Origin of the sequence: Citrobacter sp. RHB20-C16 (genome assembly GCF_013890155.1) — a bacterium.
Taxonomy (GTDB): domain Bacteria; phylum Pseudomonadota; class Gammaproteobacteria; order Enterobacterales; family Enterobacteriaceae; genus Citrobacter_A; species Citrobacter_A amalonaticus.
In genome coordinates this window covers 4,660,439-4,718,109 of sequence record NZ_CP057630.1, presented here as the reverse complement: position 1 = coordinate 4,718,109, position 57,671 = coordinate 4,660,439, and the positions used below count along the sequence as shown (strand labels likewise).

The 57,671-nt window shown below is 53.2% G+C and carries 53 protein-coding genes and 2 pseudogenes (2 of these 55 running past the window's edge); 23 read left to right on the top strand and 32 right to left on the bottom strand.

From position 1 onward, the window contains the following. On the bottom strand, positions 1–2 hold a 2-nt sliver of the coding sequence (glnA, locus tag HVX64_RS22555) for a glutamate--ammonia ligase (protein WP_042325425.1). The gene continues 1,408 nt to the left of window position 1, outside the view; just 2 of its 1,410 coding nucleotides fall inside the window; the start codon is cut by the window's left edge — 2 of its three bases fall inside, at positions 1–2; its stop codon lies off the left edge, out of view. 376 nt (positions 3–378) lie between these two features. Between glnA and typA the strand changes: the two genes are divergently transcribed. Continuing rightward, the gene (gene typA, locus HVX64_RS22550; RefSeq protein WP_042325427.1) at positions 379–2,202 is read left to right on the top strand and encodes a ribosome-dependent GTPase TypA; all 1,824 of its coding nucleotides are present in this window, start codon (positions 379–381) and stop codon (positions 2,200–2,202) included. Positions 2,203–2,263: 61 nt separating this feature from the next. Here typA and ompL read toward each other — a convergent pair whose 3' ends face one another. From ompL to yihU, 8 genes are all read right to left on the bottom strand, one after another. Beyond that, positions 2,264–2,956 (bottom strand): porin OmpL, encoded by a 693-nt coding sequence (ompL, locus tag HVX64_RS22545; RefSeq protein ID WP_042998849.1) that lies wholly within the window; start codon positions 2,954–2,956, stop codon positions 2,264–2,266. Between the two features lie 67 nt (positions 2,957–3,023). After that, positions 3,024–4,445 (bottom strand): MFS transporter, encoded by a 1,422-nt coding sequence (locus HVX64_RS22540; RefSeq protein ID WP_044257152.1) that lies wholly within the window; start codon positions 4,443–4,445, stop codon positions 3,024–3,026. A 44-nt stretch (positions 4,446–4,489) separates the two neighbouring features. After that, complete coding sequence (locus HVX64_RS22535; RefSeq protein ID WP_042998851.1) at positions 4,490–5,872, bottom strand: MFS transporter; 1,383 nt, start codon at positions 5,870–5,872, stop codon at positions 4,490–4,492. 45 nt (positions 5,873–5,917) lie between these two features. Further along, positions 5,918–7,954 carry an alpha-glucosidase gene (locus HVX64_RS22530; protein WP_044257153.1) on the bottom strand — a complete coding sequence of 679 codons (2,037 nt, stop codon included), beginning with the start codon at positions 7,952–7,954 and terminating at the stop codon, positions 5,918–5,920. 49 nt (positions 7,955–8,003) lie between these two features. Beyond that, positions 8,004–8,846 (bottom strand): aldose-1-epimerase, encoded by an 843-nt coding sequence (locus tag HVX64_RS22525; RefSeq protein ID WP_042998853.1) that lies wholly within the window; start codon positions 8,844–8,846, stop codon positions 8,004–8,006. A gap of 18 nt (positions 8,847–8,864) precedes the next feature. Further along, positions 8,865–10,106, bottom strand: a complete 1,242-nt coding sequence (yihS, locus tag HVX64_RS22520; protein ID WP_044265143.1) for a sulfoquinovose isomerase — start codon at positions 10,104–10,106, stop codon at positions 8,865–8,867. Between the two features lie 15 nt (positions 10,107–10,121). After that, on the bottom strand, positions 10,122–11,000 hold the full coding sequence (gene yihT, locus HVX64_RS22515) for a sulfofructosephosphate aldolase (RefSeq protein ID WP_181825193.1): 879 nt from the start codon (positions 10,998–11,000) through the stop codon (positions 10,122–10,124). Positions 11,001–11,020: 20 nt separating this feature from the next. Further along, positions 11,021–11,911 (bottom strand): sulfolactaldehyde 3-reductase, encoded by an 891-nt coding sequence (gene yihU / locus HVX64_RS22510; protein WP_044257157.1) that lies wholly within the window; start codon positions 11,909–11,911, stop codon positions 11,021–11,023. Positions 11,912–12,077: 166 nt separating this feature from the next. Between yihU and HVX64_RS22505 the strand changes: the two genes are divergently transcribed. From HVX64_RS22505 to fabY, 7 genes are all read left to right on the top strand, one after another. Next, positions 12,078–12,974, top strand: coding sequence for a sugar kinase (locus HVX64_RS22505; protein WP_044257159.1), 897 nt, complete (start codon positions 12,078–12,080; stop codon positions 12,972–12,974). A 32-nt stretch (positions 12,975–13,006) separates the two neighbouring features. Next, positions 13,007–13,810: a DeoR/GlpR family DNA-binding transcription regulator gene (locus HVX64_RS22500; RefSeq protein WP_044257161.1), complete on the top strand. Its 804-nt coding sequence runs from the start codon at positions 13,007–13,009 to the stop codon at positions 13,808–13,810. Between the two features lie 433 nt (positions 13,811–14,243). Beyond that, positions 14,244–16,865 carry an autotransporter outer membrane beta-barrel domain-containing protein gene (locus HVX64_RS22495; protein ID WP_042998858.1) on the top strand — a complete coding sequence of 874 codons (2,622 nt, stop codon included), beginning with the start codon at positions 14,244–14,246 and terminating at the stop codon, positions 16,863–16,865. A 143-nt stretch (positions 16,866–17,008) separates the two neighbouring features. Beyond that, positions 17,009–17,608, top strand: a complete 600-nt coding sequence (yihX, locus tag HVX64_RS22490) for a glucose-1-phosphatase (protein WP_044257163.1) — start codon at positions 17,009–17,011, stop codon at positions 17,606–17,608. Further along, on the top strand, positions 17,602–18,474 hold the full coding sequence (locus HVX64_RS22485) for a virulence factor BrkB family protein (RefSeq protein ID WP_044257165.1): 873 nt from the start codon (positions 17,602–17,604) through the stop codon (positions 18,472–18,474). Before yihX ends, HVX64_RS22485 begins: the two co-directional genes overlap by 7 nt. Continuing rightward, positions 18,471–18,908, top strand: a complete 438-nt coding sequence (dtd, locus tag HVX64_RS22480) for a D-aminoacyl-tRNA deacylase (RefSeq protein ID WP_044257167.1) — start codon at positions 18,471–18,473, stop codon at positions 18,906–18,908. Before HVX64_RS22485 ends, dtd begins: the two co-directional genes overlap by 4 nt. Before the next feature lie 44 nt (positions 18,909–18,952). Then, positions 18,953–19,894 (top strand): fatty acid biosynthesis protein FabY, encoded by a 942-nt coding sequence (gene fabY, locus HVX64_RS22475; protein ID WP_042998862.1) that lies wholly within the window; start codon positions 18,953–18,955, stop codon positions 19,892–19,894. A gap of 14 nt (positions 19,895–19,908) precedes the next feature. Here the strand turns inward: fabY and HVX64_RS22470 are convergent, their stop codons facing one another. Further along, positions 19,909–20,835, bottom strand: a complete 927-nt coding sequence (locus HVX64_RS22470; RefSeq protein ID WP_044257169.1) for an alpha/beta hydrolase — start codon at positions 20,833–20,835, stop codon at positions 19,909–19,911. A gap of 207 nt (positions 20,836–21,042) precedes the next feature. On the opposite strand from HVX64_RS22470, the gene HVX64_RS22465 reads away from it, so the two are divergent. Both HVX64_RS22465 and HVX64_RS22460 read left to right on the top strand, forming a co-directional pair. Then, entirely contained in the window at positions 21,043–21,285 is a 243-nt protein-coding gene (locus HVX64_RS22465; RefSeq protein ID WP_161215612.1) for a CopG family transcriptional regulator, read from the top strand. Beyond that, positions 21,285–21,671 carry a type II toxin-antitoxin system VapC family toxin gene (locus HVX64_RS22460; protein WP_044257173.1) on the top strand — a complete coding sequence of 129 codons (387 nt, stop codon included), beginning with the start codon at positions 21,285–21,287 and terminating at the stop codon, positions 21,669–21,671. The genes HVX64_RS22465 and HVX64_RS22460 overlap by 1 nt, the downstream gene beginning before the upstream one ends. 30 nt (positions 21,672–21,701) lie before the next feature. On the opposite strand, the gene fdhE is transcribed toward HVX64_RS22460, so the two are convergent. The 7 genes from fdhE to fdnG all read right to left on the bottom strand — a co-directional run bounded on the left by fdhE (position 21,702) and on the right by fdnG (position 31,103). Continuing rightward, positions 21,702–22,631, bottom strand: a complete 930-nt coding sequence (gene fdhE, locus HVX64_RS22455) for a formate dehydrogenase accessory protein FdhE (RefSeq protein WP_042998866.1) — start codon at positions 22,629–22,631, stop codon at positions 21,702–21,704. A gap of 144 nt (positions 22,632–22,775) precedes the next feature. Further along, a complete protein-coding gene (locus HVX64_RS22450) occupies positions 22,776–23,462 on the bottom strand; it encodes a response regulator transcription factor (protein ID WP_044257174.1) in 687 nt (228 codons plus the stop codon). A 4-nt stretch (positions 23,463–23,466) separates the two neighbouring features. Then, positions 23,467–24,963, bottom strand: coding sequence for a HAMP domain-containing sensor histidine kinase (locus HVX64_RS22445; protein WP_044257176.1), 1,497 nt, complete (start codon positions 24,961–24,963; stop codon positions 23,467–23,469). 17 nt (positions 24,964–24,980) lie between these two features. Then, the gene (locus HVX64_RS22440) at positions 24,981–26,318 is read right to left on the bottom strand and encodes a VWA domain-containing protein (RefSeq protein WP_181825192.1); all 1,338 of its coding nucleotides are present in this window, start codon (positions 26,316–26,318) and stop codon (positions 24,981–24,983) included. A gap of 184 nt (positions 26,319–26,502) precedes the next feature. Next, positions 26,503–27,138, bottom strand: coding sequence for a formate dehydrogenase cytochrome b556 subunit (gene fdoI / locus HVX64_RS22435; RefSeq protein WP_044257180.1), 636 nt, complete (start codon positions 27,136–27,138; stop codon positions 26,503–26,505). Further along, on the bottom strand, positions 27,135–28,040 hold the full coding sequence (gene fdoH, locus HVX64_RS22430) for a formate dehydrogenase O subunit beta (RefSeq protein WP_042998870.1): 906 nt from the start codon (positions 28,038–28,040) through the stop codon (positions 27,135–27,137). The genes fdoI and fdoH overlap by 4 nt, the downstream gene beginning before the upstream one ends. Positions 28,041–28,052: 12 nt before the next feature. Beyond that, on the bottom strand, positions 28,053–31,103 hold the full coding sequence (gene fdnG, locus HVX64_RS22425; protein WP_080721738.1) for a formate dehydrogenase-N subunit alpha: 3,051 nt from the start codon (positions 31,101–31,103) through the stop codon (positions 28,053–28,055). Between the two features lie 192 nt (positions 31,104–31,295). Between fdnG and fdhD the strand changes: the two genes are divergently transcribed. Together fdhD and HVX64_RS22415 are read left to right on the top strand one after the other, a co-directional pair. Next, a complete protein-coding gene (gene fdhD, locus HVX64_RS22420; RefSeq protein ID WP_044257184.1) occupies positions 31,296–32,132 on the top strand; it encodes a formate dehydrogenase accessory sulfurtransferase FdhD in 837 nt (278 codons plus the stop codon). Positions 32,133–32,260: 128 nt separating this feature from the next. Then, the gene (locus HVX64_RS22415) at positions 32,261–32,473 is read left to right on the top strand and encodes a DUF1471 domain-containing protein (RefSeq protein ID WP_042998873.1); all 213 of its coding nucleotides are present in this window, start codon (positions 32,261–32,263) and stop codon (positions 32,471–32,473) included. 54 nt (positions 32,474–32,527) lie between these two features. Here the strand turns inward: HVX64_RS22415 and HVX64_RS22410 are convergent, their stop codons facing one another. Genes HVX64_RS22410 through HVX64_RS22395 form a run of 4 tightly spaced genes read right to left on the bottom strand, consistent with a single transcriptional unit; the run spans position 32,528 to position 37,238 of the window. After that, the gene (locus HVX64_RS22410) at positions 32,528–34,276 is read right to left on the bottom strand and encodes a putative frv operon regulatory protein (RefSeq protein WP_181825191.1); all 1,749 of its coding nucleotides are present in this window, start codon (positions 34,274–34,276) and stop codon (positions 32,528–32,530) included. Continuing rightward, positions 34,276–35,346, bottom strand: a complete 1,071-nt coding sequence (locus HVX64_RS22405; protein WP_044257186.1) for an aminopeptidase — start codon at positions 35,344–35,346, stop codon at positions 34,276–34,278. The genes HVX64_RS22410 and HVX64_RS22405 overlap by 1 nt, the downstream gene beginning before the upstream one ends. Beyond that, positions 35,336–36,781 carry a PTS fructose-like transporter subunit IIBC gene (locus tag HVX64_RS22400; protein ID WP_058587297.1) on the bottom strand — a complete coding sequence of 482 codons (1,446 nt, stop codon included), beginning with the start codon at positions 36,779–36,781 and terminating at the stop codon, positions 35,336–35,338. The genes HVX64_RS22405 and HVX64_RS22400 overlap by 11 nt, the downstream gene beginning before the upstream one ends. 10 nt (positions 36,782–36,791) lie before the next feature. Beyond that, entirely contained in the window at positions 36,792–37,238 is a 447-nt protein-coding gene (locus tag HVX64_RS22395) for a PTS fructose transporter subunit IIA (RefSeq protein ID WP_044257189.1), read from the bottom strand. Between the two features lie 483 nt (positions 37,239–37,721). Here HVX64_RS22395 and HVX64_RS22390 point away from each other — a divergent pair, with 483 nt between their 5' ends. The 7 genes from HVX64_RS22390 to HVX64_RS22360 are packed head-to-tail and all read left to right on the top strand — an operon-like array spanning position 37,722 to position 42,573. Further along, entirely contained in the window at positions 37,722–38,702 is a 981-nt protein-coding gene (locus HVX64_RS22390; protein WP_044257191.1) for a 6-phosphofructokinase, read from the top strand. 11 nt (positions 38,703–38,713) lie between these two features. Continuing rightward, the gene (locus HVX64_RS22385) at positions 38,714–39,028 is read left to right on the top strand and encodes a PTS sugar transporter subunit IIB (protein WP_042325486.1); all 315 of its coding nucleotides are present in this window, start codon (positions 38,714–38,716) and stop codon (positions 39,026–39,028) included. Next, positions 39,021–40,388 carry a PTS sugar transporter subunit IIC gene (locus HVX64_RS22380; protein ID WP_042998879.1) on the top strand — a complete coding sequence of 456 codons (1,368 nt, stop codon included), beginning with the start codon at positions 39,021–39,023 and terminating at the stop codon, positions 40,386–40,388. Before HVX64_RS22385 ends, HVX64_RS22380 begins: the two co-directional genes overlap by 8 nt. Beyond that, the gene (locus HVX64_RS22375; protein WP_042998880.1) at positions 40,375–41,217 is read left to right on the top strand and encodes a class II fructose-bisphosphate aldolase; all 843 of its coding nucleotides are present in this window, start codon (positions 40,375–40,377) and stop codon (positions 41,215–41,217) included. The genes HVX64_RS22380 and HVX64_RS22375 overlap by 14 nt, the downstream gene beginning before the upstream one ends. 59 nt (positions 41,218–41,276) lie before the next feature. Then, on the top strand, positions 41,277–41,546 hold the full coding sequence (locus tag HVX64_RS22370) for a hypothetical protein (protein WP_042998881.1): 270 nt from the start codon (positions 41,277–41,279) through the stop codon (positions 41,544–41,546). A 32-nt stretch (positions 41,547–41,578) separates the two neighbouring features. Next, entirely contained in the window at positions 41,579–42,016 is a 438-nt protein-coding gene (locus tag HVX64_RS22365; protein WP_044257193.1) for a PTS sugar transporter subunit IIA, read from the top strand. After that, positions 42,013–42,573, top strand: a complete 561-nt coding sequence (locus tag HVX64_RS22360) for an ATPase AAA (RefSeq protein ID WP_042998883.1) — start codon at positions 42,013–42,015, stop codon at positions 42,571–42,573. Before HVX64_RS22365 ends, HVX64_RS22360 begins: the two co-directional genes overlap by 4 nt. Positions 42,574–42,619: 46 nt before the next feature. Here the strand turns inward: HVX64_RS22360 and HVX64_RS22355 are convergent, their stop codons facing one another. Continuing rightward, positions 42,620–42,943, bottom strand: coding sequence for an AzlD domain-containing protein (locus HVX64_RS22355; RefSeq protein ID WP_042998884.1), 324 nt, complete (start codon positions 42,941–42,943; stop codon positions 42,620–42,622). Further along, on the bottom strand, positions 42,943–43,602 hold the full coding sequence (locus tag HVX64_RS22350) for an AzlC family ABC transporter permease (protein WP_044257194.1): 660 nt from the start codon (positions 43,600–43,602) through the stop codon (positions 42,943–42,945). Before HVX64_RS22350 ends, HVX64_RS22355 begins: the two co-directional genes overlap by 1 nt. A gap of 98 nt (positions 43,603–43,700) precedes the next feature. On the opposite strand from HVX64_RS22350, the pseudogene HVX64_RS22345 reads away from it, so the two are divergent. From HVX64_RS22345 to HVX64_RS22335, 3 genes and pseudogenes are all read left to right on the top strand, one after another. Beyond that, positions 43,701–44,246 (top strand): annotated as a pseudogene (locus HVX64_RS22345) (XRE family transcriptional regulator); the annotation flags it as partial. 339 nt (positions 44,247–44,585) lie between these two features. Next, positions 44,586–45,977: a carbohydrate porin gene (locus tag HVX64_RS22340; protein ID WP_042998886.1), complete on the top strand. Its 1,392-nt coding sequence runs from the start codon at positions 44,586–44,588 to the stop codon at positions 45,975–45,977. 74 nt (positions 45,978–46,051) lie between these two features. After that, positions 46,052–47,409 (top strand): annotated as a pseudogene (locus tag HVX64_RS22335) (IS3 family transposase). A 54-nt stretch (positions 47,410–47,463) separates the two neighbouring features. Here the strand turns inward: HVX64_RS22335 and rhaM are convergent. From rhaM to rhaB, 9 genes are all read right to left on the bottom strand, one after another. Beyond that, entirely contained in the window at positions 47,464–47,778 is a 315-nt protein-coding gene (rhaM, locus tag HVX64_RS22330; RefSeq protein ID WP_042998889.1) for an L-rhamnose mutarotase, read from the bottom strand. After that, entirely contained in the window at positions 47,775–48,923 is a 1,149-nt protein-coding gene (gene fucO, locus HVX64_RS22325; protein WP_042998890.1) for a lactaldehyde reductase, read from the bottom strand. Before fucO ends, rhaM begins: the two co-directional genes overlap by 4 nt. Positions 48,924–48,983: 60 nt before the next feature. Further along, positions 48,984–49,988, bottom strand: coding sequence for an ABC transporter permease (locus tag HVX64_RS22320; protein ID WP_042998891.1), 1,005 nt, complete (start codon positions 49,986–49,988; stop codon positions 48,984–48,986). Next, a complete protein-coding gene (locus HVX64_RS22315) occupies positions 49,985–50,989 on the bottom strand; it encodes an ABC transporter permease (RefSeq protein WP_042998892.1) in 1,005 nt (334 codons plus the stop codon). Before HVX64_RS22315 ends, HVX64_RS22320 begins: the two co-directional genes overlap by 4 nt. Beyond that, positions 50,989–52,494, bottom strand: coding sequence for a sugar ABC transporter ATP-binding protein (locus HVX64_RS22310; RefSeq protein WP_044257444.1), 1,506 nt, complete (start codon positions 52,492–52,494; stop codon positions 50,989–50,991). The genes HVX64_RS22315 and HVX64_RS22310 overlap by 1 nt, the downstream gene beginning before the upstream one ends. Before the next feature lie 119 nt (positions 52,495–52,613). Next, complete coding sequence (rhaS, locus tag HVX64_RS22305) at positions 52,614–53,600, bottom strand: rhamnose ABC transporter substrate-binding protein (protein WP_042998894.1); 987 nt, start codon at positions 53,598–53,600, stop codon at positions 52,614–52,616. Positions 53,601–53,699: 99 nt separating this feature from the next. After that, positions 53,700–54,527, bottom strand: coding sequence for a rhamnulose-1-phosphate aldolase (gene rhaD / locus HVX64_RS22300; protein WP_042998895.1), 828 nt, complete (start codon positions 54,525–54,527; stop codon positions 53,700–53,702). Positions 54,528–54,637: 110 nt separating this feature from the next. Next, entirely contained in the window at positions 54,638–55,897 is a 1,260-nt protein-coding gene (rhaA, locus tag HVX64_RS22295; RefSeq protein ID WP_044257446.1) for an L-rhamnose isomerase, read from the bottom strand. Further along, complete coding sequence (rhaB, locus tag HVX64_RS22290) at positions 55,894–57,363, bottom strand: rhamnulokinase (RefSeq protein ID WP_044257448.1); 1,470 nt, start codon at positions 57,361–57,363, stop codon at positions 55,894–55,896. The genes rhaA and rhaB overlap by 4 nt, the downstream gene beginning before the upstream one ends. Before the next feature lie 300 nt (positions 57,364–57,663). On the opposite strand from rhaB, the gene rhaS (HVX64_RS22285) reads away from it, so the two are divergent. Next, positions 57,664–57,671: the 5' end (the start) of an HTH-type transcriptional activator RhaS gene (gene rhaS, locus HVX64_RS22285; protein ID WP_042998898.1), read on the top strand. 829 nt of this gene lie beyond the right edge of the window; 8 of the gene's 837 nt are visible here — the first part of the coding sequence; the start codon lies at positions 57,664–57,666; its stop codon lies off the right edge, out of view.

The following is a 57,671-nucleotide window of genomic DNA, read 5'->3' as shown; positions in this document are numbered from 1 at the left end:
ATACTTAACTCTCCAGATTGGTCATAGTCGTCGTGGTAACGAGGTGTTCAATTCTTTAATCATTGGCCGTGTCGCCGTAAAAAAGATAAAGCGAAATCTGTGCCAACTTTTAAATTGCCCCTAAAAGGCGTTATCATGCGCACCATCGTGCAAAAGGGTTGCACCATGCCGTGTATGTTGCACCAGTATAGTGCTTTAATGTGAACATTAAGCACCATATTGGTGCAATGGACCGTGCATAACCCTTTTAACGCTCCGTGAAAGCGATCACAAAGAAACTCTGCAATACTTGTTTGCGGAGGATGTTTGTGATCCTGTTTTGTAGTGCGATTAATCCGTGTACAATAACGCGCTATTTCTAATGCCTGAGGCAAAGTTGTGATCGAAAATTTGCGTAACATCGCCATCATCGCGCACGTCGACCATGGTAAAACTACCCTGGTTGATAAGCTGCTGCAGCAATCCGGTACGTTCGACTCTCGTGCCGAAACTCAAGAGCGTGTGATGGACTCCAACGATTTGGAGAAAGAGCGTGGGATTACCATCCTCGCGAAAAACACCGCTATCAAATGGAATGATTATCGTATCAACATCGTTGATACCCCTGGGCACGCAGACTTCGGTGGTGAAGTTGAGCGTGTCATGTCCATGGTTGACTCTGTGCTGCTGGTGGTTGACGCATTTGACGGCCCAATGCCGCAGACGCGCTTCGTGACCAAAAAAGCCTTTGCGCATGGCCTGAAGCCGATCGTGGTCATCAACAAAGTTGACCGTCCTGGCGCGCGTCCGGACTGGGTTGTCGATCAGGTATTTGACCTGTTTGTGAACCTCGACGCGACCGACGAACAGCTGGATTTCCCGATCATCTACGCTTCTGCGCTGAACGGTATTGCTGGTCTGGATCACGAAGATATGGCGGAAGACATGACCCCGCTGTATCAGGCGATTGTCGACCACGTACCTGCGCCGGACGTTGACCTTGATGGTCCGTTCCAGATGCAGATCTCTCAGCTGGACTACAACAACTACGTTGGCGTTATCGGTATCGGCCGCATCAAACGCGGTAAAGTGAAGCCGAACCAGCAGATTACTATCGTGGATAGCGAAGGCAAAACTCGCAACGGTAAAGTCGGTAAAGTCCTGACTCACCTGGGTCTGGAGCGTATCGATAGCGATCTGGCAGAAGCAGGCGACATCATCGCGATCACCGGTCTGGGCGAGCTGAACATCTCTGACACCATCTGCGATCCGCAGAATGTGGAAGCGCTGCCGGCACTGTCTGTTGATGAACCGACCGTCACCATGTTCTTCAACGTCAACACCTCTCCGTTCTGTGGCAAAGAAGGTAAATACGTTACCTCTCGTCAGATCCTTGACCGCCTGAACAAAGAGCTGGTGCACAACGTTGCACTGCGTGTTGAAGAAACTGAAGATGCGGACGCGTTCCGTGTATCCGGTCGTGGTGAGCTGCACCTGTCTGTTCTGATCGAAAACATGCGTCGTGAAGGTTTCGAAATGGCGGTTTCCCGTCCGAAAGTTATCTTCCGCGAAATCGATGGTCGTAAACAAGAGCCGTTCGAGAACGTGACGCTGGACGTTGAAGAGCAGCACCAGGGTTCTGTCATGCAGGCACTGGGCGAGCGTAAAGGCGACCTGAAAAATATGAATCCAGATGGCAAAGGCCGCGTACGTCTCGACTACGTGATTCCAAGCCGTGGTCTGATCGGCTTCCGTTCAGAATTCATGACCATGACCTCCGGTACCGGTCTGCTGTACTCCACCTTCAGCCACTACGACGACGTACGTCCGGGTGAAGTGGGTCAGCGTCAGAACGGCGTACTGATCTCCAACGGTCAGGGTAAAGCGGTTGCGTTTGCACTGTTCAGCCTGCAGGACCGCGGTAAGCTGTTCCTGGGTCACGGTGCTGAAGTATACGAAGGCCAGATCATCGGTATTCACAGCCGTTCTAACGACCTGACGGTAAACTGCCTGACCGGTAAGAAACTGACCAACATGCGTGCTTCCGGTACTGACGAAGCCACGGTTCTGGTTCCGCCGGTTAAGATGACTCTGGAACAAGCTCTGGAGTTCATCGATGACGACGAACTGGTAGAAGTGACGCCGCAGTCTATCCGTATTCGTAAACGTCACCTGACGGAAAACGATCGCCGCCGCGCGAACCGTGGTCCGAAAGAAGATTAATTGATAATCTTGTGACGAAAAAAGCCGCTGATATCAGCGGCTTTTCTTTACCTCAATCTATTCAGAAGAAATATTTAACCCCAACGCGAATCTGATTTTGTTCGCGGTGATAGGGTTCTACGTTCCGGTCCAGCCAGCGCAGTTCGAAGTAGGGCAGCCAGTTCTGGTTGATCCGATAACGGAAGGTATTCGTAATTTCCCAGTGATGATCCTTGCCATTGCTGCTATTAAAATCATTCACCCGCATAAAATAGTGGGGTTCAAAGGTATACGAGAATTTATCGGTAATAATAAAGTTCCAGTAGTTGCCGATCTCATAGGTATCGTTATTATCTCGATCGCCATTTAAATCGACCGAGCTGTAATTATTATGGTTGTAGCGGTTACGCACCGTCAGATTAAACCACGGTGTAAATTTGTAATTCACGTCCAGATACACCGCGCCGCTGGAGCCAATACTCTTGTCGGTAATCAACCCGCCAGGTTGGATCGTTAATTTATCCGTGGGTTTGAAGAGCGGATACCAGCCCTCGATCTCGTTATAGCCGTGTTTTAACTCGTCTTCACGCTGGAGCGTATAGGTATTAGTGAGCATAATGCCCGCACCCATGTCAAAGTTATAGCCAACGCGCAGCATGATCTCTTGTTGATCGGATGCCAGATTATACGCCTCCCGGTTTTCGACATAAGCGCCAGCAACTACAGAGGTGGATATCACTGAAGATAACAGAATGAGAGTATGTAATGTTTTCATCATAAATCCATTTTTTAAGCGTAGGGAAGCCGCCATCCATCTGGATGGAAATAGCGGCAAGATTTGTTTAAAGATTTACAGTAGCGATGTTTTTATTGTTATTGGTTACGTCAGAACGAGTGTTGTTCTTTTTTCGTTGATTTATTTCCTCAATAATAAAAGCGAAACGCGCTTCGTTAAGCTTATAAAAGAAACCCATGGTCAGTGCAGCAATAATCGCCAGACCACAGGGCCAGAGAAAAATTAACTGGCGTAATCCCAGTAAGGTCGCGTCGCTTTGCGCGATGTTGGGGATATAACCAATCTGGGTCAACATCATTCCGGGCAGGAACCCCGCCAACGCAGCGGAAATCTTGCGCGAAAAGGTATATCCGGTATAGACGGAACCTTCTGCGCGAATCCCCGTTTTCCATTCGCCGTAATCCACGGTATCCGGCACCAGCGCCCAGTTCAGGCTGTTCACGAAGGCGGTACCGAAGAAGGCTACACAGGAAAAGGTGACGAATAAAAAGGAGGTTCCGCCCCAAAAGAAATTCAGGATATCCCCAACTGCCCAGAGTGTTAGCCCTCCGAGATAAACCTGTTTTTTACCGAAACGCCTTACGGTCATGGGTACTAACAGTACACCTGCCAGAATGCACCCCATGCTGAAGAAGCCCATCCATGAGAGCAAATGGATATCGTTCAGAACGTACTGTGTGTAATAGACCTGGATCGCCAGTTTGATGTTGAACGCTGCCAGCGTACACAGATTGGCAATACACAGCACTAACAGAGGTGGGTTGCGGAAAATGGCGCAGAACGACTTGAGAATGCCAGGCTTATGGTGATCTGGCACGATTTCGATGTAACGTTCCTTAACGCCACGGAAACACCACCACATACTGAACAGTCCGCACACGGAGAAAATCAGCGCGGCAATTAAATAGCCCAACGATGGCGAACGGGTAAACAACGCCTGAATCGGCATAAAGCCGACGGTACACAGCAGCAGACCAATGGTTGCGCCGCCCTGGCGCCAGGCGGCAAGCTGGGCGCGTTCGTGCGGGTTTTTGGTGATAGCTGGCACCATTGCACCATAAGAGCAGTTCATAAGGCTATAAAACAAACCAAACAGCATAAACAGGAGGGTGGCCAGCGTCGTCTTCACCGTTAAGGTAAAGTCCGTGGCAAAGAACTGCGCGCTGGCAACCAGCGCCACGGGAAAAGAGGCATAAAGTATGAAGGGGCGGAATTTACCCATTACACCAATATTACGGCGTGAATCCAGCAATACACCGGTTAATATATCGGTAAAGGCAGTAAAGAACTTCGCCACCAGGAAGATTATGCCGCCGTAATACGCAGGCATCCCCAGCACATCGGTATAAAACTTAAGCAGATACAGCGTCCCGATACACAGCATCAGGTTTGAGCCAAAATCACCTATGCCGTAGGCGCACTTCTCACGCAGGCTCAGTTTCAGCGTTAGCGGATCATGGTCAGACATAATCGCCTCTCATAACGCCCCGTAGGGCGTTGGATATTATTGTTTTAAATCGTTTGTTTACGGGCTTCGATTTCGCCAACGATACGGATATACATTTTTTCGTTGAGATTGTAGAAACAGCCCATTGCAATGATGGTGACGACCGCCAGCGCACAGGGATAAATAAAGATCAGCTGCCGTAACCCCTCGACCGTTCCCGCCGATTGCACCACGTTAGGCACATAGCCAATTTGGGTCAGCATCCATCCCGGGAAGAAGCCGGCCAGCGCCTGTGAAACCTTACGGAAGAACGTAAAACCGGTGTAAACCGTCCCTTCAGAACGCACGCCAGTTCGCCATTCGCCGTATTCCACCGTGTCGGAAACCAGCGCCCAGTTCAGGCTGTTCACAAACGCAGAGCCGAAGAATGCCAGGCAGGAGAACGCGACAAAACTGACTGAGCCTCCGCCGAAGAGGTAGTTGAGGAGATCGCCTGCAACCCAGATCAGCAGGCCACCGATATAGACCTTTTTCTTGCCAAAGCGACGCACCATCCCCGGCATTAAAAAGACGCCGATGAAGATACAGCCCATGCTGAAAAAGCCCATCCACGACAGCAAAATCGGATCGTTCAGCACGTACTGGGTGTAATAAACCTGGATCGCCAGCTTGACGTTAAATGCGCCGAGCGTGCAGAGATTGGCAATACACAGGATGAAAAGCGGACGGTTACCGGCGATGGCACGAAAGGACTGCAATAATCCCGGTTTTTGCGCCGCGTCGACAGGTTTCACTTCGACATAGCGCTCTTTTACCCCGGCATAGCAGCACCACATAAAGAACAACCCGAACAGCGAGAACAGCGTCGCGGCGAAGATATACCCCAGTTGCGAATTGCCTTCGATCAGGTTCATGACCGGCACAAAACCGACGGTGCACAGCAGCAGGCCAAGCGTCGCGCCACCCTGCCGCCAGGCGGCGAGCGAGGCGCGTTCGTCCGGGTTTTTGGTGATGGCGGGCACCATTGCGCCATAGGAACAGTTCATCATGCTGAAGAACAGCCCGTAGAGCATAAACAGGACGGTCGCCATGACCGTTTTTCCGGTGATTTCAAACGGTGTACCGACAAAGTTAGCGATAGCCAGCAGGGTCACCGGAAACGCAGCGTACATAACAAAAGGACGGAATTTACCTTTTGGACCGATTTTACGTCGTGAATCGAGCATAATACCGGTTCCCATATCGGTAAACGCGGTAAAAAACTTGGCAATAAGAAAAATGATACCGCCATAGGTGCCCGGTAAACCGAGAACATCGGTATAAAACTTCAGTAAATAGAGCGTACCGATATCCAGAAGAATATTGGAACCTAAATCACCCATTCCGTAGGCGAGTTTTTCCTTAAAGGGCAAGCGTAGGGTTGCCGGGTTGGTTATGTTTTGACTCATGATTATCCCTCATTTGCCCATGAGTTTTCCCATGGGCGAGCCTTATTAGAAGTGGCGTAAAGATGCAAACAGCGACGCCCACTCACTTTTCGCGCGATAAAAGACTGGCGGTTTACCTAATGGCGCATCCACGGTTACCTCGCCGCCACTTTGCGTTTCACCTGTCCAGAGATTCACCCAATGATCCTCCGGCAGATACAGCGTCCAGTCGCTGCGGCCCTGCTCATGCACCGGAGCGACCAGCAGGTCTTGCCCCAGCAGGTACTGGTATTTCAGGGTGTAGGTGCGCGCATCGTTTTCGTAATGCAGGAACAACGGACGCATAACTGGCAAGCCAGTTGCGGCGTTTTGCGCGACGGCTTGCTTAAGGTACGGCTTCAACGTCGTAAACACGGTCGTCATTCTGGCGAAATGGGCAATGGTTTCGCCATCGCCGTCAAACTGCCAGTTATCGCCGGGACGGTTACCTTCGTGGGTACGCATCATCGGCGTGAAGGCGCTGAAATCACACCAGCGCAGCAGCAGCTCTTTGCTGCGTTTCATCTCAAACAGCGTGGTGTAACCACCGATGTCGCTGTGGTGCAGGCCGTGACCGGTCATGGCTAGCGAGAGCGCGGCGGGGACAACGGAAGCAAGGCCATCATCCAGACTCCAGTCCACGTTCTGATCGCCAGCCCACATCATGGTGGAATACTTTTGACTGCCGGTATAACCCGCACGCATGAAGAACAGGATTTCGCCAAGCTTGCCGGTTTCCTGAAGCGCCTCGTAGTTACATTTTGCCCACAGTGCAGGCCAGGCGTTATGCATGATCTCAGCACTGACGCCGTTATGCAGAACCGTGTCGGTCGGCAGATATTCGCCAAAGTCCGCCATCCAACCGCCGCAGCCGAGTTCGATCATGTTTTTCTTGATGACGCCTTTGAACCAGTCATAAGCCGCCGGGTTGGTCAAATCAACAACGCCACCGTAAAACTCACCAAATTCAACAAGGTAATCATTACCTGACATATCTTTTGCCAGATAGCCGTGCTTTGCCGCTTCGGCGCACAGGTCTTTATCGCTGGCGACATACGGGTTGATATATGAAAGGAATTTCACGCCTTCGGCATTCCACTGTTTGATACGGCTGTCCAGTTGTGGATAGTTGTCGCTGTTCCATTTCCAGTTCCACATCACGCGCTTACCGAATGAAGTCATGCGGATCCCGGACCAGTCCTGCGCCCAGATGCCGTTTACCTTCACGCCAGCACGGCGCATCGTATCCAGTTTTTTCTGGCAAACGTCGGTGCCGCCCTGAATGCCCAGTGTGACGCCATCATAAATCCAGTCTGGTAACTCGGGTTGACGACCTAACAGCGCGGTCAGTTTTTCCAGCAGCGCGATATAGGTGTCGGCGCATTCAATTCGCAGGGTGGTTTTATCCTCCCACAATGCCAGTTCGTGATAATCCGGCGCGCTGAAGTCAAAATTCATGTAGCAGCTATTATCAACGTGGCAGTAATACTTCTGCGTACTGACAAACGTAGGTTGCGGGAAGAAGGTCCAGTAGTAGTCGCCGCCTGCGTTCTCTTTGCAGTCGGCCTGCCAGGTGACGTAGCTGGTTTTGTTACGGCCCACCCCCTGTTCGCTGGTCCACAGTGGAAACGGCTTGCCACGCAGATCGAAGTAAGAGAACTGCTCGCCGCAGCCGTAGATATGGTCATCCGGGTTAGCCGCCAGTCTCAGCCAGATACGGTTATGGTCGGGATCGTCATTGTGCAGATCCAGTTGCAAACGACCCGCTTCATCGGTGGAGATGCGTAGCGTCGCCGTGACGGCATCACCACGACTAAAGCGTACTCGCCAGCCGTCGGCTGATTCACTGACAGTGGCATCGGTCAGGGCAATTTTCTCGTTAAGTTTGTCTTTAATGCTGAAGTTGCCACGAAACATGTCGATATCGGCGACGCCAGCACCAACCCACAGACAGGGGGCTGCTTCGCTGTGACGTAAAATTAATCGCTGGTGGTACGTTAGCGTAAATCCATTCTGTAACGTCGTCAGCTCTAAAGGGGTTGACCGTTGTTGTAACGAATTCATCATCGTCTCCGTAATAAATAGGGTAATTCGGTAATTTGTCGGAAATCTTTTATTCGCTGCCGATGAGAAAATGCATCTGATGTGTTTCTCCTGGCGCGAGATAAATCAGGCCTGTTCCGGAGTTAAAGGCATCGGGTGGGCAGGTCATCGGTTCCACTGCAAGACCACGCCTTGCTAATTTCTCGCCGGTATATACCTGCAGCCAGGGTTGATGGCTGCGTAAAAAAGTCGTTATGTTTTGTGAGGCACAGGTCATCCTGACTTCCCACTCAACCTCAGGTGTCAAGACCCTGAATGTATGATCGATAGAGGTTCCTGCAATGCGTCGCGGCGTTGTGAAATCCCGTTCACTACCTGTTTCTTCACTCGCAGGAAGCGTCAACTCACAACCATCAATGGGGTGCAGATTGCAGGTCAAATAGGGATGGGCTCCGGCACCATACGGTGCGATTTCGTCACTCAGATTCTGCGTACGAATAAAGACATGCAGCCCGTGTGTTTCCTCCAGTCGATAAATCACCTCTGAAACCAGCGCAAAGGGATAACCATAAGAAGGCGGCAGAAAAATCGTCAGTGACGCTTCCGTTTTAGACTGCTGATTAATCTGCCAGTCCCGCCAGGCCAGTAATCCATGAATAGCGCTATGCGTAACCGGATCGTTAATGGCAAGCTGGAAGCGCTTGCCGTTATGTTGATAGCAGCCTTTTGCCACGCGATTTGGCCAGGGTATTAGCACTTTTCCCAAATGTGCCAACGGTATCTCTTCCGGCTTATGGGGAATAACGACGTGACGCCCACGGTGCGTCAATTCTGCTAATCCGGCGCCAACGGTGACTATTTTCGCGCAGTAGTGCCCGGCCTGAAGATGAAGTGTTTTTCCACCGCTATGCATGGCTGCTATCCTCGTTGCTTACCTGGCGTTGATATCCAGAAGACCGGCAGCAACCGCAGGAGCAAGGCCCGGTGCCAGCGGTAAACGTGGGATAACCAGACAGTGCAACAGGTGATAAATATCCTGTTTACCGTCCCATACCCGGGTTGTGACCTTGTTGTCCGCATCCAGCTCCTGCCACCAGGAACCATTTTCGTAATCCATCAGGTACTTAATGCAGTATTCCCACCAGGTCTGATACCAGGTTTCGTACTGGCGATCGCCCGTGACCGTATATAGCGCATAGGCGGTACCCATTGCTTCTACAATCGGCCAGCGCACCCGTTCACGAACAATGGGTTTGCCATCCCAGTCAACGGTGTACACGATGCCGTCAGCGCCGTCGGGCGCCCAGGCATCACGAATGGTGGCGTGGAAAAGACCTTTTGCGTCTTCCAGTAACCAGGCGGGCGGTTGTTCGCTTCTCGCTTCTAACGCGGCGTGGATATGCAGCATCAGACGGCCCCACTCAATCCAGTGGCCTGGCGTGCCGCCATAGGCGCGGAAACGGTGGGCGGGATTGTCTTTGTTGTAGTCGCGGACCGGGTTCCAGTTCACGTCGAAATGCTCATTGACCCGGTATTCCCCTTTGCGGGCGACATCGTGAATGATGACCGAGGCGATGTGGATCGCACGATCCAGCCATTTTTTGTCATGGGTGACGTCGTAAACAATCAGGAAGGCTTCAACGGCGTGCATATTGGCATTGCCGCCGCGATAGTCTTCGGTTTTGCTAAACGCTTCATCCCAGGATTCCAGGCACATTTGCTCTTCTTCACTCCAGAAGTATTTCTCAATGACTTCAATGGTGTAATCGAGCAGTTTCCTGGCCTCAGGGTGTCCGGTGGTGACCGCGCTGGCAGCGCCCAGCAGTGCAAAAAAGTGTTGGTATCCCTGTTTGGAGGCATCTACCACGCCTTCATCATTCACGCAGGCGTACCAGCCACCGTATTTTTTATCCCGCAGCGCGCCGTTCATGGCCTTAATACCGTGATCGACCAGGCTGTAAGCGCCCGGTCTGCCCATCGCTGCGGCGACGGAATAGACGTGCAGCATGCGGGCGGTGATCCACAGGTGCGTGCCCATCTCTTCTTTGACCTGTCCTTTATTACCCAGCCAGCCGAATCCGGTTGGCACCGCCGCGTTCTTACCAAAATTGAAGATGCGATCGGTTTCTTGCTCCAGCCAGCGGTTGTGGCTCATGGTGTTAAACCATTTCATGCTTTGATCCTCGTATTAACGGCGGCGGGCCATCATTTCATCGACAATTTCACCTAAGCGTTGCAATTTAGGTGCAGACACATCACGCAGCATCATCTCGCTGTCCGGCAGGCCAATCACCGATGACCAGACCGCACGACCGGCCAGGAAGCCAGAAGCGCCAGCACTCATCGCGACGCTGACCGCGCGTGGAAACAGCTTTTCGTCAACGCCGGAAGAGAGAATGACCCACGGCATATTGATGTGTTCGTTCAGGTGCTGAGAGGCGCTGAGCAGGGCTTGTTGTGTGCCTTTACCATGCAGCGGCATTTCGACCTTGTAGAGATCGGCGCCGCTGTCGCCCAGCTCTTTAGCGGCATCGATAATTGCCTGTTCGCGATCGAATTTATCTCCGCGACGCGGCGGACGGACCACCGGTTCGATGATGCTCAATAGACCTTGGCTATGGCACAACGTATTAAATTCTTTCACCATTTCAAGACGTTGCTGCGCATCTTCATCACTGCGCCAGAGCACCAGCAGTTTTAAGGCTTTCGCGCCATCCTGCTTGACGGCCTGAGGATTGATGGTTTTATCAATCACTACGCTGTCGACGGGGATGCCATTACCCGGGATGAAGGCGTCGGCGGCGACAATCATGGCGCAGCTTTTGGCAACGGCATTCTGCTCTACCGCCTGGCGGTAGCAAAACTGTTGGTCAAGCAGGATCGCGGAGGCATACGGCGAGAGAATTTTTGCAGCATTGACTTTAAAATCCGTGAGATGCTGATCGTTGACCGGCGTTGGCGTGCCTGCGGCGGCAAACATCAGGCGCATTGCTTCACGCTGGTCAACGGCCAGCATGGCGAAACCGCCGGAAGGTCTGGTGATATCTTTCAGGGTGTACGTGGTCATTCTTCAGTCCTTTTTACCTGTCAATGGTGGTTTTTCAGTCCGGCAGAAGTGCGAACCTGTTCAAGAATGGCGGTCCAGTCTTCCCGCCCACGGCCAGCGGCTCGCGCCTGGTTATAAACTTCCCTGGACGCCGCGCCGAGCGGCATAGGAACGTGCAGCTGGTTGGCGACATCCAGCGCGATGCCGAGATCTTTGTGGGCCAGGTCGATCATGAAGGCCGGGGAAAGATCGCCTTTCAGCACTTTATTCGGCCACGAGGTGGTGAAGTGACCTTTACCGGCGGGTGTCCCGCTCATGACCTTTAGCGCGACATCGAAGGAGAGACCCAGCGCTTCACACAGCACGGCGGCTTCGGCTGACAGGGCATTCAGCGCAATGCTCATGTAGTTGTTAATCAACTTCACGCGGATCCCCATTCCTGGGCCGCCGGCGTTAATCAACTCATTCCCCATTGCCATCAGTACCGGTGTGGCGCGCTCGACCTGGTCCGGTGTGCCGCCCGCCAGCAACAGCAATGTACCGGCAACGGCGTGATCCGAGGTTCTCCCGACCGGGACATCCATCATGGCGAAGCCTTTAACGCGAAGGTCGGCGATCAGCTTGTCAGTCTGCAAGGGATGGATGGTTGACATATCGATCACCAGCGCTTGTGGGGAGAGGCGTTCGCAAACGCCTTTTTCGCCCAATAATACGCTGCGCACCAGATCGCCGTTGGGCAGCATCGTGATGACAAACTCAGCGCCTTCTGCGGCCTGTGCTGGAGAGCGGGCTGGTTGTGCCCCTTTTTCGACCAGACGCTGTACGGCATCGGGGTTAACGTCAAAAACGCTAAGTTGGTGACCCTGTTTGAGTAAGTTGCTCGCCATTGGGGCGCCCATCTGTCCTAATCCGATAAATGCGATGACTGCCATATCGTTCTCCTGAGACGGTGGTGTCATTTTTTGTCAATTATGACCGGTTGTTTCTGTCTGTTTTTGATCGTATTTGTAATTTATGGTCAAAAAATTGACAGCCGTCACTTTTTAAACATTTTGTGGAATTAAAATAATCTCATCCCGAAATGCTTAAGGAACGACCATGATTCGTATTGCTTGTGTAGGTATTACCGTGCTGGATCGCATCTATTACGTAGAAACGTTACCGGCTGTAGGCGGTAAATATGTGGCGCGTCGTTATACCGAGGTGGGCGGTGGACCAGCCGCCACTGCCGCAGTGGCAGCGGCGAAGTTAGGGGCACAGGTAAACTTTATTGGCCGTGTGGGCGATGACGACACCGGAAAACACCTGTTGGCGGAGCTGGAATCTCTGGGGGTCAATACCCGTTACACCCGGCGCTATGCGGGGGCAAAGTCGTCGCAATCGGCTATCATGGTTGATGCTCAAGGGGAGCGGATTATCGTCAATTTCCCGAGCCCCGATTTGCCGGCGGAGGCCGACTGGCTCAATGACATCGACTTTTCCCAGTGGGATATCGTACTGGCGGACGTTCGCTGGCATGAAGGGGCAAAGCAGGCCTTTACGCTGGCGCATCAGGCGGGCGTGGAGACGCTGCTGGATGGTGATGTGACGCCTCAGGACATCAGCGAGCTGGTGGCCTTAAGCGATCATGCTGTGTTTTCGGCCCCGGGTCTGGCGCGCCTGACGGGCATCAATGAGACCGCCAAGGCGTTGAAACAATCACAAACGCTCACAAATGGACATGTCTACGTCACGCAAGGTAGTGAAGGGTGTGACTGGATAGAAAATGGCACGCTGCAACACCAGGCCGGTTTTGCAGTGGATGTGGTGGATACAACCGGGGCAGGCGACGTTTTCCACGGTGCGCTGGCATTCAGCCTCGCATCAGGAAGCGAACTGAAAGACGCGGTCAGGTTCGCCAGTGGGGTGGCGGCACTGAAGTGTACCCGACCGGGTGGACGTGCAGGAATTCCTGACTGTGATCAAACCCGATCTTTTCTGTCACTTTTTGTATAAAATGCAGGGCAATGGTTTTTCGAGGAATTTTCATGAGTTTTACCGAACTGACCGGTAACCCACGGCATGATCAATTGCTATCGCTCGTTGGTGAGCGTGGGTATATGAACATTGACGAACTGGCGGGTTTACTGGATGTCTCTACGCAGACGGTGCGCCGTGATATCCGTAAATTAAGCGAACAGGGGCTGATTACCCGTCATCACGGTGGCGCTGGCCGCGCGTCCAGCGTGGTTAACACTGCCTTTGAGCAACGTGAAGTCTCGTGGACGCAAGAGAAAAAAGCCATCGCGGAAGCGGTGGCGGACTACATTCCAGATGGTTCAACGGTGTTCATCACCATTGGCACTACCGTAGAGCAGGTGGCGCGGGCGTTGTTGAACCACAATCATCTGCGTATCATCACCAACAGCCTTCGGGTTGCGCATATTCTCTATAACAATCCCCGTTTCGAAGTGATGGTCCCCGGTGGAACGCTGCGTCCACATAACAGCGGGATTATTGGCCCTTCTGCGACTGCGTTTGTCGCTGATTTCCGGGCGGACTACCTCGTCACCAGCGTCGGGGCGATTGAAAGCGATGGCGCGATGCTGGAATTTGACGTCAATGAGGCCAGTGTGGTGAAGACGATGATGGCTCACTCCCGCCATATTCTGCTTGCTGCCGATCATACGAAATACCACGCCTCGGCGGCGGTAGAAATTGGCAATGTTTCTGCGGTAACCGCGTTGTTTACTGATGAACTCCCTGGCCCGGCTCTGCATACGCTTCTTCAGTCTCATCAGGTTGAAATCGTTCAGGTGAGCCCAGACCAGGATGATGGCGTTTCTTCGTAACAGACTCCTTTCAAAATAAACCGCCGTTCAGGCGGTTCTTATCACAAAAAATATAAATAGTTAAACGTCCTGGTATTATGTATAAAAATCCTAAAGCTCGCATGAATTATCAAATTGTGCTTTTAATGTGCATTGATTCGTAAGCTTTTTTTACCCTCGTTACGCACTCTTTTTATTCATTAAAAAAACACCCAGGAATAATATAAATAAATGGATGTCATTTTATTATTTTCCCTTTTTCGTCAGTTCAACCCCCGTTGACATAACCTTTGAATAACTGTATTAATCGCGCAAAAGGAAAGATTTATAATTTTAAGGTAAGTGAATCTTTAAGGTTTTAAAGATGAACGGACCCGCTTTGCCTTTTAATTAATTTTTACTGCGTCTTTTATGCTCTTATCCGAAAAAAGAGTAGTACGGAAAAGGTATTCCTATGAAAACACAAAAAATGAAATGCAAACCACCCTCACCGGGGAAATTGGCACTCTGTATCGCCAGTGCGCTGGCGCTCGGAGGATTTAGCGGGCAAGTCGCTGCGGCATGCGGTTACACCACCACTGCTCAACTCTTTTGCGATAACACCACAATCTATCACTACGGCAATCCACTTGGCGGGTCGGCAAGGGATTACAGTGGTTTTGATGAAGTGCGTATTGATACAACTTCAGAAGGTACTACTGCTGGCCTAACAGGTTGGGGTGTCTATATTGATAATATTGGTTATAAATTCAAAAATCTGGTTATCAATACCACAGGCACTGCAGCAGATGGAATCCATTCTAAAAATGCTGGGGGCAAGCTGATTGCCGATAATATTTACATCACCGCAACAGGAAGTAGCGCTGATGGTATAAATATCGGTCGTGAACTCCAGGCGGATTATTCAATCGTTGAAGTCAATGGCGACGTGACCGTTGATGCTGAAAATGGAATGGGGTTACGTGCTAACGCATCGGCGAATAAAGACAATGCCCAGTCATCCATAATTATTCATGGGAATACGGATATTGTTACTCGTGGTCCCGGAAGCATGAATACAGGTTATGGTATTTATGCAGGTAGAGATCCTGCACAACTGACAGGAACGGCAAGAGGAAATGCGGATATTACGCTCAATGGCGCGACGTCAGTCACGACGTCAGGTCGAAATGCACATGCAGTGTATGTGGGGCGTAAAGGAACCATAAACCTAAATAACGTTGATTTAAAAACCTCTGGTGTCACTGCGCACGGCGTTTATGCGTCTTCATCTACTGAGTCCGCAACGGTGAACCTGGGTGGCGATACGAAAATTCAGGTGACTGACAGTGGCGCTTATGCCATTTACGCATATGGTTCGCAGGGCGTCATTCGTTCATGGGATTACGCTACCGATACGGCTGACTCAGGTGTGTACGACATTGAAGGCAATTTACGTGCTTATTATGGCGGCACCATGGATCTGCGTATGGAAGATGGAAGCCGCTTTGTAGGCAAAGCCGATTCTTCACAAGAGAATAGTAATGCAACCTACCACGGCTCGCTGGATTTGAGTATGAAGGGCGCCAGCAGCGAATGGACGATGACTGGAAATTCCGTGGTCTCTAATCTGACGCTGGATCAGGCGACGCTGCGCTACAGTCCTGACGGCGTGTCTCGCGATGATGCGGGAACCTTCAAAACATTGACTGTGATAGGGAACTACATCGGGACCAACGCGCTGTTAGTGCTGAATACCGTACTGGAAGGTGACGGTTCATTAACTGACATGCTGAAAGTGAATGGCGATACCTCCGGTAATACCAAAGTGGGGATCAACAACATTGGTGGTGTGGGTGAACTGACCGTCGATGGGATTAAAATTGTTGAGGTTGCCGGAAACTCTGACGGTACCTTTACCAAATCAGGGCGTATCGTCGCCGGTGCGTACGACTATGACGTGGTGAAAAAAGCCAGTGACTGGTATCTGACCAGCGAGCTGTCACCGGTGGATCCGCCGCCAGTGGAGCCGCCTCCGCCACCACCGACTGAGCCGGATCCCGATCCCGCGCAGCCAGACCCAACTGATCCTCCAGGACCGCCAGTATATCCGGGTCCCGTCGAGCACCAGTATCGCCCTGAATTCGGGAGTTATCTGGCGAACAACTATGCGGCCAATACGATGTTTATCACCCGTCTGCATGACCGTCTGGGTGAAACTCAGTATACCGATATGCTGACTGGCGAAGAAAAAGTCACCAGTATGTGGATGCGTAACGTAGGGGGCCATAATCGCTTTACTGACGGCAGCGGGCAGTTGAAAACCAACGCTAACCGTTATGTTCTGCAGTTAGGCGGCGACCTGGCGCAGTGGAGCAGCGACGGCCTCGATCGCTGGCATCTGGGTGCCATGGCGGGTTATGCCAACCAGAAAAGTAAAACCCGTAACAGTTACACTGGCTATTCGTCTCGTGGGCAGGTAGATGGTTACAGCGTCGGTCTGTATGCCACCTGGTATGCCAATGAAGCGGATAAGACCGGGACCTATCTGGATAGCTGGGTACTGTATAACTGGTTTGATAACACCGTTAGTGGCGAACATCTGGCCAGCGAAAACTACAAATCCGACGGTATCACGGCGTCTGTTGAAGGCGGTTATAGCTTCCTGGTCGGGGAAAGTGAAAATAAAACCTACTGGATCCAACCGAAAGCGCAGGTTATCTGGATGGACGTGCAGGCCGATTCACACCGTGAGCACAACGGGACGGTGGTTAAAGACAAAACTGACGGCAACCTGATGACTCGCCTCGGCGTCCGTGCTTACCTGAAAGGTCATGCGGAGAAAGATACCGATAAAGGCCGTGATTTCCAGCCGTTCATTGAAGCGAACTGGATCCACAACACCAATAACCAGACCGTACAGATGGGCTCCATCAAGGATGACATCAGCGGGACACGTAACATTGGTGAGCTGAAAGTGGGTATTGAAGGGCAAATCAACCCGCGTCTGCAGGTGTGGGGTAACGTGGCGCAGCAAATGGGCGACAACAGCTACAGCGATACCTCTGCGATGCTCGGGGTGAAATACAGCTTCTAAGAAACCGAGAAATATCACACCAGAACAAGGCGATGCTCTCAGGGCATCGCCTTTTTTTCCTTCATCTTTCCCTGACGGGTACATAGTCAAAACGCCCCTTTCCCGTTACAGTTATTCATCCACGGCAAGTAAGGAGAAGGGACATGCTCTATATCTTTGATTTAGGTAATGTGATTGTCGATATCGACTTCAACCGCGTATTAGGTACCTGGAGCGATCTGAGCCGTGTGCCGCTGGCGTCGTTAAAGCAGAGCTTTACGATGGGTGAGGCCTTCCATCAGCACGAACGGGGAGAAATCACCGATGAAGCATTTGCCGAGGCCCTTTGTCATGAGATGGATCTGTCGCTGAGCTACGAACAGTTTTCCCATGGCTGGCAGGCCGTTTTTGTCGCGCTACGGCCTGAGGTTATCGATATCATGCAGAAACTGCGTGAGCAGGGGCATCGCGTGGTCGTCCTGTCGAACACCAACCGGCTGCATACGACGTTCTGGCCAGAGGAATATCCAGAAATTCGCCAGGCGGCGGACCATATTTATTTGTCGCAGGATCTGGGGATGCGCAAGCCGGAGACACGGATTTATCAGCATGTGTTACAGCAAGAGGGTTTTTCAGTGAGCGACACGGTCTTTTTTGACGACAACATCGATAATATAGAAGGGGCCAACCAGTTGGGGATAACCAGCATTCTGGTGACCGATAAAACCGTCATTCCTGACTATTTCGCGAAGTTGTTATGCTAAAAACCGTGCATCAAAAAGCCAGGCATCATACCCGACCGATCTGGGCCTGGCTGAAGCTCCTCTGGAAGCGCATTGATGAGGACAATATGACGACCCTGGCAGGGAATCTTGCCTACGTCTCGTTGCTCTCATTGGTGCCGCTGATCGCCGTTGTATTTGCGCTTTTCGCCGCTTTTCCGATGTTTTCCGATGTCAGCGTCCAGTTGCGACACTTTATTTTTGCCAACTTTATCCCGGCAACGGGCGATGTGATTCAACGTTACATTGAGCAGTTTGTCGCCAACTCCAACAAAATGACGGCGGTGGGGGCCTGCGGGTTAATCGTCACCGCGCTGCTGTTGATGTATGCCATTGATAGCGCGCTGAATACTATCTGGCGCAGCACGCGCACGCGGCCAAAAGTGTACTCCTTTGCCGTGTACTGGATGATTTTGACGCTGGGACCATTACTGGCAGGGGCCAGTCTGGCGATCAGTTCCTATCTTCTCTCATTACGCTGGGCCAGCGATCTCAATACCGTGATTGATGATGTGCTGCGTCTCTTCCCGCTGATCCTCTCCTGGCTCTCATTCTGGCTCCTCTACAGCGTGGTGCCGACCACGCGCGTACCGAATCGGGATGCGATTGTCGGCGCCTTTGTCGCTGCGGTCCTGTTCGAGGCCGGAAAGAAAGGTTTCGCGCTTTATATCACCATGTTCCCGTCATATCAGCTTATTTACGGCGTGTTAGCGGTGGTACCCATTTTGTTTGTCTGGGTGTACTGGACGTGGTGTATCGTCTTGCTTGGTGCGGAAATAACTGTCACTCTCGGGGAATACCGCAAACTCAAACAAGCCGCAGAACAAGAAGAAGCAGACCAACCATGATTGCATTAATTCAGCGCGTAACCCGTGCCAGCGTCACCGTGGAGGACGAAGTGACGGGTGAAATTGGCTCAGGACTTTTAGTGTTGTTGGGTGTCGAAAAGGATGACGACGAGCAGAAAGCGAATCGCCTGTGTGAACGTGTGCTCGGCTACCGTATTTTTAGCGATGCCGAAGGCAAAATGAACCTGAACGTGCAACAGGCGGGCGGGAGTGTGCTGGTGGTTTCACAATTTACGCTGGCGGCGGATACCGAACGCGGCATGCGTCCGGGGTTCTCGAAAGGGGCGGCGCCGGAGTGGGCAGAAGCCCTGTACGATTATTTCGTCGAACGCTGCCGACAGCAGGACATGAATACGCAGACCGGACGCTTCGCTGCGGATATGCAGGTTGCGCTGGTGAATGACGGCCCCGTGACGTTCTGGTTACAGGTATGAATCAGCTTCCGGCGTGGCCGCGGGTTACAAGAGAGAGTACCGCTATGTATCACCTTCGAGTACCGCAAACAGAAGAAGAATTAGAGCGTTACTATCAGTTTCGCTGGGAAATGCTGCGCAAGCCGCTGCATCAACCGAAGGGTTCCGAGCGTGATGCCTGGGACGCAATGGCGCACCACCAGATGGTGGTCGATGAAGAGGGCAATCTGGTTGCCGTCGGGCGGTTGTACATCAATGCCGATAATGAGGCTTCCATCCGTTTCATGGCTGTCGATCCCACCGTGCAGGAAAAGGGGCTGGGAACGCTGATGGCAATGACGCTGGAGTCCGTCGCACGTCAGGAAGGGGTCAAACGAGTGACCTGTAGCGCACGGGAAGACGCTGTCGAATTCTTCGCCAAACTGGGTTTTGTCAATCAGGGCGAAATCACCACGCCGCAAACTACGCCGGTTCGCCACTTTTTGATGATCAAACCGATTGCCTCGCTCGATGACATTTTGCATCGCGGCGACTGGTGCGGACAGCTACAGCAGGCGTGGTATGAGCACATCCCGCTGAGCGAGAAGATGGGTGTACGTATTCAGCAGTACACCGGGCAAAAATTTATTACCACCATGCCGGAGACGGGCAATCAAAATCCGCATCACACGCTGTTTGCCGGGAGCCTGTTTTCGCTGGCTACGCTGACCGGCTGGGGGCTTATCTGGCTGATGCTGCGTGAGCGCCATCTTGGGGGCACGATCATTCTCGCTGACGCCCATATCCGCTATAGCAAACCTATCAGCGGCAGACCCGCCGCGGTTGCCGATCTCGGCTCGTTGAGCGGCGATCTTGACCGTCTGGCGCGTGGGAAAAAGGCGCGGGTTCAACTGCAGGTAGAGCTGCTGGGCAATGACACACCGGGCGCTATTTTTGAAGGTATTTACATCGTCCTGCCCGCCAAACCGTTTGGTCCCTATGAAGAAGGCGGAAACGAGGAAGAGTAGGGGAACTCCCTTCTCTATTCTTCGCTAACGGACGGGATAGTCACGCGCCAGGCGATATCCTGCATTGCGCTGCGCGCCGCATGGCTGACGCCAGCTAGCTGGAAAAAACCATGAATCACGCCGAGGTAGCGCTGGCAGGTGCAGTCGACGTGTTGGGTCGTCAGTCGCTCATACAAAAGTTCGCCTTCGTCGCACAGCGGATCAAATTCAGCGGTGATGATGTGCGTAGGCGGTAAGCCGCTGAGATCATCTCGCCAGAGCGGGCTGGCTTCGGGATGCTGGCGATCGGTATGGGGCATATACATCTCATACCCGGTTAGCAACGTGTCGCGGGTAATGATGTAGTCCAGACCGTTGCGGGTATAGCTCTCACATTTTGCGGTCGCGTCGAGCATCGGGTAGATCAGCATCAATTGTGCGGGCAGCCATTGCTTTGCTGCCTTCAGGCGCAATGCTGTCACCAGCGCCAGGTGTCCGCCCGCACTGTCCCCGGCAAGCGTGATGTGCTGGCGTTCAACGCCAAGCTGTTTCGCATATTGCCAGATCAGGTTGGCCCCTTTTTCAGCATCGTCATGCGCCGCAGGAAACGTGTGTTCTGGCGCGAGGCGGTACTGTACGGCAATCACCCGGCAACCGCTGGTATGCGCCAGTTGCCGCAACTGATTATCGTGGGTGGCAAATCCGCCGCTCACGAAACAGCCGCCGTGGTAGTAAATAACGCAGGGCAGAGCGCCCGAAACGTGGCGCGGCGATACGACGCGCAGCGTCATCCCCTCCAGCTCAACATCGCTGACTTCTACGCGCGTTTCGGTCTCTCCGGCCAGCACGGTACTGGCGATATAGCCCGCTCTCCGGTCATCAATATGTTGCCGTCGAGCAGAAGGGCGACCCGCTGCAATAAATTCCTCGACCCGTTGTGCAATCCCGTTTTCAAGCGCCATTTTCTTAATCCCTTAAATCTGTATGAATATACAGTGTTATAACCTGGTTTTTCATGAAAGAGAATGGTGGATTTGGATCAGGGTGAAATTCTGGAAAGCGCCTCGCAAAAGGAAAAGTCACTACGGGGATCGCTTTTTTCCTGCTTGCCGACGGTGTATGTTGTTTGAAAATTATTCGCCAATGATATACTGGAGGTATATGTGAGCATAATGGCTGGAATGGACATGGGCAGAATATTACTCGACTTATCCGATGAGGTGATCAAACGCCTTGACGATCTCAAGCAGCAGCGGAATCTGCCCCGTGCGGAGTTGCTGCGCGAAGCGGTTGAACAGTACCTTGAAAGGCAAGGCCAGGCTGAAACCACAATTTCCAATGCGCTGGGGCTCTGGCAGGGTTGTGAGGAAGACGGCGTTGAGTATCAGAGGACGCTGCGCGAGGAATGGTAATGCAAAAGGGACCCGTGTTGTTCGATACCAATATCCTGATTGATTTATTTAGCGGGCGCCAGGAAGCACAGCAAGTACTGGAAGCGTATCCGCCGCAGAATGCCATCAGCTTGATTACCTGGATGGAAGTCATGGTGGGGGCAAAAAAATACCATCAGGAATATCGTACGCGTGTGGCATTGAGTGCGTTCAATATCATCGGTGTATCACTGGAAATTGCTGAGCGAAGCGTGAATCTCAGGCAGGAATATGGGATGAAACTTCCGGACGCGATCATTCTGGCTACCGCGCAGATTCATCGGTTTGCGCTTGTGACGCGCAACACCAGAGATTTCGCGGGGATACCTGGCGTCATTACGCCTTATCAGTTGCAGGCCGGACGATAAGCACCGTCCGGCATCACCTGTTGAAGGCGTTTACTCCCCTTCTCCCGGGAACAGGAACGGGTTGATGGAACTGCGGGCGAAGCCTTCTTGCTCCATGCGCGCGTCCAGTACCAGCGACGCGAGGTCGTCGGCGACGGCTTCCACTTTCGGGTCTTTTTCCTGATAGAGGATCTTAAGGTAGGTTCCACAGTCACCGCAGCTTTCGGCTTTGATTGCCGCCTGCTCATTGTCCAGTGACCAGTAGTGCAGATCGCGGCTTTGCTCGCAGTTGCTGCATTTAACACGAACCACATGCCACTCGGTTTCACAAAGGTTGCAGTGCAGATAGCGCAGTCCCTGGGTGGTGCCAATTTGCACCATGCTGGAGACCGGCATCGAGCCGCACACCGGGCAGTACTGACGTTGTTCGCCGTATTCCGCGCGGGCTTTACCCGGGATAAGGCTGGCCATTTGCGCCCAGTACAGCGACAGCGCGGCCCAGATGAACGGGGCCTTATCGCTGCTGACCGCGGCGAAATCGGAGGCAAACAGAGCGCTGGCCATCTGTTCCAGTTCCTGTTCGGAGGCTTTTTCCAGATTTTCGATCACCGCCAGCGCCGGGCCGCTCATCTCCGGTTTCAGTTCGGCGATCAGCGAGTGCAGCAGTTTCTGCCAGTGCTTATCGCGTGGCAGAACGTGGATATCCAGCGGCGGCTTACCCTGATCGTTGGCTTCTTTGATGCGTGCAGTGAGATCCATCTGCAATGGATGGTCATACAGCACCACTTCCTGGGCATGGGCGATCAGCGCAGCAAAGCGCAGGTAATCTCCCAGCGGGTTATTCTCAGCCAGTTCGCGCAGACGCTCGGCGCGACGGTTATACAGATTTTTGAGCCGGGGGAATAATAACGGTGGAATCATATCCGTCGCGCGTTTCTCGCTCTTTTCCAGCTCATCTTGCGGGATGATACGAATGCTCATTCAGTCACTTCCTGGTTAGGCAGATTTAGCTAGGTGTAATCCGCTCTGTGAATTGGCGGGCATTTCGCGCCCGCGCTGGTGAATGTCATTAATGATAACCGCAATCGGCCTGCGGGTTATAGCGGTGACATCGCAATGTGTGCGTTACGATACCTGATATCGATACCCCAGACCATGCACCGTTCGGATTAGCTGCGGCTGATTGGCATCCTGTTCGATGACTTTGCGGAGCCGGGAAATGTGCTGATCCAGCGTACGGCTATTGGGCAAATAGTCGTACCCCCACGCCGCATCGAACAACATATCGCGCGTAACCACCTGATTTTTATGACGCTCAAGACAGCTTAAAATGCGAACTTCCCGCAGCGTCAGCTCCAGCTTTTGTTCGCCGCGCCAGGCGCACAGTTCATTCGGTAACACCGTCAGGTCGCCAAAAGCAAAACTGAGGTTAGGCTGCGTGGCGCTATGGTTTAAACAACGACGGGCGATGGTTTTTATCCGCGCCCGCAGTTCATGAATACCAAACGGTTTGCTGATGTAGTCATCTGCACCCAGTTCCAGCCCCACGACACGGTCGATCTCCTCATCTTTGGCGGAGAGAAACACGATGGGAATGTGTTCGTTCTGGCGGCGAATTTCCCGGCAGACGGTATAGCCATCCATTTCGGGCATCATGATGTCTAACAGCACAAAGTCCGGTTTGTCGCGATGATAACTCTCCAGCGCCGCGCGCCCGTTCGGTGCTGCTATGATCGAATAACCCTCGCGCGACAGTGCATCCACCAGACCCTGGCGGATGTTTGCATCATCTTCGGCAATCAGTATCTTCATATTCTCATCCCTGCGGCAGCGTAAGGGTAAAGCGGACGCCTGGCTCTTGCGCCGTTACCTGAATCTTTCCGTGCAGGCGTTGCGCCAGTTGGCAAGCGATGGTGAGCCCAATACCGGTACCTGAAACACCCTCGGTAATGGAGGATTTGACCCGATAAAACGGGCGGAAGATCAAGGACATCTCATTTTCCGCAATACCGGGACCATAGTCGCGAACGGCGATCTCCACGTTTTCCGCAACGTGTTCAACGGTCAGATCCACGCGCTGGCCCTGCGAAGCGTATTTTTCGGCATTACTGAGAAAGTTGCTGACAATTTGCGTGATCACGTCGCGATCGCTGTGCAATATCAGATTCTCAGGGCAGGACATGTGAATCGTCATGCCTTTAGCCTGCAACGCAGGCGTAAAGATCTGCGTAATTTCTGTCATCAGACGGCGGAGATTGACTGGCTGAAGATGCAGTTTCGGTGCGCGCGTAAAGGTCAGGATATTCTGGATAAGCCGTGATAACCGCTGGCCTTCCTGAGTGATCACATCCACATAGCGTCGCTCATGCGTTTGTTCATCATCCAGCCCTTCGCGCAGCAGTTCGGCATAGAGCGTGATGTTGGTCAGCGGTGTTTTCAGTTCGTGTGACACCTGGCTGACAAAATCGACCTGCTGGCGCGCCTGACGCGCCGCGCGGGTATATTCCCGCCACAGCGAGACGCCCAACAGTGCGACGGCGAGAAGCAGCAGGACGATTAATGCGCCGCCCCACAGCCAGATATGCCAGAGCGGTGCGTTGACGCCGTAAGCGCTGACCTGCCACGTTGTGAGTGGATACGCCAGCGTGCGGGAGTCCATTAAAGTGAGCCGCCGCAGATCCGCCTGCGCGTTCTGATAAAGCTGACGGCCGTTTTCCGTCACCCTGACAATCTGCTGCGGATCCCCCGGGTTCACCTGTATGCTGTTCGCCATATCCATCATCAGCTGTACCCAGGAGAGGCGAAAGCCGATGATCGCCCCGTCTTTCTGCCGCCAGTAGATCAACAGCGGTTCCGGAGTCTCAAAACTAATAAACCAGCCGGCCTGCGGCGTGTCCTGCTCGCTTTGCGTCATATGACTGGCAAGTTGGCTGGGATCGTTGACCAGCGGGCTGAGCAGGCGTACCCACTCTTTATCCTTGTTGCTCAACGGCTGACGCTCATCGGGGTAAAGGAGATGATTTTTCCGCAGCATAAAGACGTCGGCAATGTCGCTGTCGTTCTCTTTAAGCGCGCTGAGGGTGGCGACCTCTGCGGGGTCGATAAAATCGCCAATCGCATGCAGGCGGGAGGCTTTTTGCTGCAGAATATTTTCGATCCCCCTGGCGACGCTGGCGGTTTGCGATTTCGCCAGGGTTTGGGTCTGGTACTGACGCAACAAGACTTCATGTTCCAGAGTGCGAACGCCCAGGTAAGCAAGCAGAATAAAAAACATCAATGTAATGACGAGATAAATCGGCTTGCGTCTGAACATCCAGCACTCCTTGTGGATCAGTTCGATTTCGAACTCTGGTTTTTGGTTTTATAACTCTGTTCTTTCAGCGACTTGCGCGACGCTTCTTTGCTTTCGCTTTCCATCCTGTCCAGCAACTTAAGATTTTCCTCTGCGCTCGCCTGTGCCTTCATTCTGGCGGCCGGTGCGCTAAGCGGTAACGCGCTGAGTGTACTGGAGTTATCGCGCAGGATCGCTTTCGCCTCGTCCATTTTGCCTTCATCGATGAGCTGTAACGCCTGCTCATTCTGAATGGCGGATTTCTGAATGGCGGAATCGACGATCACATCCTCCACCTGCGCTTTCTGAACCTCGTTGGCTGAGGCGGTATAGCTGACGGCCATCTTGTCATCCCAACGCTCTTTCTGCCCGGTGGCGAGGTTGTTATAGCTGACGTTGACCTCAGCGAGCGGCTTGCTTTGTGCGGCCTGGCCTTTCGCCGGCAGCACTTCCAGCATGACATATTTCTCCTGATTGGCGTAAAGCTGGTTCAGTTTAACGGTCACCGTGTTGTCGCGGATTTCACCTTCACGCCCCAGCAGGCGAAGTGGCTTAACGTTGTCGGCGACGTTAATTTGCACCACCACATCCTGAGCGACGACGGACATGACATCGCCAAATTCATGGGCAAATGCCTTCTCCAGGGCATCGGTGTTTTGTACAAACACGTGGTTGCCATCGCTGTACTGGGCAATCGCCGCCATCAGATCTTCATTGTAGCCTTCGCCAATACCCATCGTCGTGATGGCAATCCCTTTGCGGGCGGCAATCTTACCCAGTTCTGCCAGCTCGCTGGTGGAGGAAGGGCCGATGTTCGCCTGACCATCAGACAGCAGGATGATGCGGTTAACATGGGCCTTATCGAGGAATTTACTGTTTTCTTTGATACCGCGGCTGACACCGGCAAACAGGGCAGTACCGCCGCGTGCGGTCAGTCGTTCACGGATTTGGCTGATAAGTTTCGCTTTATTGTCGACTTTGGCCGCCGGCACAATGACATCCACGACGTCGTCGTAAATCACCACCGAGAGCGTGTCCTGGGCGCTTAAAGTGTTCACTGCCATTACGGCAGCTTCTGTGGCTTGTTCGATACGCTCGCCGCCCATAGAGCCGGAGCGGTCAATCACCAGCGCGAGGTTGATCGGGCTGCGTTTGGTTGCATGCAGCGGGAAACCCGTCAGTGATACTTTGAGGTAGTTTTTGTCCTGGCTGTTTTCCAGCACCAGAGGGGAAGCCAGTTCGGATTTAATCGTCACTTTCGGCGCGGGCGGTTGTGCCGCTGTTGTTGTCGCAAGCAGTCCCATTGCCAGGGCTGCGAAGAGGTGTTTGAGATTCACGGTACGTCTCCTTGTCTTAAGAATCGACTCCATTCTTATGCGACCGTAACGTCGGTTGGTCTGTAATCTGTATAAAGTTGTCAAAAAGTTGTCAAAACGGCCTGTCAGGCCAAAAATATCCCTTAAAAAAACGCCGGAAACTCAGTCTCCGGCGTTATCTTATCGGTTCACGAACAGCCCTTGCTTACGACTGGGTCTTATCCTGTTTTTCGCGAACTTCACGGTACCAGCGCGGGTGATGCTTCTTCGCCCAGGAGCGGGTTACCCAGCCCTCTACCATCGCGGTAATAGTACCTTTTACCCACAGCGCGGCGTAAATATGCACCATGATAACCACAATCAGCGCGACGGCGGCAAATGAATGCAGCATTAACGCGAAGCGGATCACCGGAATGGAGAACGCTGGCGCAAAGTACGGACGCCAGATGATCACACCGCTCACCAGCAGCAGCACCAGGAAGATAATCGCCGCCCAGAACACGCATTTCTGGCCGAAGTTATACCGCCCGGTGTCACCCACCTCTTCGTTGACGACAATCTTGCGAATGTTCTTCGCCCAAAAAATGTCATCCCGGTTAATCAGGTTGTGGTGCCAGTAACGGAAGAACATGATGATGAACGAGGCAAACATGATGACGCCCACAAACGGGTGCAGAATACGCGCCAGTTGCGGTGTGCCCATGATTTGCATCAGCCAGTTGAAGGACGGGAAGAAAAAGCCCAGCCCGCTCACCGCCGCCAGCACGAAGCAGAAGGCGGTGACCCAGTGGTTGATGCGTTCCGGCGCGGTGTAGCGCACGATGGTGTCACGTCTTTTCATTTGCGCACCTCATCGTCTTTCTCTTCATGCAGGTTGTTCTCTTCCTCATCCGCACGGTTTGGACCGACACCGACGTAGTGGAAGATGCTGGCCGCAAAGGTCGCGGCAAAGCCGACCGCTGCAAGAGGCTTCCAGATCCCTTTCCAGAATTTCACGGTGGCGCTGATTTCCGGGTTCTCCGGCAGACCGTGGTACAGATTCGGTTTGTCGGCATGGTGCAACACATACATCACGTGCGTCCCACCTACGCCCGCCGGATCGTACAGGCCAGCATTGTCGTAACCACGGGTTTTCAGTTCTGCCACACGCTCGCCAGCCAACGTTTTCATGTCCTCTTTGGAACCAAAGTGGATAGCACCCGTTGGGCAGGTTTTCACGCAGGCCGGTTCCTGGCCAACGGTCACGCGGTCAACGCACAGCGTACATTTATAGACGCGGTTGTCTTCCGGGTTGAGTCGCGGCACGTCGAACGGGCAACCGGCGATGCAGTAACCACAGCCGATGCACTGCTCGGACTGGAAGTCGACAATCCCGTTGGCATACTGAATGATAGCGCCTTCTGCCGGACACGCCTTCAGGCAGCCCGGATCGGCGCAGTGCATACAGCCATCCTTACGGATCAGCCATTCCAGTTTGTCGTTCTGCTCCACTTCCGAGAAACGCATCACGGTCCAGGATTTAGCGGTTAAATCCGCCGGGTTATCATAGACCCCGACGTTGCTGCCGATCTCATCACGGATGTCGTTCCACTCTGAACAGGCCACCTGACAGGCTTTACAGCCGATGCAGGTGGTGACGTCAATGAGCTTCGCCACTTCTTCCTGGAAGTCCCGCGCCTGAGGCGCGGGGGTGAGACCGTTAGTCGCGGAACGACGGATAATGTCTTGCGATTGATAAGCCATAAGTCGTCTCCGTTACACCTTTTCCACGTTCACCAGGAAGGACTTAAATTCCGGCGTTTGTGAGTTGGCATCGCCCACCGATGGCGTCAGGGTGTTCGCAATAAACCCTTTCTTCGCCACACCTTCATAGCCCCAGTGAATCGGAATACCGATAGTATCGATATCCTTACCGTCTGCCTTCAGCGTGCGAATACGCTTAGTCACCACTGCTTTGGCTTTGATATAGCCGCGGTTAGAGGAGACTTTAACAGTGTCGCCATGGGCGATACCGAGCTTGTTCGCCAGCGTCTCGCCGATCTCCACAAATTGTTCCGGCTGCGCGATAGCGTTAAGCAGCGCATGCTTGGTCCAGTAGTGGAAGTGCTCGGTCAGACGGTAAGTGGTTCCGACGTACGGGAACTTATCGGCTTTACCTAGCGCTTCGGCGTCGCCCTTAAAGATACGGGCGGCAGGGTTGGAGATCACGTTCGGGTGCAGCGGGTTGGTACCCAGCGGCGTTTCAAACGGTTCGTAGTGTTCCGGGAATGGACCTTCCGCCATCTTGTCGAGAGCGAACAGACGTCCCATCCCTTCCGGTTGCATGATGAACGGCCCGACGTCGCTGCCTGGCGCGGCGGCGCTGTAGTCCGGAATGTCCATCCCGCTCCATTTTGCGCCGTCCCATTTCAGGATCTGGCGCTTTGGATCCCACGGATTACCCTGCGGGTCAGCGGAAGCACGGTTGTACAGGATGCGGCGGTTCAACGGCCATGCCCATGCCCAGCCCAGCGTATTGCCCAGACCGGACGGATCGGCGTTATCGCGACGCGCCATCTGGTTGCCTTCCGGCGTCCAGCTACCGGCGAAAATCCAGCAGCCACTGGAGGTGGTGCCGTCGTCACGCAACTGAGCAAACGAGCTGAGCTGTTGGCCTTTCTTGACGATCACTGCGCCCGTTGCCGGGTCGATGAGATCGGCCAGCGCTTTCCCGTTACTCTCCATCGCCACTTCTTCCGATGCCGGTTCATGTGGGGTGGAGTAGTTCCAGGTCATGCTCAGCACCTGTTCCGGGTTGGCACCGCTCTGCTCAGCATACATTTTGCGCAGGCGCAGGAAGATACCGGCCAGGATTTCGCCGTCGGTGACCGCGATCCCCGGAGCGTCTGCGCCTTTCCAGTGCCACTGCAGCCAGCGACCGGAGTTCACGATCGAGCCGTTCTCTTCGGCGAAGCAGGTGGACGGCAGGCGGAACACTTCGGTCTGGATTTTCGACGGATCCACATCGTTCGACTCACCGTGGTTTTGCCAGAAGGTGGAGGTCTCGGTGTTGAGCGGATCGATCGTCACCAGGAACTTCAGTTTGGACAGTGATGCGATCGTCTTGTTTTTGTTCGGGAATGAGGCAACCGGGTTGAAGCCCTGGCAGATATAGCCATTGACCTTACCCTCTTTCATCATCTCGAAGTACTGCAGCACGTCGTACCCTTTGTCCCACTTCGGCAAGAAGTCAAAGCCCCAGCTATTTTCCGCTGTCGCTTTATCGCCGTAGAAGGCCTTCATCAACGAGACGAAGAATTTCGGGTAGTTGCCCCAGTAGTTGACCTGGTCTTTCAACAGCGGTTTTGGCGTGTTCGCGGCCAGATACGTTTGCAGGTCCGGCTGTTTTTCATTCGGTAGCGTCAGGTAACCCGGCAGGCTTTGTGACAGCAGGCCTAAGTCTGTCAGCCCCTGAATGTTGGAGTGGCCGCGCAGGGCATTAACGCCGCCGCCTGCCATCCCCATGTTGCCAAGCAGCAACTGGATCATCGCCATGGTACGAATGTTCTGCGAACCGATGGAGTGTTGTGTCCAGCCGAGGGCATACAGGAACGATGCGGTTTTGTCTTTCGCGCTGGTTTCCGCAATGTACTCGCAGACTTTCAGGAAGTCGGCTTTTGGCGTACCGCAGATATTTTCCACCACGTCCGGCGTGTAGCGGGAGACGTGCTGTTTCAGCAGGTTCCAGACGCAGCGCGGGTGTTGCAGGGTGGTATCGCGTTTGGCAAAGCCCTCTTCGTCCAGCTCATAGTTCCAACTGGTCTTGTCGTACTTGCGTTGATCCGCGTTATAGCCAGTGAACAGGCCATCTTCGAAGCCGAAATCTTCACGCACGATCAGGCTGGCGTTGGTGTAGGCCTCGGTGTATTCGCGGTTATATTTTTCGTTCGTCAGCAGGTACAGCATCACGCCTGACAGGAAGGCAATGTCAGTACCAGAACGGATTGGGGCATAGAAATCGGCCACCGACGCCGTACGCGTGAAACGCGGATCGATCACAATCAGCTTCGCGCCGTTGTGAATCTTCGCTTCCATCGCCCAGCGGAACCCGACCGGGTGTGCTTCAGCGGCGTTACCGCCCATCACCACGACGAGGTTGGCGTTCTTAATGTCGACCCAGTGGTTGGTCATCGCACCGCGACCAAATGTTGGAGCAAGACTTGCTACCGTTGGTCCGTGTCAGACACGCGCCTGGTTGTCGACCGCGAGCATACCGAGCGCGCGGGTGAATTTTTGCGTTAAAAAGCCGGTTTCGTTACTGGACGCGGAAGCACACAGCATCCCGGTAGACAGCCAGCGGTTAACGGTAACGCCTTCAGCGTTTTGCGCAATGTAGTTGGCATCGCGGTCTTCTTTCATCAGTTTCGCGATGCGGTCAAATGCCTCATCCCAACTGATTTGTTGCCATTTATCCGAGCCTGGTGCGCGGTATTCCGGGAATTTGAGGCGACTTTCGGAGTGGATGAAGTCCACCAGACCGGCCCCTTTCGGGCAGAGCGCACCACGGTTGACCGGATGGTCCGGGTCACCTTCGATATGGAAGATTGACGCTTTGGCGTTTTTTGCACCGTCGCCGAGGCTGTACATCAACAGCCCACAACCAACGGAACAGTAAGTGCAGGTATTACGGGTTTCGCGGGTGCGCAGCAGTTTATATTGCCGGGTTTCCGCGAGCGCTACGCCGGGCGCGAAGCCCAGTGCTGCCGCCGTGGTGCCTGCCATACCGCCAGCGCAGATCTTAAAGAACTGCCTTCTGCTGACCTGCATGGTTTGCTCCTTTTTCGACATTGTCACATCCCTTTCACATTCATGTTGGTGAGCGCTCAGGGTGTGGTTGTTATTTTTCTTTGCGGACGGGACCGCAAAGGTCCAGAATTGGGTTAATTCCCCCCATCCAGGAGGGGCTTGCGACAGAATACCACAATGTTGGTACGTGTGTTCTTATACGGTTAAAAGAAAGTGAATAAGATACATCCAAAAGAAGTCGGAAATGTGATTAATGTCACAAGCTCTCGCCAGGTTAACCTTTGGAAGCGTGAGGATTTGCATCACCCTCAGCCGGATGAGGTCGCTGAAGAGGTGCCCGTGGCGCTGGTTTATAACGGCATTTCTCATGTTGTCATGATGGCCTCGCCGAAGGATCTGGAACATTTTGCAGTCGGTTTTTCCTTGTCTGAGGGGATCATTGACAGCCCGCGCGAGATCTATGGCATGGATGTGGTTCCCTCCTGTAATGGACTTGAAGTCCAGATCGAGCTTTCCAGTCGCCGTTTTATGGGGCTGAAAGAACGCCGTCGCGCGTTGGCCGGACGCACCGGCTGTGGCGTGTGCGGGGTTGAGCAGCTCAATGACATCGGTAAACCGGTGCAGCCTCTGCCGTTTACCCAGACTTTTAACCTCGCCAGACTTGATCACGCATTAAGACATCTGAAAGATTTTCAGCCTGTGGGGCAGCTCACCGGGTGTACGCACGCTGCGGCGTGGGTGATGCCATCGGGTGAACTGGCGGGCGGACATGAAGATGTCGGTCGACATGTTGCGCTGGATAAACTGCTGGGGCGCCGTGCCGCCGAAGGCGAAAGCTGGGTGCCGGGAGCGGCGCTGGTTTCCAGTCGCGCAAGCTATGAGATGGTGCAGAAGTCTGCGATGTGCGGCGTTGAGATTCTGTTTGCGGTCTCTGCTGCCACCACGCTGGCGGTGGAAGTCGCTGAGCGCTGCAATCTGACGCTGGTGGGGTTCTGTAAGCCAGGCAGGGCGACCATTTATACTCATCCGCAGCGTTTAATCGCTGAGTGATTTTGATTCAATTAATTTGAATGAAACGGGCAAATCCTTCCGCTTTTAGTTGTCTGAGTAACGGCCTATTATTTATCACATCAAGGCACGGTGCCTTACTTAAACAACTAAGTTAAAGGGTTTATATCATGAAAAGCATCAAAACTTTTGTCGCAGTTATCGCTCTCGCTACCTCTTTCGGTTCTTTTGCTGCCCAGTCTGTGACCGCGACCGGTTCTACTCTGGAAAGTGCTGAAGCAAAAATCGCCGCTCAGGCTGAACAGGCTGGTGCAAGCTCCTATAAAATCACTCAGGCTTACACCGGTAACCGCGTGCACATGACGGCGGAACTGCTGAAATAAGTTCATCTCCATTGTCGAAAGAGCGCCCTTGAGGCGCTTTTTTTGTGTCTGTCATTATTGTTTTAACAACGACATAAACGCGTCATATCCCGTTAACTCACAAATGGTTTCGGCGGGATGCTGACACAGCACGCTGGCCAGATAGCTGAAGATTTTTAATTCGTGACGTGCGTCAGCGGCAGCGCAAGCAATCAGTACATGGCTGACAAGTTCATTATTGACCTGTACGGGATGCGCCAGAGTAATGAAGAACCCGCGAAAGTGACGCTTCTGTTCGCTCCAGCAGTGGGGGATCGCCAGATGATTGATAATCAGGTTTTCGCCTTCATCTTCGCGGGCGCATATCCGCAGTGCTTCATCACGGGTGATATGTTCCTGCGCCACGAGTTTGTCGCAAATCTGATGGGTAATGTGATGCCAGGTTTCGTCGGCGAGATTCATATAGTGAAAGCTGCCCGCCTCAGAGAAGAAGCGCTCCGGTTGCTGACGAATAAACGCCGTGGCAAGAAAATTTTTGATTTGTTCGGACCCGACTGCGGAAATAATATTTTTAATAGTCAGGACATTTTTTAATGAGTCATCCAATAAATAGTGGCTGTTATTGACGATCAACAGGGGATCAACTTCTTGTCTTATCGCGTACACATCACTGGGAGTGCGTGCAATGATCACCCGACAATTCAATACATCACGTTCAATAGCCTGCTGATTTATGGTGGCAATCGCATTTTGATCGGATAATAAAATGATGGGTTGACGCTCATTTTGGTGCCGCTCCAGCGCACAGGCGAAATAGAGCCCGATCAGATCACTGTCAAACAGCGGAATTTCTAACTGTTCACGCAGTAGCGCAATGAAGCGCAGGCTCATGTCAAATGCAGCGGGCCAGGCCGCTTTCAGGTTATTCATGCTGCTCTGGCGATGTTCCGGTACCCAAACGGGGGCCGAAACGCATCTCAGCAGGTGACCCGTGATATTTTCAACCAGTTGCGTATCGATAAGGTTCAAAGTGGCGACGCCAGGTACGCGTTGTAGTAAAGCAATCACGGTATCGGCAGACAGGGTCATGGCCTGTTGTTGCTGTTTATCCAGCAGTCCGTGCAGCGTTTTGAACGCGTTCTCGCCAAGATAGATCCCGCCCTGTTCTACGGCATTTTTTAACACTGTATGCCGACATTCAGGCCATGTGCCCGAGAGTTGATTACGCAGTGCATAGACCGCCAGCACCAGACTGGCGAGGTATTCACCCGACGTCAGTGGGAACTCAGCAAGAAGATGTTCACATGCGCTGGTAAGTCGTTCGACAGTGTCTCGCGTCACGCCGGGGAGAGGAATTAACAGCGGGTCTTTTTTGAGCAGGTTCGCCAGCAGGACAATCCGTTTTTCTTCTGGTTCATCAACGAAATGGCCCACACCGGGGCGGCTGGAAAGACAAAATGCACGCTCATAGCGTTGCTTCAGTCGCGACAGACGGTCTGCGACCCAGGTTTCCGGCAAATTAAGCGAAGAAGCCAGTTGTACGCGGGGGGTAAAGGTATTGAGCAGCAGAAGTGCCAGCAAACGATCGTCGTTATCATGGCGTTGTAAAAGCTGAAAAAAGCTGCGCCGGTCGATAATGTCCAGTTGGTAACCCGCACTGCCACCAGGCTGAATGCGCGCTTTCCCGCTGAGGGTAAAATTGATGTAATCAATATCGCGCAGGATTGTTCTACCCGAAACGCCAGTTTGCCGCGCCAGCTCGCTGAGTGAGTTAGGCCGTTGTTCAAGAAGGTCGACAAGCGTTAACTGGCGTTCACTGAGCATCAGATCACCCGGCGAAAGTCGGTGAAAGTTTTGATCTGCTCTGCCGTCAATGAAGTCAGCAGGTCACGGACTAACGTAAACAATGCATCATAATCTTTTGCAGAAATCATGCCGCTATTGGCATGCAGATAGCGGGTGGGCAAACAGAGTGCTGCAACGGGGCGCCCGCCACCCATCACATTGTAACGTCCACCGTCTGTTGCTCCGGTTTTCATGGTACAGAACTGTAAAGGGGCGCCACTGTTTTCTGCACTCGTCCTTAATGCCGCGACCAGCTGTTGATTTGGGAAATAACGTTTATCAAACAGCATGAGCCCTGGACCTTCACCCAGTTTCAATGGGTATTTGGTGTTGTCGATTCCAGGGACATCACCAGCAACAGCAGTATCCAGGACGATAACCACGTCGGGCCTGATGTGTTCTGCTGAGGTTTGCGCGCCGCGCAGCCCCACCTCTTCCTCCACGCTGCCCACGCCATAGAGGGTGATATTCGGATTATCGACGGACTGCAAAAGTTCTGCCATCAGGGCGCAGCCGACACGATTATCCAGTGCTTTGCCGACGATTTTGTCGTCGCCCCAGCAGGCAAAGTTCGCCTCTGGGCTAATGAAGTCACCGATCGCAATACCGCGCTTTTCTACCTCTTCGCGGCTGCTCGCGCCAATATCAATGAACATTTCGTCAAATGTCAGTGGTTGCTGTTTCTGTTTTTCGGTGAGGGCATGCGGTGCAACGGAGCCGATAACACCAGGGATTTTAAATCGCTTGCGGGTACAAATAGTGACCCGGTGGTTCAGCATCGACTGACTCCACCAACTCCCAATTGTCGTAAAACGCAGAAAACCGCTATCGTCGATATGTGTGACCATAAAGCCGACTTCATCCATATGACCGACGACTGCCACCTTTGGCCCACAATGACCTTTACGAGCAACAAAACTGCCGAGGCCGTCAAACGTCATTTCATCCACGCAGGATTCCAGCTCATTGATGAGAATTGCGCGCACTTCTTGTTCATCGCCACTGACCGCGCTGGCTTCGCATAATTGCTGAAGTAACTTAATGTTCATGTGCATGTTCCTGTTGCGCGGTCTTGCGTCTCAGCCACAGCCCTTTCAGGATGATAATCAACGCAATGTTCAGTGCGAGGCCAATAGCCAGCACCAGGTAAAAGGAGCCTACCGGCGACATCAGGCCAATCAGCGGATCAAAAATACCTAATCCCGGCGCGAGGCGTTTGATTCCGAAAGCGATCACCAGCATTCCGGTAATACCACCGGAGAGTGTATTGGCGGTAATCATTGGCAGCGGTGCGGCCAGGGCATAAGGAATTGCGGGTTCGGTGGCGACAGTGGCGCCGACCACAATCGCGCTGCTCGCGGCGGCCTTCTCCTGTGAGGTAAACAGTTTGGGTGTCAGATACGTGGCAATGCCTGCCGCGACGGGAGGCATTAGCGCCACTACGCCGACGATGGCGTACCAGTCATAGATATGTTTTTCCAGCAGTGAGAAGCAGAAAAACCATGCGGTTTTGTTGATGGGCCCACCCATATCAAATGCCAGCATCGCGCCAACGAGGAAGGCGGCGCCCATTTTCATGGACGGGGGGATCGTGTTCAGGAAGTGCAGCAGGCCGCTCATCAGATCAGACATCACCGGACCAATAACGTAATACGTCAGCACGCCAAACACCAGCAAAGTGGCGAATGGGATTAGCATCGAGCCAAGCAACGGCTGGAGCGCTTTGCCGAGACGGACTTTGCGAAACCACAGCACGAAATAGCCGATTGCCAAACCCAGTACCACCGCGCCGAGAAAACCAGCACCAGACTGGGTGCCGAGCAATCCTTTGTCGTTAGCCAGATAGCAGACCAGAAACGCCGGGGCAAATGCGGGTTTGTCGGCAATCGACCACGCGATATACGCCCCCATAATGGGGATCATAAAGGTGAAGCCCAGATAGCCGATGGATTCGATAATCCAGGTAAATGACGGCGCACCCTTCGACATATCGGTATACGGCAAGCCGAACTGCACCAGCATATTCGCGATGGCGACCAGGATACCGCCACCGATCACAAACGGGAGCGCAGCGGAAACCCCCGCCATCAGGTGGCTCATTACACTGCCTTGCTGGACATCCTGTTTACCGAGTTTAACGCTACTATCTGCGGTAAACATCTGCGAATGAGAAGGCAACTGTGTGAAAATCTGGTCGATATTTTTTAGCGCCTGGGAAATGGCGATCTCATAGACTTTTTTCCCGGCAAATCGCGCCCGATCGTCACCACTTAAGCCACGCCCGGTGGCTAAAATCACGTAATCGGCGGCGGCAATGTCATCCTGCGTCAGGCGGTTTTCTACACCACTTGCCCCCTGGGTTTCGATTTTAATCGTATGACCGAGCGAGCGTGCTTTTTGCTCAAGCGCTTCGGCCACCATATAAGTGTGGGCGATGCCGGCAGGACAGTTGGTGATTGCTACTAAACGTAAGGATGACTCCATAGCCGCTTCCTTATGAAGTTAAGGTCTGATTGAGCAAAGTCAGTACCTGAGTGGCGTCACCTTGCTTCAGTTGATTGATGAAATCCTGATGGATAAGTTTGCGACACAGGGTGCCGATGATTTTGACCTGATCGTCTTCGCCGGTTTGCGGTATGCCGAGGCAGATCCAACAGTTAACGGCTTCGCCATCGCTGGACTGCCAGTCCACTCCGTGAGTTTTACGGGCAAACAGTACAAAGGGGTGTTCTACGCAGGTGCTTTTGCCATGGGGCACAGCGATACCTGATCCGAATCCGGTAGAATGCAGTTTTTCCCGCATCAGCAGCGTTTGTAAAAACAACTGGCGATCGGTGATCGCGCCATTCCGAAACGCCATTTCCGCGAGTTGTTTCAGAATGGAATAAGTGCTGTTGCCCTGAATATTCAGGTCAATACAACGTACCGTAAGCTCTGACATAGAGAGACTCCGTTAAAACCTCTTTTCTACGATTTTAACGATGCTTTCGTATTGAGATGAGCGGCAATATGTCTGAGCGGAGTGACATAATGTGGGCTAAGCATCAACAGGCTTTGTGCACGAGGCCACATTTTGCAACGCGACGCAGAAAGAAATAATGCGCTGATAAACCTCCCGGACGCAAAAAAATGCGATATTTCTCACATTTCTCTCTTTTTATAAACTCGATATGACGTACAGAATAGGGGCGCGTAAAAAGGATGAGGGGGGCTTCAATTAACTAAATGATAATTAACGGAATTAAAAAATCACGCTTTGATAAATTTCATTTTTATATGTGATTGGCATCACAAAAATTGACCATGCAATCAGTCTGTCAATATTACTCGCCTCTGAATTTATCAGCATAATGTGATCTTCATTGCAAATAGCGGACTTGAAGTCAGGGAAAAATGTTTCCACGGGTGCTTCGGAGGAAACGCAATGAAAATTGGTATTGTCATTAGTGGGGGCGATGTGTCTGGAATAAATAATTTCATATTCCAGATTGCCCGACTCGCGGATGCAAAAATTACCTTATTCAATGGTGGTATTCCCGGCTTGCTGGAGAAAAATCATCATGACGTGGCATGGCGCGATTTGGTCGATTTTTCTATCGCGGCAATACCTCTCATTACCTCGGGAAGAACGACCCGTAAGTTGCAGCGTAGCGAATATGAAACGATCGCCAGAAAACTCAAGTCGCTGCACATTGATGTGTTAATTATGGCGGGCGGTGACGGCAGTTTACAGTTTCTCAATACCCTGAGCGAATTTGATATTAATTGTTTTGGCGTGGGGATGACTATCGATAATGATGTTTATGGCAGTCATTATACGATTGGTTTTTCGACCGCCTGTGAACAGATTATTAAGGAGGTTTCTCGTTTACGAAATACGGGCAGAGCGCTACCTGGTCGCGTGTTTATGGTGGAATTATTGGGGGGATATTGTGGTGAATTAACGCTGCAATCCGCAATTAAATGCAATGCGGATATCGCCCTGATTCCGGAATGCCAGATGTCGCTTGATGCCTTAGCGGAACGGGTAAGGCAAAAACTGACCGTCCAGAATAGCGTGATTATTCTGTGCTCAGAAGGCTACACCAGAGAATATTCTCCCGGTTTTCAGGGGGCGATTGACACCATGATAAAACAGCTCGAACCACGTATTGGCGAGCGCATTCGTAAAACGATTGTTGGTTACGGTTTACGTAATGGCGATCCGACCTGTGAAGAAATTTATCAGGGCACCATCATGGCGAGCGAAGTGGTTCGATGCATCCAGTCAGGGATGAAAAATAAAGCGATTATTATAAATCAAAGCAATAAACCTATTCCGATTGATCTCGTAAGTATGAAAAAACGTCTGGTCGATACAGAAGGACATCATTACAAACTTGCCAAACAACTCAATATTATTTGAGGAGACCTTACATGCTGAAAATTCTTTGCGTATGTGGCTGCGGCCTCGGTTCAAGTTTTGCTATTGAAATGACGGCGAAAGCGGTTTTAAAGAAACTGGAAATTCCTGCGCATATCGAACATACCACGGTATCTGAAGCAGGGGCGTTTAAATCTGACATGATCCTGACGCAAAAAACCTTTGCTGACATCTTAACGGCGGATGCCAGTGAAGAAGAAATTAAACGGGTCGTGGTTCTGAATAAGCTCACGGACAAAGACGAAATTGAAGCCAAAATCGTCGCGTTTTTAAAAGAGCGGAATCTGAAGGTAGCTCATTATGAATAGCTTCGTTGAATTCATCGTTAAAGATTTGCTCGGTCAGGCGTCGATATTAATCGCCTTTATCGCGATGCTCGGACTGATCCTGCAAAAGAAATCACCGGGAAAAACCGCAGAGGGGACGTTTAAAACGCTGCTCGGTTTTTTAATCATGATGGCCGGGATCAATATTATTGTCGCCACACTGACCTTCCTGAACGATATTTTTACTCAGGGATTTGGTATGAAGGGCTACATTACCGATGTGGCTGCCATCGCCGGGTTAGCTAACCGTGAGTTGGGCTCAGAAGTGGCGTTAACCCTGATGGTGATTTTTGCCGTCAATATCATCATCGCGCGTCTGACACCGCTGAAATACATCTTCCTGACCGGACAAGCGTTATTGTGGATGGCGACCATTGGCGCGGTCATTGGCTATAAATCGGGGCTCACCGGACTGCCGTTGATTCTGACCGGCGGGGTTTTTGGCGGCGTGATGGCGGTGCTGATGCCTGCGCTGGCGCAACCGGTGGTCAGGCGCATCACCGGCTCGGATGATGTGGCGCTGGGGCACTTTTGTACTATTGGCTATCTCGTGCAGGCGGCGGTGGCTAAAGTGGTGGGCAAAGGATCTCGCTCCACGGAAGACCTTGAATTACCCGATAATTTCAAGTTCTTACAGGATACCTATCTCGCCATGGCGGTAGTGATGGTGCCGATGTACCTCATTCCGGCGCTGGCGGCGGGTCCGGAATATATCGCCCAGTTCTCCGGCGGCGTGAACTATCTGATGTATGCCTTCATGCAGTCCATTCAGTTTGTGGCCGGTGTCTTCGTGCTCTACAGCGGCGTGCGCTTACTGCTCAACGAACTGGTTCCGGCATTTCGCGGTATCGCTATGCGTATCGTTCCGGATGCAAAGCCCGCGCTGGATTGCCCGGTTCTGTTCCCTTATGCCCCCAACGCGGTGATTGTTGGGTTCCTGGCGACCACTGTCGGTTCCATCATCGGTATGCTGGTGTTCCCGATGTTTGGTCTGGCGATGATCCTGCCGGGTCTGCTAACTAACTTTTTCGCCGGGGGGACCGCGGGCGTCTTTGGCAACGCGCTGGGCGGCCGTCGTGGCGCGATGATCGGCGGCGTAGTTCACGGGCTGTTCATCACCTTCCTGCCTGCGATTCTGGTGCCGATGCTGGAAACCTACGGTTTCACCGGCGTCACGTTCAGCGATTCTGACGTCATCAGTTCCGGCCTCGTTTTAGGCCACGCCTTCCAGAATAACTGGCTGTTTGTCGCGTTGTTCATTGTTTTTGTTGCCGCACTGGCATGGTTCGTAAACGGTAAATCCGCTAAGCCAAAAGGGGAAAATGTTCATGAGTCTGTATAATTTCAACGAGATCCTAAAAATCGGCCAGGAAAGAAATTTCAAAGCGATTGGATCCTTTAACCTGCACTGTATTGAAATGCTGCCTGCGTTTTTTAAAGCGGCGCAAAAAACGAATAGCCCGTTAATGATTCAGATTTCAACCGGGACGGCAGAATATCTGGGTTATCGCCTGCTGGTTGATGCGGTGCGTTCGCTGGCGGAGAGCGAGAATGTCCCGACCTGTCTGCATCTGGATCACTGCTCTGATATCAGCGCCATTGAGACGGCGATGAATGCCGGATTTTCCTCGGTCATGTATGACGGCTCGCACCTGGAACTGGAAGAGAATATCGGTAATACCCGCATCGTGGTGGAGATGGCCAGACCGCGCAATATTACGGTGGAAGGCGAGCTTGGGGCTATTGGTGGCTCAGAGGATGGTAAAGCAGTGGCGGCAGAGGATATCTGCTTTACGACGGTAGAAGATGCCAAACGCTTCGTTGAGGAAACGCGAGTCGACATGCTGGCGGTGTCGGTGGGGACGGTACACGGCTTGTATACCGGCAAGGCACAGATTCAACATCAGCGGCTGCAAGAGATCAGCGCCGCGACCGGTGTTCCACTGGTATTACACGGGGGAACGGGGGTGAGTGATGACGATATGCGCCTGGCCGTCACTGAAGGCATTAATAAAGTGAATGTCGGCACGGAAATGAACGTACAGTGGGTCGACCAGTGTAAAAATACCTTTGAGAAAGGCAAAGTGAATGACAGCGTACGTAAGTTTTTAATTCCGGCAAATAATGCCGTCACCCAGGTATTAATGGAAAAGATCGCGTTATTTAAATAACTCCGTTATTAATAAATGATGTTTTGTTGCCCTGTTGTCCATCAGGGCGGGGGATCGCTATGTTTGAATCTTTGAAATCGTTATGGAAAAAAGAAACACGCCCGCCGGAAGATTATGATGAACAGTCCCGTGTTCTGGCAGGAGAAATCGCCAGGCTGGAAGGTGAACTGCAGGGCAACCCGGGTAATGGTGAAATACAGAAAGCATTAATGCTGATCTATAACCGGGCGCTGTCGGTCTATGCCAAAAGCCAGACGCACCGGCAGGATATTGATTCGCTTTTTGTGCGTATAGATGAGTTGCGTAATGTTATTCGCCGGAATATTTAGCGTCGGGTTTATTAAGCGCTTAGGGAGTCGTCATGACGATAAAAGAATTACTGATCGAGGCCGATGCCATTCAGGTTGGCGTCGCGGAAAACGACTGGCAGAAGGTGATTCAACTGGCGGCCAGACCGTTGGTCGCAAAAGGGTATATTTCAGCGGAATACGGTCAGGCAGTTATCGACAACACCCTCAGTCATGGGGCGTATTATGTATTTGATGAAGGGGTTGCGATCCCCCATGCCCGTCCAGAATGTGGGGTGAAGCGCAACTGTTTTAGCATGGTGCTGTTGGATAAGCCCATTCAGTTTGCCGACAGTGAAGCCGCCGACATTGTCATTATGTTTGGTGCACAGGACAGTAATGCGCATATTGAAGAGGGCATCCGCGCCATTGTCGCCTTACTCGATAACGATGAACGCATGGCGAAGTTGCGGGCGGCACGTTCCCAGGAAGAGGTGGTCGCGTTGCTATGAAACGACACCTCTCGCCGGACTGTAAAACAGTGATTCTGATTAACGGGATCCCCGCTTCAGGTAAAAGTACCATTACTCATCAGCTCTCCGGGACCTTCAGTCTGCCATTGCTGACGATTGATGGGATCAAAGAGCCGTTTATGGCGCGCTTTACGGATATCGACCGACCTTTCAACCGGCAGTTGGGCTGTGCGGCCTATGAGGTGATCTGGTCTATTATCGGCCACGCTCCGGCGAACGTTGTCTGGCTGGTTGATGCCTGGTTTGGCTTTCAGCCTCGCGAGAGGTTGCAACAACTCTTGCAGCAGGCGGGCGTTGAGAAGGTGTTGGAAGTGTGGAATCAGATCACGCCTGAGCTGGCCGTGACGCGCTATGCCACCCGCTTACAGGATCGCAAACCGGGTCATCCCGGTGAGGAGTATCTACCCGAACTGGCGCAACTGGCAGAACGCGCCGAACCGATGCGGCTCGGGCCGGTGTTTACGGTAGATCAACAGCAAACGCTGGATATTGAATCCGTTATCGCCTGGATAGACGAACAGATAGACAAAACCTGAACGGTAGAGTGTCGTTACCCCTTCAAGGGCGCCCGCGGGCGCTTTTTTAGTGTATCCCTACCATTCGCAGCAGCGCGGTCACCACGGCGGCGGCGACGATCACCACAATCAATGGCATCTTACGCCAGGCGAGAAAGACCGCGAACGCCACGCCGAGAACGCGTGCCATGCCAGCAAAATGCTCGCCTTCATAAAAGGTGGTGGCCAGGGCGACGGAAAACAGCAGTACCGTGGCGGCATCGGATAACAGTGCCTGAGCGCGTTCAGAGAGCGCCAGGCGACTGCCCAGTCTGGCGCCGCCGAGGCGCATTAAATAGGTGCCTGCCGATAAAATGGCGATACCGACGATAAACAGCGTCATGTTACCCATTACTTTTTCCTCGTCAGTAAGCCCAGCAGGGAGAGCAGAACTGGCAGCCCGACCGGCGCGAAAGGCACGACGGCGAGCGACACGGCGGCTCCGCTCAGGCCCCGAATCAGAGTGGTACGGTTTTTAAACGCCGGGACGACGAGAGCCAGCAGGATAGCCGGGAACACGGCGTCCAGCCCGATGGTTTCCGGGGCTGGCAGCAATTGACCCACCACGGTGCCCAGCAGGGTCCCCAGCGGCCACAGAATGGCAACGCCGAGGCCACATAGCCAGTAGGCGGCTTTGCGCTGCTCTGGGGTTTTCTGCGACAGGCCGAACACGACGCTTTCATCGTTCATAATATGGCAGCCGAAAAAACTCGCCGCGCGGGTGCCGACCAGATCCCGTACCGTCACGCCAAACGGAACATGGCGGGCGTTAACCAGTAAACCGGCTGCGGCAGCGGCTAACGGATTACCGCCGCTGGCGACAATGCCGATAAACATAAATTCGGATGCCCCTGCCAGCACACAAATAGAGAGTACAAACGGCACCCACACCGGGAAGCCATAAGCCATCGCCAGTGAACCGTAGGACATCCCAACCACGCCTACCGCCAGGCAGACCAGAAAGATTGCTTTTATCGTGTCTGCCTTCAGACAGGAGAAGAAGTGCGCCATGATTTAGCCATATCGAACGAATTTCCATTATAATGAACGCAACATCAGTGTTTGACAAGATGAACGATTCGTTCGATATAAAAAACATGGAGTCGGGTATGACACAACCCATCAGCGTGATCGCCAAAAGTCTGGTTCGCGAGCGTCAGCGGACGGGTCTGTCGCTGGCAGAAATCGCCCGACGGGCGGGGATCGCCAAGTCGACGCTTTCCCAACTGGAGGCGGGGAACGGTAATCCTAGCCTGGAAACTCTCTGGTCGCTTTGTGTGGCGCTGGATATTCCCTTTGCGCGACTGCTGGAGCCGCAGGTGCAAAAAACGCAGGTGATCCGGTGCGGTGAGGGTACGAAAGTAGTGGCTGAACAGGCGCACTATCAGGCGATTTTACTGGCTGCCTGCCCGCCTGGCGCACGGCGTGATATCTATCTGTTGTTGACCCAGCCTGGAGCCGACCGCATTTCTCAGCCGCATCCACCGGGCTCGATCGAGCATATTATTGTCACGAAGGGAAAAGCGCTGGTCGGGCTGACAGAAGCGCCAGAAGTGTTAGGTGAGGGCGACTATATTTGTTATCCCGCCGATCAGGAGCATATCTTCCAGGCGCTGGAAGCGGATACCCAGGCGATTCTGGTGGCCGAGCAGAGTTTAGCGAACCTGGAATTTCACCGTTATGGTATGCAAAAGGCTCCCCCGAATGATTACTTCTAATTATTTTTTCTCTTAATGCATATTTAATTGTTTTTATGATATTTCGTTTATTTTAGCCCTTTTGTTATATTCCTCACGAACTGAAAGCTTTCTGCGTTTACACAAAGAAAGCTGCATGTTAGTAATTGCTGGCCTGCGGCGCGGTAACAGTTGATTATTATCATCAATTGTAGCCGTTATTAAATATAAAAATAACACATACTATTTTGTTATTCATTTTGCGTATTTCTCAAAGAAATACGCTGTCCATTATTTATTTTCAAGGAGCGCAAATAAATGAGGAAATCGACGCTGGCTTTAGCAATAGGTCTGTTATTAATCGCTAATAATGGTTTTGCTAAAACGCAAAAAATGACGCTGGAACAACGGCTCGAACAATTGGAAGCGCGACTGGAGGCCGCAGAATATCGGGCGGCAAAGGCGGAAAATCAGGTTCAGCAATTACAGACCCAACAGGCAACCGAAATCCGTGAAATTAAGGCGGCACAGGGCAACACGCCAGTTAACGGCCAAACCCCTCCTGAGGAGACGAAAAAGAATGCCGCGACACCGAATCTGCTGCTTTCCGGTTATGGCGATCTGAAAATCTATGGTGATGTTGAATTCAACATGGATGCGGAAAGTAATCATGGCTTGCTGGCAATGACCAATGCCAGTGTTGACCATGATCCGACTAACGAACAGTGGAATATTAATGGCCGGATTTTACTGGGCTTTGATGGTACACGTAAGCTGGGTGAGGGTTATTATGCCGGATTCTCCGCCCAACCGCTGGGGGATATGACCGGTACGGTGAATATCGATGATGCCGTCTTCTTCTTTGGTAAAGAGAATGACTGGAAAGTGAAGGTGGGGCGCTTCGAAGCCTACGATATGTTCCCACTGAATCAGGATACCTTTGTTGAACATTCGGGGAATACCGCCAACAATCTGTATGACGACGGCAGCGGTTACATCTATATGATGAAAGAAGGCCGCGGTCGTTCTGATGCTGGCGGTAACTTCCTCGTCAGCAAGCAGGTGGATAACTGGTACTTCGAGTTAAACACTCTGCTGGAAGAAGGCACTTCACTCTATAACGATGACGAATTCCACGGTCGGAGAATGGATCAACAGAAAAACGTTGCCTATTTGCGTCCGGTTATTTCATGGTCGCAGGATGCGTTCTCGGTAGCTGCCGCGATGGAGTCGAACGTCGTCAATAACGCCTATGGCTACACCAACTCAAACGGTAAATTTGTCGATCAGTCGGACCGTACCGGTTACGGTATGACGATGACATGGAATGGTTTAAAGAGCGATCCGGAGAATGGCATGGTGGTTAACCTGAATACCGCTTATCTTGATGCCAATAATGAAAACGATTTTACCGCCGGGCTGAACGCGCTGTGGAAACGTTTTGAATTAGGTTATATCTACGCGCATAACAAAATTGATGACTTTGAAGGGGTGGTGTGTGATGACGGCTGCTGGATTAATAATAAAGGCACCTATGACATTCATACCATTCACGCGTCGTATCAGTTTGCTAATGTGATGAATATGCAAAACTTCAATATTTACCTTGGCGCATATTACTCAATTCTGGATAGCGAAGGCGATAACGTGAACGGCGACGATTCTGATAATCGTTATGGTGGTCGCGTTCGCTTTAAATATTATTTCTAAACGAAAAGGCCCGGTAGCGCCGATGGACTGCACCCCAAAAGTTGGACACTCAACTGAGTAAGGTGCAGTTTTTTATGGCAAAGCCAAAATATTCCCCTGAAACAAAACTGGCTGTGGTTAATCATTATTTGTCCGGAAAAGACGGAGAAGAGCGTACAGCCGACCGTTTTGGTGTTGAAAGAACTTCCGTCCGTCGCTGGGTCAGGGCGTGGCAACTCCACGGTATGGAAGGGCTGTCAGGGAAAAATAAACATCATTCAGCTGAATTTAAACTCGTCGTCGTCCGGGCGGTTATCCGTGACCACCTGACGATGCGTGAAGCAGCTGCCCGGTTTAATCTCTCTGCAGAAACGCTTGTCCGACACTGGGTCTGCGTGTACAACGATGCCGGAGCGGAAGGACTGCTAAACATTCAACGCGGGCGGCCTGGAAAAATGACAAAACAAAAAATCCCCCCATCCCCTACAGATAAAGAACTGGAAAAACTCTCCCCGAAGAACTCCGGGCTGAACTCCGTTACCTGCGGGCAGAGAATGCCTATCTAAAAAGTTGAAGGCCTTGGTTCAGAGCGAAAAAACGGCAGCAAGCCCTGATAATCAGTGAACTGAGGCATAAGCACGCTCTGCGAGTACCTCCTGCGCGCGGCAGGCATGTCCCGCAGTACATGGTATTACAATATGAATGCCCTGAAGCAGGTGGACAGGCATGCCGGGCTGAAAGATAAAATCCGTGAGATATACGCACGGCACAAAGGCCGTTATGGCTACCGCAGGATCACGCTTTCGCTGAGAAAGCAGGGTCTGCTGGTGAACCATAAAACCGTGCAGCGGCTGATGACAGAGCTGTCGCTCCGGTCTCTGATAAGGGCGAAGAAATACCGCTCATGGAAGGGGAAACAGGCAAGGCAGCCCCAATATCCTGAGCAGGAACTTCAGTGCATCAAAAGCCAATGAAAAATGGGTTACGGATGTTACAGAGTTCTCGCTGCAGGGTAAAAGCTGTACCTGTCGCCGGTACTCGATCTTTTAACCGGGAAATAATCTCCTACAGCCTGTCGGAAAGGCCGGTGATGGAGATGGTTAATACCATGCTGCGGGATGCGTTCTTAAAGCTCGGACCAGACGACGCCCCCTTGCTGCACACAGATCAGGGCTGGCAATATCGGATGGCAGGCTATCAGGCAAAGTTAAAGGCGCAGGGCATGACGCAAAGTATGTCCCGAAAAGGAAACTGTCTGGATAATGCCGTGATGGAAAACTTCTTCGGGACGCTGAAATCGGAGTGTTTTTACCTGAGTCAGTTCAGCAATATCAGCGAACTGAGGAAGGCGATAGAGGATTATATCCGTTACTACAACAACGAGCGGATAAGCCTGAAACTAAAAGGCCTGAGTCCGGTAGAGTACCGGGCCCAGGCTCTGAAGGCCGCTTAATATAAACTGTCCAGATTTATGGGGTCAGTCCACGAGGTCTACCGGGCTCATCGATTACTCCAGATAAAACACGTTTTTCAGCTCTGCGCTCACCGGGCTGTTATCCGGATTTGCGGGCATGACGTCGCGCATATGCTTCCACCAGCGCTGACAAACGTCAGTGTTGGCAACGGCGTTCCAGCGTTCTTCGGACTCAATCTCTACGGTCGCAAACAGCAAATTACGCGGCGCATCGAGATAGATCGCGTAATGATGCGCCCCGTGCGCTTTCAGCACAGCTTCCAGCTCCGGCCAGATGGGATTATGCCGACGCTGGTACTCCTCATGTGCGTCGGCATTCACCTGCATCACGAACGCTTTGCGGATCATAATGCCTCCAGATACAGCTCGCGTACTTCGTCACGGCTGGCAGTCCGCGGGTTACACGGCGCACAAGGATCCGCCAGCGCTTTGTCCAGCCAGCCTTCGATATCCTCTTTAGTGACGCCAAGCTGGCTGAAACCAGCCGGAATACCGACACGTTTGCTTAATGCGCGGATGGCGTTGATCGCTTCCATACTTGCTGCTTCATCGCTCATACCACGGGTATCGACACCCATCGCCTGCGCGATGCGGGCAAAACGCGCCACTGCGTTCGGGCGGTTAAAGTTTTCGATAATCGGCAGCAGGATGGCGTTACAAACGCCGTGCGGCAGGTTATGCGTGGCGCCCGGCTGGTGCGCCAGGGCGTGAACCAGCCCCAGGCCGGCGCTGTTGAACGCCATCCCCGCCAGATACTGACCAAACGCCATTTGCTCGCGCGCTTCCAGGTTGTGGCCATCATCGACCGCTTTTGGCAGCCACAGGTTGATTAGGCGAATCGCTTCCAGCGCATTGGCGTCAGTCAGCGGGTGTGCACCAACAGAAACATATGCTTCCACCGCGTGGGTCAGCGCGTCCATACCGGTTGCTGCCGTCACGGAGGCCGGGATTTCCAGCATCACGCTGGCATCGTCCACGGCGATATCCGGGATAATGTTCGGATCGATGATAACCTCTTTCACCTGGCGTCCGGAGTCGATGATCACGGCGTTGCTGGTCATCTCGGCAGCGGTTCCGGCAGTGGTGTTAATGGCAACCAGCGGTACGCCTGGGTTTTTCACTTTCCCCACGCCGGAGTAAGCGGTGGAAGGCCCCGGGTTCGCGGTGAGGATTTTCACGGCTTTAGCGGTATCGATCGGGCTGCCGCCGCCAAAGGCGATGAGGTAATCACAGTTCGCGTCCTGATAAGCCGCGTAGCCTTTTTGCACCAGCGCTTCGGTCGGGTTCGGGAACACCTCATCGAACAGGTGGTACGACATTTTGTGCTCATCCAGCGCCGCAAACAGACTGTCGAGCAGGCCCAGCTTAACCAGTTGACCGTCGGTGACGATCAGCGCTTTTCCCCATTGCTTATTCGCTACGAGGTTCACCATATCGCCAATCGCGCCCGCGCCGTGCAGACTGATTTTCGGAAGTGCCAGCATAAAGCTCATGTTGTTTCTCCTTAAAGTGATGATATTTCCGGCGGCAAAACTCCATGTCGCCGGAGGGATTCAGATTCGTCGTCGTTGCATCATTCGGCGGGTAAGAATCGGCAGCGAGATCACCACGATCAGCATCGCGCCGATAATGATCGACATCACGATGCCCGGCACGTTGAGCAGGCTCAGGCCGAAGGTCACCAGCCCCATCAGGAACGCTGCGATGATGACGCCAGTCATGCTGCCGGAGCCGCCGAGAATATTGACGCCACCCAGCACCGCCATTGTTACCACGGCCAGCTCCCAGCCCATCGCGATGGTGGGACGCGTACTGCCGAGTCTGGAGGTGAGCAACACGGCGGCCAGTCCCGCCATGAGTCCGACCAGAGCGAATAAAATCAGGTTGTGACGTTTCACGTTAATGCCGGAGTACCACGCGCCCACCGGGTTATTACCGATGGCGTAGGTGCGGCGACCAAAGTTCGTTTTGTGCAGCAGGAAGGTGAACACGATCGCCAGTACGATAAACAGCGCAAACTCGAACGACAGCGCGCCCCAGACGTAGCCCTGACCAAACCACGTAAAGCTTTCCGGGTAAGCATTCAGCGCCTGATCGCCGAGTAAAATGTAGGTTATGCCTCGATACAAACTCATGGTGCCGATGGTGATCACGATGGATGAGAGATTAAACCGCGTCACCAGGATGCCGTTCAGCAGCCCGCACAAGAGTCCGGTTCCCAGCCCGACGCAGACCAGCAGGGGCGTATCCATTCCCGCTGCCGCGCAGAACCCCATGGCCGTCGAACTCAGCGCCAGAGTTGACGCCACCGAGAGATCAATTTCCCGGGCGATAATCAGCATCGCCATGGGCAGCACGATGATCGCTTTTTCGGTGAAGTTGAACGTTGCGTCGGAGAGATTCCAGATATTAAGGAAGTACGGCGAGGCCAGCGCGTTGACGATAAATACCGCCAGGGTGACGGCGAACAGAAAACCCTCCCAGCACAACAGGCGTTGCCAGACCGCGCGCGTATCGGGGGCGCGTTCGATCGCTTCAGACGTCATCACTTTATTCATGAGTTCACCGCCTGTTTTTGCCGTGCCAGCGCTGCGTTGCGCAGAATTAACCGGCCTTTGTGTTTATTGCTGCGTTCGTTGAGCAGAACGGCAATCACGATCACCGCGCCGGAAATAGCCATCTGCCAGAAGGGTGAGATGCCAATGACGGGCAATGCGTTATTGATCACGCCAAGGAACAATGCGCCACACAGGCAACCGAGAACGCGACCGATTCCTCCCATTGTACTGATACCCCCAATCACACAGGCTGCCACAACCTGTAACTCAAAACCGTTAGCTACATCGACATAGGCAACAGCGAATCGGGAAATCCACAGGTAGCCGCAGAAACCGGCGAGGGCACCCGACAGGCAGAAGCTGATGAACTGCATTTTCCCGGCATTGATCCCGGTGTAATACGCCGCAGTGGCATTCCCGCCTGCGGTGTACAGCGCTCGTCCTGTGCGGCTGTAGCGCAGGAAGTAGCTGACTACGATAACGGCGGCGATGGCGCACCAGCTCAGTACCGGCAGGCCAAGCAGAGCAAAACGAGGAAGGGCGAGGAAGCTGTCGCTCATCTGATGCGAGTTAATCCAGCCGCCGTTCGACAGCAAAAAGATAATGCCGCGATAAATGCTCATGGTACCGAGCGTGACCACTATCGCCGGGATACCTAATTTCCAGACCAGCAGACCGTTGATCATTCCCATCACCAGACCGCAGGCGGTTGCCAGTAATATCAACGCCCAGACGGGGATCTCAGGATGCTGGAAGTTGAGCAGGGCGACGATCATCCCGGTGAGCGCCAGATTGGCGGCCATCGACAGATCGATACCTTTGGTCAGTAGTACCATCATTTGCCCGAGCGCGAGGATGATCAGAATCGAGGTGTCATTGAAGATTTCGGCCAGGTTGCCAGGAGAGACAAACGACGGGACGCGACTGCCGATGGCGGCGATCATCAGGAGAATAACCGCTGCCAGCAGGGCTTCGCGGTGTTTGAGCAGGCGCTGAATCATTATGCTGCCTCCTTATTGATGCCGCTGGCGGCGCTGACAATGGCCTCCGCTGTGGCTTCACCGGCGCGGTATTGCGCGACCATCAGCCCTTCGTGCATGACGATAATTCTGTCTGCCATGCCCATCACTTCCGGGAGTTCAGAGGAGACCATGATCACCGCCAGCCCTTGCGCCACCAGTTCGGACATAAACTGGTGCACCGCCGCTTTTGAGCCGATATCGATGCCTTTGGTCGGTTCGTCGAGAATAATCACTTCAGGATGGGTGGCGAGCCATTTACCGATCACCACCTTTTGCTGATTGCCGCCGGAAAGCGTTTCGACCGCCTGACGCCAGCTAAACGCTTTGACCTGCAGGCGTTTAGCATAGCTGTCCGCCAGTTGCCACTCTCGCGCCGCATTGAGTACGCCACGCGGATTCAGCTTACTCAACTGCGGCAGGCTGATATTCTCGGCGATACTCATTTCAATGATTGCCCCCTGTTTTTGTCGTTCTTCCGGCACGCAGACAATACCAGCGCGAATCGCATCGGCAGGCTGATGAAAATGAATGGCCCGTCCGTTGAGACGGATTTCACCGTGAGAAGGCCGGGATACGCCGGACAGCGCCTGCATCAATTCGGTCCGTCCTGCCCCCACCAGCCCGTAGAAACCGAGGATCTCCCCTTTTCTCAGAGTGAAATCAATGTGGGCAAATTCAGTGGGATGGCAGAGATCTTTCACCTCCAGTACCGTCTCGCCTTTCTCGCAGGCCACTTTCGGGAAAGTCTGGGTAATCGCGCGTCCTACCATCATGGCGACCATCCGCTCTTCGCTAATCTCATGGATGTCGCCGGAACTGACGAATACGCCGTCGCGTAGAATGGTGTAGTGATCCGCCAGCTCAAAGATTTCATCGAACTTGTGGGAGATAAACAGAATCGCTTTGCCTTCCTGCTTCAGGCGCTCAACGATTTGATAGAACTCCAGAATTTCGTGTTGCGACAGTGCGGCGGTCGGTTCATCGAGAATCACTACCTGGGCCTCAAAGGAAAGCGCACGGGCAATGGCCACCATATGGCGCTGGGCGATGCTCAGGGTTTTCAGCGTGGTGCGCGGATCGATCTGCACCTCAAGGCGGGTGAGGATCGCCTGCGCCCGACGGTGCATTTCTGGCCAGTCGAGCTTTTTGAAAAAGCCTTTATACAGGTATTGGCCGACAAAAATATTCTCAGTCACCGACAGCTCATCGAACAGCACCGTTTCCTGATGAATCGCGGTGATGCCGACTTTATGCGCCGCTTCCGGCGTCGGGAGCTGAACAGGAATAGCCTTGTAGAGGATTTCCCCCTCATCAGGCTGATAGATGCCGGTCATGACTTTGACCAGCGTGGACTTCCCCGCGCCGTTTTCGCCCACCAGCGCGGTCACTTTGCCTGGCCAGAGATCGAGCTGCACGTTCTCAAGGGCGCGCACGCCGGGGAATATCTTGGTGATCCCATGAAGTTGCAATAAAGGGGTGGACATGTCGGTTCTCCTCTTCATGTAGTGTTGCCGGATGGCGCTAACGCTTATCCGGCCTACAAAACGTATCGGTACCCGCAGGCCGGATAAGCACAACGTCACCCGGCGGCGTGACCCAGGGATCAGAAGATTTTTGAGAACTTATCAATGTTGCTGGCATCGTAGACGAATGGCTTAGCCATCGCCCCATTGCCGTCGGCATCCAGTTGCACTTTACCCAGTTTCCCCATATTGGCTTCGGTTTTGCTGGCGGTGCCTTTAACCAGATCGTCCGCCAGATACGTCGCCGCATAGCCCAGATCGATAGGATTCCAGATCGCAAAACTTTTCGACGCGCCTGACTTCACCGCGCCCGCCATTTCGGATGGCAAACCGAGACCCGTCACATACACTTTGCCAATTTTGCCCTGATCCTTCACTGCCTGCGCCGCGGCGACAATGCCGACGGAAGACGGGGAGACGATCACTTTCAGATCCGGGTAAGATTTGAGCAGCCCTACTGCTTCGCGGTAGCTCTTGTCTGAGAGATCGTCGCCATAAGCCACGGTCACCAGGTTGATAGACGGATACTGCGGAAGCACCTTTTTCATCTCCGCAATCCAGATATTCTGGTTGGTCGACGTTGGCGTGGCGCTCAGGATCGCCACATCGCCTTTCTCCACGTTCAACGCCTTCAGCGCATCGGCGGCGAGTTTGACGTTGGTTTCGCCGATCAGGGCATTATTTGACGGGTTAAGGTGGATCTGCCGCCCCGCAGGCGCGACGCCGGAATCCCATGACACGACTTTGATACCACGCTGCATCGCTTTCTTCAGGACGGGTACAACGGCATCGGGATCGTTGGCAGAGATGGCGATCGCATCAACACCCTGGGCGATCAGCCCATTCAATACTTCGATCTGCGCTTCAGCGGTAGTCGTGGTGGGACCGGTGTAGATTACTTTGACATCACCGATCTCTTTGGCGGCTTCCTGAGCGCCGACGTTTGCCGCTTCGAAAAATCCATTACCTAACGATTTCGCCACCAGGGCGATTTTTACTTCAGCTAAAGCGGAACCGGACAACGCCAGAGCGGCAACGGTGAGGATCAAGCTTGTCTTTATATTCATTGCTTTTACTCCACATCATGTTGATTCCCATGGGGAATGGTTTGGATTTGCAGGTGACAGAGTTCGCCCCGTCTCAGTGAGCGGGGCGCGATGTTGTTATCAATACAGTTCTAATGCACTGGCGAGCGGGGTGACGCCAAAGCGTTTACCCAGCGCGATCAGTTCTTCGCGGCTGATGGTTTGCTTCATACCGCCCATCGACAGCACTTTGACTAACACTTCGGCGGACTTCTCGGCGGTATCGATCAGTCCAAACGTTTCATCCAGCGTCGGGCCGCTGCCGAATACGCCGTGGAACGGCCACAACACCAGCGAATGTTTCTGCATTTCCTGCGCGGTGGCCTGGCCGATTTCATCGGTGCCCGGCACCATCCATGGCAGAATGCCCACGCCATCCGGGAAGACCACCAGACACTCGGTACTGCCTTCCCACAGTTTGCGGGTAAAAAGCGCGGTGCTGTTTTCCAGCACGTAGGTCAGAGCGATCAGGTTGGTGGCGTGGCAGTGCATGATCACGCGATCTTTACCTTGCGTGGTCTGGATACGTTCGCAGTGCGACAGGAAGTGTGCCGGCAACTCAGAGGTGGGCACCGCCTCGTTCGTCAGCCCCCATAGAATGTGGTAGCCCGCTCCGTCGCTGTCCACTTTCACGATGCCCAAATTGGCGGCGGGATCGAGTTGTACGTTGCGGAAGAATTTACCAGAGCCGGTCACGATAAACGGCGTGTTCGCCAACAGCGGCATTGGCTGGCTCAGGGCAATGTAGCGTGGCGCAGGATGGAAATCGGCGCTGAAAGGGGCAATATCCGCGTCATCGAGACGCAGCGTCAGGTTGCCGCCATTGCGCTCGTCCCAGCCTTTCAGCCAGGCGTCGGAGGTGGCTTTAATCATCCCCTGGACAAACCAGGCGTCGAGAATATTTTGCATAAAAGGTCTACCTGTTTTAGTCAATGCCCGATGGCAATGCGCCTATCGGGCCTGCGATGTTGAATGTGTCAGTAGGCCGGATAAGCGCAGCGCCATCCGGCAATAATGTGTTAACCGCGTTTGCTCAAAATCTCTTTCTCATAGGCGCGAACGCTCTCGAGCCACTGGCTGCCAGCGGGTGTGTCATGACGCTGGCAATACATTTCCCATACCGCCTGCCACGGCAGCGATTTTTGCTCTTCCAGCAATGCCAGGCGTGCGGTGTAATCGCCACTGGCTTCCAGTTGGCGCAGATGTTCGGTGGGTTCCAGCAGGGCGCGCAGCAGCGCTTTTTTCATATTGCGGGTACCGATGACCCATGCCGCGATGCGGTTGATGGAGGCGTCGAAGAAGTCGAGACCGATGTGGACGCGGTCGAACAGGTTGTGGCGTACGATCTCGCTGGCAATCGCCTGGGTTTCATCATCCAGCAGTACCACGTGGTCACTGTCCCAACGCACCGGGCGGCTCACGTGCAGCAGCAGATGCGGCACATACAGCATGGCGGCGGAGATTTTGTCGGAGATCACTTCTGTCGGATGGAAGTGGCCCGCATCAAGACACAGCGCGGTCTGGCGGCTGGTGGCATATCCCATGTAGAACTCGTTGGAGCCGACGGTGTAGCTTTCTGCGCCGATGCCAAAGAGTTTGCTTTCAACGGCGTCGATATGGTGCGCCGGGTTCAGTTTTTCACTGATGACTTCGTCCAGCGCGTCCATCAGACGCTGACGCGGGGCCAGGCGGTCTACGGTGACATCTTTCATGCCGTCCGGGATCCAGATATTCATCACCGACGGCGTGCCCAGTTGCTCGCCAAAGTAGGCGGATACGCGGCGGCTGGCCTTGCAGTGGTCGATCCAGAACTGGCGGATTGTGTCGTCGGCATGCGCCAGCGTGAAGCCGTCAGCGCTCAGCGGATGCGAGAAGCAGGACGGGTTGAAATCCAGACCAAGTTGATGCGCTTTTGCCCACTCTACCCAGTTTTTAAAGTGTTCCGGTTTGATTTTGTCACGGGCGACCGGGGTATCGGATTCCAGATAGATGGCATGCAGGTTCAGGCGTTTAGGCCCAGGGATCAGGCTAAGCGCCTGCTCCAGATCGGCGCGTAGCTCATGGGCATTACGCGCTTTACCCGGGTAGTTACCGGTGGCCTGAATACCGCCGGTGAGCGATCCTTCCGGGTTTTCGAAACCGGCTACATCATCGCCCTGCCAGCAGTGCATTGAGACCGGCAGACGATCGAGCTGGCGCAGCGCCTCCTCGACATCAATACCTACTGCGGCGAAGCGTTGTTTCGCCAGTTCCCAGGCTTGTTCCAGTTGAGTGGTCATGCGCAAAGCTCCTTTGTCTGTCGTTTTGAATGAAATTGCGTCACATAGCGGGCAATCTCACTGTCAGGATTGGGGGTAAACGTCGTCAGGTTGTAATTAGCGGTGACCACCTGGCGGAAGTCATCGACGTTGTTGAGTTCATCCAGCGTCATCAACTGGATACCGATGTTGCCGAGCGTAGAGGCTTCAACAGGCCCAGCCATGACGCGAATACCGCAGGCATCGGCGCACAGTTGGTTCAGCATGGCGTTCTGGCAGCCACCGCCGACAATGTGCAACTGGCTGAAGGTCTCGCCGCGCAGCGTCGCCAGTTCTTGCAACACATCGGCGTACAGCAGCGCCAGACTGTCGAAAATACAGCGCGCCAGTTCTGCATCGCTATCAGGCACCGGCAGTCCGGACTCGCGACAGGCGGCCTGAATTTCAGCGCTCATGTTGCCGGGGTTGATAAAGCGATCGTCATTCGGGTTGATCAGAAAACGGCAGGCGGGCAATGCGTGCGTGGCGGCAATCAGCGCGGACAGGTCGTCCACCTGGCGCTCTTTCAGCACGCGCTGCAGCAGCCACAGACCCATGATATTTTTCAGTACCCGATAACGCCCTTCCGCGCCGCCTTCATTGGTGATGTTCGCCGCCAGCGCGGCGTCGTTGGTGTAAGGCGTTCGGCTTTCAAAGCCCATTAACGACCAGGTGCCGGAGGAGAGATACGCACTGTGTTTATCAGCCAGCGGCGAGGCGATCACCGCGCTGGCGGTGTCGTGACTGGCGACGGCCACCACGGGGATCTGATTCTTCTGCGGGCAAATCCAGTAACCAATCACGTTGCCCGGATGCGTCGGGTGACCAAACCAGGCGTTGTCTGCCCCCGTCCATGCCAGCAGCGTCTCATCCCAGTCATCGCTGTTGATGTTTACCAGTTGCGTGGTGGTAGCGTTGGTGTATTCCCAGTTCAACTCCCCGGTCAGACGGAAGCTGAAGTAGTCGGGGATCAGCAAGGCATGTGCGACCTGCGAAACCCACTCCGGCTGCTGTTCAACCAGCGCACGCAGCTGGTAGAGCGTGTTGAACGGCAGAAACTGGATCCCGCTGCGTTGATAAATAGCGGTTTTACCGAGCTGTTCCTGTGCGCGTTGCATTACGCCTGTGGTGCGGCTGTCACGATAAGAAACCGGTAGCCCGACGCGTTGGCCTTGTTTATCGATCAGGACATAGTCCACGCCCCAGGTATCAATACCGATACTGTCAATGCGGATGCCTTCATCGCAGACTTTTTCCAGCCCCAGGCGAATGGCGTCTTCGAGACTGTCGAGATCCCAGGTGTCGAAACCGTCCTGCTTTTGCAGGCAGTTCGCGAAGCGATGGATTTCACGCAGCGTCAGGGTGCGATGTTCACTGTCATAGCGCGCCAGCATTACGCGTCCGCTGGAGGCACCAAGATCGACAGCGACACAATGGCGAAAAGTCATAGTGAGGTCCTTCTGAGTTTCATTAAGCCCAGTCTAAAAAACCTCGTCATGGCTCACCTTCTTGTTACTGACAGGCAAAATTGGCCGTTGGCAAGAAAGCAAAGGTGAACGTGATAACGTTCACAGTTTCCGGTAATAGGCGCGATTTCCCCTGATGTGACGCCGTCCGCATTTCCGGATCTTTCCCGTCTTTTCTTGAAAAATTGACCTTGTTTGCTCGGTTTTATGTCAAAAATTTAAGGTGAGGTGGCTAACCCTTAATTACTATTTCTGACATGTTCATTTGACCTGGATGCCATCATGACCGT

What these genes read in the sequence shown, in the direction of transcription:
- HVX64_RS22410 (WP_181825191.1), bottom strand. Translation starts at nt 34,276, where the DNA reads ATGCTCAGTGAACGCCAGTTAACGCTTGTCGACCTTCTTGAACAACGG.
- HVX64_RS22320 (WP_042998891.1), bottom strand. Translation starts at nt 49,988, where the DNA reads ATGAATAAAGTGATGACGTCTGAAGCGATCGAACGCGCCCCCGATACG.
- HVX64_RS22315 (WP_042998892.1), bottom strand. Translation starts at nt 50,989, where the DNA reads ATGATTCAGCGCCTGCTCAAACACCGCGAAGCCCTGCTGGCAGCGGTT.
- HVX64_RS22505 (WP_044257159.1), top strand. Translation starts at nt 12,078, where the DNA reads ATGATTCGTATTGCTTGTGTAGGTATTACCGTGCTGGATCGCATCTAT.
- HVX64_RS22415 (WP_042998873.1), top strand. Translation starts at nt 32,261, where the DNA reads ATGAAAAGCATCAAAACTTTTGTCGCAGTTATCGCTCTCGCTACCTCT.
- HVX64_RS22525 (WP_042998853.1), bottom strand. Translation starts at nt 8,846, where the DNA reads ATGCATAGCGGTGGAAAAACACTTCATCTTCAGGCCGGGCACTACTGC.
- rhaD (WP_042998895.1), bottom strand. Translation starts at nt 54,527, where the DNA reads ATGCAAAATATTCTCGACGCCTGGTTTGTCCAGGGGATGATTAAAGCC.
- HVX64_RS22495 (WP_042998858.1), top strand. Translation starts at nt 14,244, where the DNA reads ATGAAAACACAAAAAATGAAATGCAAACCACCCTCACCGGGGAAATTG.
- yihU (WP_044257157.1), bottom strand. Translation starts at nt 11,911, where the DNA reads ATGGCAGTCATCGCATTTATCGGATTAGGACAGATGGGCGCCCCAATG.
- rhaS (WP_042998894.1), bottom strand. Translation starts at nt 53,600, where the DNA reads ATGAATATAAAGACAAGCTTGATCCTCACCGTTGCCGCTCTGGCGTTG.
- rhaM (WP_042998889.1), bottom strand. Translation starts at nt 47,778, where the DNA reads ATGATCCGCAAAGCGTTCGTGATGCAGGTGAATGCCGACGCACATGAG.
- HVX64_RS22460 (WP_044257173.1), top strand. Translation starts at nt 21,285, where the DNA reads ATGCAAAAGGGACCCGTGTTGTTCGATACCAATATCCTGATTGATTTA.
- HVX64_RS22445 (WP_044257176.1), bottom strand. Translation starts at nt 24,963, where the DNA reads ATGTTCAGACGCAAGCCGATTTATCTCGTCATTACATTGATGTTTTTT.
- HVX64_RS22390 (WP_044257191.1), top strand. Translation starts at nt 37,722, where the DNA reads ATGAAAATTGGTATTGTCATTAGTGGGGGCGATGTGTCTGGAATAAAT.
- HVX64_RS22535 (WP_042998851.1), bottom strand. Translation starts at nt 5,872, where the DNA reads ATGAGTCAAAACATAACCAACCCGGCAACCCTACGCTTGCCCTTTAAG.
- HVX64_RS22385 (WP_042325486.1), top strand. Translation starts at nt 38,714, where the DNA reads ATGCTGAAAATTCTTTGCGTATGTGGCTGCGGCCTCGGTTCAAGTTTT.
- HVX64_RS22485 (WP_044257165.1), top strand. Translation starts at nt 17,602, where the DNA reads ATGCTAAAAACCGTGCATCAAAAAGCCAGGCATCATACCCGACCGATC.
- dtd (WP_044257167.1), top strand. Translation starts at nt 18,471, where the DNA reads ATGATTGCATTAATTCAGCGCGTAACCCGTGCCAGCGTCACCGTGGAG.
- HVX64_RS22310 (WP_044257444.1), bottom strand. Translation starts at nt 52,494, where the DNA reads ATGTCCACCCCTTTATTGCAACTTCATGGGATCACCAAGATATTCCCC.
- rhaB (WP_044257448.1), bottom strand. Translation starts at nt 57,363, where the DNA reads ATGACTTTTCGCCATTGTGTCGCTGTCGATCTTGGTGCCTCCAGCGGA.
- fdhE (WP_042998866.1), bottom strand. Translation starts at nt 22,631, where the DNA reads ATGAGCATTCGTATCATCCCGCAAGATGAGCTGGAAAAGAGCGAGAAA.
- HVX64_RS22395 (WP_044257189.1), bottom strand. Translation starts at nt 37,238, where the DNA reads ATGTCAGAGCTTACGGTACGTTGTATTGACCTGAATATTCAGGGCAAC.
- fdoI (WP_044257180.1), bottom strand. Translation starts at nt 27,138, where the DNA reads ATGAAAAGACGTGACACCATCGTGCGCTACACCGCGCCGGAACGCATC.
- HVX64_RS22400 (WP_058587297.1), bottom strand. Translation starts at nt 36,781, where the DNA reads ATGGAGTCATCCTTACGTTTAGTAGCAATCACCAACTGTCCTGCCGGC.
- HVX64_RS22355 (WP_042998884.1), bottom strand. Translation starts at nt 42,943, where the DNA reads ATGGGTAACATGACGCTGTTTATCGTCGGTATCGCCATTTTATCGGCA.
- HVX64_RS22365 (WP_044257193.1), top strand. Translation starts at nt 41,579, where the DNA reads ATGACGATAAAAGAATTACTGATCGAGGCCGATGCCATTCAGGTTGGC.
- ompL (WP_042998849.1), bottom strand. Translation starts at nt 2,956, where the DNA reads ATGAAAACATTACATACTCTCATTCTGTTATCTTCAGTGATATCCACC.
- yihS (WP_044265143.1), bottom strand. Translation starts at nt 10,106, where the DNA reads ATGAAATGGTTTAACACCATGAGCCACAACCGCTGGCTGGAGCAAGAA.
- HVX64_RS22370 (WP_042998881.1), top strand. Translation starts at nt 41,277, where the DNA reads ATGTTTGAATCTTTGAAATCGTTATGGAAAAAAGAAACACGCCCGCCG.
- fabY (WP_042998862.1), top strand. Translation starts at nt 18,953, where the DNA reads ATGTATCACCTTCGAGTACCGCAAACAGAAGAAGAATTAGAGCGTTAC.
- HVX64_RS22500 (WP_044257161.1), top strand. Translation starts at nt 13,007, where the DNA reads ATGAGTTTTACCGAACTGACCGGTAACCCACGGCATGATCAATTGCTA.
- fdoH (WP_042998870.1), bottom strand. Translation starts at nt 28,040, where the DNA reads ATGGCTTATCAATCGCAAGACATTATCCGTCGTTCCGCGACTAACGGT.
- HVX64_RS22380 (WP_042998879.1), top strand. Translation starts at nt 39,021, where the DNA reads ATGAATAGCTTCGTTGAATTCATCGTTAAAGATTTGCTCGGTCAGGCG.
- HVX64_RS22375 (WP_042998880.1), top strand. Translation starts at nt 40,375, where the DNA reads ATGAGTCTGTATAATTTCAACGAGATCCTAAAAATCGGCCAGGAAAGA.
- HVX64_RS22360 (WP_042998883.1), top strand. Translation starts at nt 42,013, where the DNA reads ATGAAACGACACCTCTCGCCGGACTGTAAAACAGTGATTCTGATTAAC.
- yihT (WP_181825193.1), bottom strand. Translation starts at nt 11,000, where the DNA reads ATGACCACGTACACCCTGAAAGATATCACCAGACCTTCCGGCGGTTTC.
- fucO (WP_042998890.1), bottom strand. Translation starts at nt 48,923, where the DNA reads ATGAGCTTTATGCTGGCACTTCCGAAAATCAGTCTGCACGGCGCGGGC.
- rhaA (WP_044257446.1), bottom strand. Translation starts at nt 55,897, where the DNA reads ATGACCACTCAACTGGAACAAGCCTGGGAACTGGCGAAACAACGCTTC.
- HVX64_RS22340 (WP_042998886.1), top strand. Translation starts at nt 44,586, where the DNA reads ATGAGGAAATCGACGCTGGCTTTAGCAATAGGTCTGTTATTAATCGCT.
- HVX64_RS22350 (WP_044257194.1), bottom strand. Translation starts at nt 43,602, where the DNA reads ATGGCGCACTTCTTCTCCTGTCTGAAGGCAGACACGATAAAAGCAATC.
- HVX64_RS22540 (WP_044257152.1), bottom strand. Translation starts at nt 4,445, where the DNA reads ATGTCTGACCATGATCCGCTAACGCTGAAACTGAGCCTGCGTGAGAAG.
- HVX64_RS22530 (WP_044257153.1), bottom strand. Translation starts at nt 7,954, where the DNA reads ATGAATTCGTTACAACAACGGTCAACCCCTTTAGAGCTGACGACGTTA.
- yihX (WP_044257163.1), top strand. Translation starts at nt 17,009, where the DNA reads ATGCTCTATATCTTTGATTTAGGTAATGTGATTGTCGATATCGACTTC.
- HVX64_RS22470 (WP_044257169.1), bottom strand. Translation starts at nt 20,835, where the DNA reads ATGGCGCTTGAAAACGGGATTGCACAACGGGTCGAGGAATTTATTGCA.
- HVX64_RS22450 (WP_044257174.1), bottom strand. Translation starts at nt 23,462, where the DNA reads ATGAAGATACTGATTGCCGAAGATGATGCAAACATCCGCCAGGGTCTG.
- HVX64_RS22405 (WP_044257186.1), bottom strand. Translation starts at nt 35,346, where the DNA reads ATGAACATTAAGTTACTTCAGCAATTATGCGAAGCCAGCGCGGTCAGT.